Below are 57,671 nucleotides of genomic sequence, written 5' to 3'. Positions count from 1 at the left end.
ATCGTGCTCGCCGCGCTCTACACACTGGTCCTCTACCAGCGCACCATGACGGGCCCGGTGAAGCCGTCGACCGAGGGCATCGCGGACCTGCGGGTGCGTGAGCTCGCGGTCGTGGTCCCGCTGATCGGCGTACTGATCTTCCTGGGCGTCTACCCGAAGCCGCTCACCGAGCTGGTGAACCCGGCGGTCAAGCACACCCTGTCCGACGTCCACAAGAAGGACCCGAAGCCGGAAGTGGAGGCGGCTCACAAATGAGTGCACTGGTGAGTGCTACTTCCGTCCACAGCCTGTGGACAACGACGGCCGCGGGGCCCGTTCAGGAGGGGATCTCCAAGATCGACGCCCCGAAGATCGAGTACGCGCAATTGTCGCCGACCTTGATCGTCATCGGTGCCGCCGTCCTGGGGATCCTGGTCGAGGCCCTGGTGCCGCGCCGGTCCCGCTACTACGTGCAGGTGTTCCTCGCCGTCGTCGCCCTCGCGGCCGCCTTCGCGGCGGTCGTGGGGCTCGCGGCCGGCGGGTACGGGACGACGAAGGCACACATCGCGGCCATGGGCGCGATCGCCGTCGACGGGCCCGCGCTGTTCCTCCAAGGCGTCATCCTGCTCTCCGGGCTCGTCGCGATCTTCACGTTCGCCGAGCGGCGGCTCGACCCGGAGGCGCACGGCAACCGCGTCGACTCGTTCGCCGCGCAGGCCGCCTCCGTGCCGGGCAGCGACGGCGAGAAGGCGGCCATAAAGGCCGGGTTCACCACCACCGAGGTGTTCCCGCTGGCGCTCTTCGCGATCGCCGGAATGCTGGTCTTCCCCGCGGCGAACGACCTGCTGACGCTGTTCATCGCACTCGAGGTCTTCTCGCTCCCGCTGTACCTGCTGTGCGCCGTGGCCCGCCGCAAGCGGCTCATGTCGCAGGAGGCCGCGGTCAAGTACTTCCTGCTCGGCGCCTTCGCGTCCGCGTTCACCCTGTTCGGCATCGCGCTCCTGTACGGCTACGCGGGCTCCGTCTCGTACGCCACGATCGCGAGCGTCGTCGACGGCTCGATCCAGAACGTGGACCCGGCCCTCGCCGACACCATGGGCAATGACGCGCTGCTGCTCATCGGCATGGCGCTGGTCGGCATGGGCCTGCTGTTCAAGGTCGGTGCCGTCCCGTTCCACATGTGGACGCCGGACGTGTACCAGGGCGCTCCGACGCCGGTCACCGGGTTCATGGCGGCCGCCACGAAGGTCGCGGCCTTCGGCGCGCTGCTGCGCCTGCTGTACGTCGTCCTGCCGGGGATGCGCTGGGACTGGCGTCCGGTCATGTGGGCCATCGCCATCGTCACGATGCTGGGCGGCGCGATCGTCGCGATCACGCAGACCGACATCAAGCGGCTCCTCGCGTACTCCTCGATCGCGCACGCCGGCTTCATCCTGGCCGGTGTCATCGCGACGACGCCCGAAGGGGTCTCGTCCGTCCTCTTCTACCTGGCCGCGTACTCCTTCGTGACCATCGGCGCCTTCGCCGTGGTGACGCTGGTGCGCGACGCGGGGGGCGAGGCTACGCACCTGTCGAAGTGGGCGGGGCTCGGGCGCAGGTCCCCGCTGGTGGCCGCGGTCTTCGCGGTGTTCCTGCTGGCCTTCGCCGGTATCCCGCTGACCTCCGGGTTCGCGGGCAAGTTCGCCGTGTTCAAGGCGGCGGCCGAGGGCGGTGCGGGCGTGCTCGTCGTGGTCGGTGTCGTGTCCTCGGCGATCGCCGCGTTCTTCTACATCCGCGTGATCGTCCTCATGTTCTTCAGCGAGCCGAAGGCGGACGGGCCGACCGTGGCCGTGCCGTCGCCGCTGACCATGACGACGATCGGCGTGGGCGTGGCCGTCACGATCGTGCTGGGCCTCGCGCCGCAGTACTTCCTCGACCTGGCGGGCCAGGCCGGGGTGTTCGTGCGGTAGCGGTACGGCCGCCGTCGCGCGTGGTGGAGGCCCGGCCCCTGGGAGGGGGCCGGGCCTTCGCATGTGCGGGCCGCGAAGGGATCGGGACCCGAGCGCACTCCCAGCCTGTGGATAACTTTCCGGGGTGTCAGTCCGGACCCCTATCGTTACTGGAGAAGTCGAGACGAGCTGGACGCACGGGGGCAGGGCGATGGACGGGACACAGGGTATGAGCGAGGTGACCGGGAGCGAGGCGCTAGCCACGCTCCACCGGGTCTTCGGGTACGACGCCTTCCGCGGTGAGCAGGAAGCGATCATCGATCACGTGGTGGGCGGTGGGGACGCCGTCGTGCTCATGCCGACCGGCGGCGGCAAGTCGCTCTGCTACCAGATCCCGGCCCTGGTCAGAGCCGGTACGGGGATCGTCGTCTCGCCCCTGATCGCGCTGATGCAGGACCAGGTGGACGCGCTGCGGGCGCTCGGCGTGCGCGCCGGGTTCATGAACTCGACGCAGGACTTCGAGGAGCGCCGCCTCGTGGAGGCGGAGTTCCTCGCGGGCGAGCTCGACCTGCTCTATCTGGCGCCGGAGCGGCTGCGCCTCGACTCCACGCTCGGGCTGCTGTCGCGCGGCAAGATCTCCCTCTTCGCGATCGACGAGGCGCACTGTGTGGCGCAGTGGGGTCACGACTTCCGCCCCGACTACCTGACGCTCTCCGTGCTCGGCCAGAACTGGCCGGACGTGCCGCGCATCGCCCTGACCGCGACGGCGACGCACGCCACGCACCAGGAGATCACCCAGCGCCTCGGCATGCCGGACGCCAAGCACTTCGTGGCGAGCTTCGACCGGCCCAACATCCAGTACCGGATCGTCGGCAAGGCCGACCCGAAGAAGCAGCTCCTGAGCTTCCTCAAGCAGGAGCACGAGGGCGACGCGGGCATCGTCTACTGCCTCTCCCGCAAGTCCGTGGAGGCGACGGCCGAGTTCCTCAGCCGCAATGGCATCGAGGCGGTGCCGTACCACGCGGGCCTGGACGCGGGCACGCGTGCGAGGCACCAGTCGCGGTTCCTGCGCGAGGAGGGCCTCGTCGTCTGCGCGACCATCGCGTTCGGCATGGGCATCGACAAGCCGGACGTCCGGTTCGTCGCCCACCTCGACCTGCCGAAGTCCGTCGAGGGCTACTACCAGGAGACCGGCCGCGCCGGGCGTGACGGCATGCCGTCGACGGCGTGGATGGCGTACGGGCTTCAGGACGTGGTGCAGCAGCGGAAGCTGATCAACATGGGGGAGGGGGACGAGGCGTTCCGGCGCCGCGCCTCCGCCCACCTCGACTCGATGCTGGCGCTGTGCGAGACGGCGCAGTGCCGCCGGGCCCAGCTGCTCACCTACTTCGGGCAGGAGGGCGCCGAGTCCTGCGGCAACTGCGACACGTGCCTGTCGCCGCCCGAGACGTGGGACGGCACGGTCGCCGCGCAGAAGATCCTTTCGACCGTGGTGCGCCTGGAGCGGGAGCGGCGCCAGAAGTTCGGCGCGGGCCAGATCATCGACATCCTGCTGGGCAAGCGCAGCGCCAAGGTCATCCAGTTCGACCACGACCAGCTCTCCGTGTTCGGGATCGGCGAGGAGCTGGCCGAGACCGAATGGCGGGGCGTGGTGCGGCAGTTGCTGGCGCAGGGGCTCATCGCGGTCGAGGGCGAGTACGGGACGCTGGTGCTCACCGAGGAGAGCGGCTCGGTGCTGGCTCGGCAGCGGGAGGTGCGGCTGCGCAAGGAGCCGAAGCCGGCGCCCCGTGCGGCGACGGCCCGTGAGCGCAAGGCCAAGTCGCCCGCGGTCGAGCTTCCGGCGGAGGTGGCGCCGGTCTTCGAGGCGCTGCGCTCCTGGCGCGGCGCGCAGGCGAAGGAGCACGGGGTGCCGGCGTACGTCATCTTCCAGAACACGACGTTGGCCGAGATCGCACAGCAGCAGCCCACGTCGCTGGCGCAGTTGGGCACGATCGGCGGGGTCGGCGAGAAGAAGCTGGCGACGTGGGGGGAGGGTGTGTTGGGGGTTCTGGCGGGTCTGAGAGGTGAGCCCACCGGAGCGACGGGGGCCGCCTCCGGGGTGGCGCGGGGCGGCGACGAGTCCTGGCCCGACTATGTGGGCCAGGAGCCGCCGCCGGAGGATGAGCCGGTGCCGGAGGATGTCGACTGGTAGTGCGGGGTTGACGTCTCGGGGCTCTGCCCCGGGCCCCGCTGCTCAATCGCCGCAGGGGCTTACATTGCCCGCCCGGAGGCCTGCGCCGACGGCACGATCCGGCCCGTGACCTCGCCCAGTTGGACCCTCGCGCCGTCCGGGCCGGGGGCCCAGGCGGAGAGGGTGACCACGTCGCCGTCCTCCAGGAAGCCGCGCTTGCCGTCGGGGAGGTCGAGTGGCTGCTGCCCGTTCCAGGTGATCTCGATCAGGGAGCCGCGCTCGTTGTCCTCGGTGCCGCTGATCGTGCCCGAGCCGTAGAGGTCGCCGGTGCGCAGGGAGGCGCCGTTGACCGTCATATGGGCGAGCATCTGGGCGCCCGTCCAGTACATGCCGGAGAAGGGGGGCTCGGAGATCACCTGGCCGTTGAGGGTGACCGTGATACGCAGGTCGTAGCCGGCCGGGTCGGCGGCCGCCTCGGGGCCGCTGTCGTCCAGGTACGGAAGGAGCGGCACCGTCCGCTCCGGCGGGCCCACGCGGGCCGCGTCCAGGGCCTCAAGGGGGGTGATCCACGCGGAGATCGACGTCGCGAAGGACTTGCCGAGGTTCGGGCCGAGCGGCACCGTCTCCCAGCTCTGGATGTCGCGCGCCGACCAGTCGTTGAGGAGGCAGATGCCGAAGACGTGGTCCCGGTAGGAGGAGAGCGGGACCGGCGTGCCCTGCCGCGACGGGGCGCCGACCACGTAGCCGACCTCGGTCTCGATGTCGAGGCGGACGGACGGGCCGAAGACCGGTGCCGGGTCGGCGGGGGCCTTGCGCTGGCCCGAGGGGCGCACCACGTCCGTGCCGGAGACGACGACCGTGCCGGAGCGGCCGTGGTAACCCACCGGGAGGTGCTTCCAGTTGGGCTTCAGGGGCTCCTCGTCGGGGCGGAAGAGCCGGCCGAGGTTCGAGGCGTGGTTCTCCGAGGCGTAGAAGTCGACGTAGTCCGCGACCTCGAAGGGGAGGTGCAGCGTGACCGAGGACAGGGGGTGCAGGAAGGGGCGGACGACCTCGCGGTGGGCCGGGACCGTGACCCAGGCCGTCAGCGCGCGGCGCACGTCCGACCAGGTCGTACGACCGGCCGCGAGCAGGGAGTTGAGGTTCGGGCGGGCCAGGACCGAGACGTAGGGGGAGCCGAGGGCCGCGGCGGCGCCGCCCGCGTCCAGGACGTGGTCCCCTATCCGCACGCCCACCGAGCGCTCGGCACTCTCGGACGAGTCGAGGGAGAAGACTCCGTACGGAAGGTTGTGCGGGCCGAAGGGGTGGCCTTCGGGAAGGTCGAGTGGGTCCAGACGGTCGAGCGGGGTGTGCTCGGACGCGGACTCGGAGGTGGCTGCGGGTGCCATGCCTGCGGGCCTCACTTTCCATTCGGGTGCGCCACACGTTACGTGGGGGACACCGGTTCGCGGCAGTGCCTAAAGAGTTCGCAATGTCCGAATGACCCGTTGATGGAGTGGTGGGTTCCGGCTTAGCGTCATTGTCCGGTGGGCACGGACGGGCTGAACCCCGTATTCAAGGTCCGGGTCCAAGGGGGGACACGTGGGGGGACCCGTGGCCAGGAACGCCGGGAGTGTCAGCAGTGCTGGAAGCGTGCCGTTCGCCGTGGACCGTGATGTCCCGGGCCTGATCGTGAAGTTCGGCGACTACCCGCTGCACCACGGCGGAGTGGGCGCGATCCGTAGCCTGGGGCGCCTCGGCGTGCCGATGTACGCGATCACCGAGGACCGGTACACACCCGCGGCGGCCTCGCGCTACCTGCGCCGCGCCTTTCCCTGGCGCACGACGGGGACGGAGGAGCCGGAGCTGCTCGTCGACGGGCTGCTGCGGGTCGCCCGCCGGATCGGCCGGCCCGCGGTGCTGATCCCGACGGACGAGGAGGCCGCGGTCCTCATCGCCGAGCATCAGGACCCGCTCGCCGCCGCGGGGCTGCTCTTCCCGCGCGTGGAGCGGGAGTTGCCGCGCCGCCTCGCCAGCAAACAGGGGCTGCACGAGCTGTGCGTGGAGCACGGCATCCCGTCGCCGACGGCCGCGTTCCCGGCGTCGTACGCGGACATCGAGGAGTTCGCCGCGAAGGCCCGGTTTCCGGTCGTGGCGAAGAACCGGGAGGCGTTCACGCGGCGCTCGCGCCCCGCCGTCAACGGGACCACGAGGATCGCGACCGCGGAGGGGCTGCGCCGGCTCGCCCTCGAATGGGGCGAGAGGCCCGGCGTGATCCTCCAGGAGTACCTGCCGCGCGAGGACGCCGAGGACTGGATCGTGCACGCGTACTTCGACCAGGACTCCACGCCGCTCGCGATGTTCACCGGGGTCAAGGTCCGCTCCTGGCCGCCGCACGCGGGCATGACGGCGAACGCGTACGTGGTCGACAATCCGGAACTCGCGGACGTCGCCGCACGTTTCATCAAACAGATCGGCTTCACCGGAATCATCGACCTCGACCTGCGCTTCGACCGGCGCGACGGACAGTACAAGCTGCTCGACTTCAATCCGCGGATGGGCGCCCAGTTCCGCCTCTTCGAGAACGAGGCGGGGATCGACGTCGTCCGCGCCATGCACCTCGCGCTCACCGGCCGCACCGTTCCGGAGGGGGAACAGCGGGCGGGCCACCGCTACGTCGTCGAGAACATCGACCTGCCGGCCCTGCTGGCGTACCGGCGCAGCGGCTATACGACCCCGCACGCCCCGTCCCGAGCCAGCGGGACGGAGCTCGCGTGGTGGGCGGCCGACGATCCGCGGCCGTTCTTCACGATGCTCGCCCGGTTCGTACGGCCGGGGGCGAGACATCTGTACCAGCTGTGGCGGAGCAACCGCCGCGGCAGCGGGACCGGTTCGGGCGGCGCAAGCGGCGGCCGGACCCGACCGAGGCAAGCGAAGTAGATGACGCGGCGTCGTCCTGGGGAGGGGCTTCGTGAATCATCCGGTAGCAGTCATAGGGGCGGGTCCTTACGGCCTGTCCACCGCGGCGCACTTGAGGGCGCGCGGGATACCCGTCAGGGTCTTCGGGGAACCCATGGTGAGCTGGCGCTCGCACATGCCCGAGGGAATGATCCTCAAATCCGTGCCGTCCGCGTCGAACATCGACGCGCCGCAGCGCGGACACCACCTGGTCGACTACTGCGACGTGGCCGGGATCAAGCGGCTCGTCACGGACGAGGACCTGATATCCGCCGAGACGTTCGTCGCGTACGGCGACTGGTTCCAGAAGAAGCTGGTGCCCGACCTGGAGCGGGTGCGGGTCGTCTCCGTGGACCGGCGCGGGCGCGAGGGCTTCGAGCTGAAGCTGGACTCGGGCGAGCAGTTCACGGCGCGGGCGGTGGTCGTCGCCACCGGCCTGTCCGGCCTTGAGTACCTGCCGGGGGAGTTCGCCGCGGCCGTGCCGGACGGACCCGCCCCCACGGGCCCGGTCTCGCACAGCGCGCAGCACCACGACCTGTCCCGGTTCGCGGGCAAGGAGCTGATCGTCGTCGGGGCGGGCCAGTCCGCCCTGGAGACGGCGGCGCTCGCGGCGGAGGCGGGCGCGAGCGTGAAGGTGGTCGCGCGCGGCAGGGGCCGGGTGCGGTTCGGGGCGCCGCCCTGGCAGCAGCCGAGGCTGCGCCCGCAGACCCCGTTCGGCAACGCGTGGTCGCTCTACGCGCTCACGTACTACCCGCATCCGTACCGTCATCTCCCGCCGCAGGCACGGCACTTCCTGGTCAGGCGGGTGCTCGGGCCGCTGGGCGCGTGGTGGCTGAAGGACCGGTTCGAGGGCAAGGTCGCGGTGCGCGACGTCGCGGGGATCGAGCGGGTGACGGTGTCGCAGGGCGCGCCCGTCCTGAGCGTGCGCACGCACGGCGGCCGTGCCGACGAGCTGTCCGCCGACCATGTCATCGCGGCGACGGGATACCGGGTGGACCTGGCGGCGATGCCGTTCCTGGGGGAGGGGCTGCGCACGCGGCTCGCCACCAGCCGGGGCACGCCGCGGCTCGGCGCCGGCTATGTGTCGTCCGTCCCCGGCCTGTACTTCACGGGCATGCTGGGCGGGTCCTCGTACGGTCCCGTCATGCGCTTCGTCTGCGGCACGGAGTTCGCCTCGCCGCGGCTCGCCCGGCATCTGGCCGCGGCGCACGGGTGACCCGGTGGCATCGGCAACTACCGCCGGGTTCAACCCGGTTGACCGACTGGGGAGGTAACCCGAACAGATGACATCACGCCGTCGTGACCGGCCATCCCTTGCCGGCGCGGCCGGTACTCGACGGGTCCGGGGCGCGGGCGGTCCGTATTCTTCGGATCATGCCCGCACCCGCATATGCACTCATCGCCACTGACCTGGACGGCACGCTGCTGCGCGGCGACGACACGGTCTCCGACCGGACCCGCGACGCGCTGGCGGCAGCCGCCGCGGCGGGCGCCCGGCACATCGTGGTGACGGGGCGGCCCGCGCCCCGTGTGAAGCCGATCCTCGACGAGCTCGGCGGGAGCGGGCTCGCCGTGTGCGCACAGGGGGCGCAGCTGTACGACGGCGGACGGGACCGGCTGCTGTGGTCGCTGACGCTCGACCGGGACCTCGCCGAGCAGGCCATCGGGAAGATCGAGGCCGAGATCGGTCAGCTCTACGCGGCCGTCGACCAGGACGGGGTGGAGGGCCTCACGCTCATCGAGCCCGGCTACCTCATGCCGCATCCGACGCTGCCCGCCGTCCGGGTCCGGGGGCGCGCCGCGCTGTGGGAGCGGCCCATCAGCAAGGTGCTGCTGCGCCACCCGTCGCTGTCCGACGACGAGCTGGCCGCCGTGGCGAGAGCGGCGGTGGGGCCGCTCGCCACGGTCACCATGTCGGGGCCCGGGACGGTCGAGTTGCAGCCGCGCGGCGTGACGAAGGCGACCGGGCTCAGCCTCGCGGCGGAGCGGCTCGGGGCGGGGGCCGCCGACACGATCGCCTTCGGCGACATGCCGAACGACGTGCCGATGTTCGGGTGGGCGGGGCGCGGGGTGGCCGTGGCCAACGCGCACCCCGAACTCAAGGCCGTCGCCGACGAGGTGACCTCGTCGAACGAGGAGGACGGCGTGGCGGAGGTGGTCGAGCGACTGCTCACCCACCGCGCCCTGGGCGCCAGGCCCTAGGCCCCCAGCGCCGCGAGCCCCGCGAGGGCCAGGCTGCCCACCAGCGTGAAGAGGCCGGCCCGGATGTACCGGTACTTGCGGGCCAGGATCGTGCTGACGTCGTGGAACTGCGTGAGCAGCCACTCGACCGGCGCCGCGCCCGCACGCGAGACGAGCCGGGCCAGCGTCTCGACCGTGGCGCCGCGCAGCGCGTCCCCGTAGTACGTGACCTGCTCGCCGCCCGGGGCGCGGCGCGTGCCCGAGTAGGGCAGCACCGCGCAGATCAGCAGCCCGATCCCGGTCAGCCAGGCCGCACCGGCCACCACCCACAGCGCCAGGCCGGAACCGGCGGCCGAGCCGATGCCGCGGGTGCCGACCAGGACCGGCAGGGTCAGCCCGCCGGACAGCAGCACGGAGGCCTTCGTGTCCGCGCGGGTCAGGTCGGCGCGGGCCGCGTCGAGGAGGCGCTCGGCGACGTAACGAGAGGGGTCGGTGTCCTCGCGGCGGGGTGCGGGGAGCGTCATCGCGTCTCTCCGGTGGGCGGCTCGGCGGGCTGCTCGTACGCCTCCGACGCGTCCGGCGCGGGCTGCGTGGGCACGGCGGGCGGCGGGGACGAGGGCATCGGCGGGGCATCCACCGGCGGGGGCGTGGGAGCGGGCGCGTCGGCGGGCTCCTCCTTGAACAGCGGCACCGAGGAGTCCTCCGGTTCGGGCGGCGTCGGCAGCGCGGTGGCCGGCTGCGGCAGGCCCTGCCCCAGGGCGTTGCCCGACGTGGCACGGGCGAAGTCGATCAGCCGCCGCACCTGGTCCTCGACCTGGTGGCGCTGGACCACGCCCGCGTCGATCAGTCGGCTCAGGTAGTCGAGCGCCCCGGTCCGCTGCTCCTTCGCCTGCTCCTGCAACTCCCGCAGGATCACGCCCGCCTGCGTGGGGTCGGTGGCCAGCAGGTACTGGTACTGGGTCGCCTCGCCGCCCTCGATGAGCCGTCCCGCGAACTCCATGTTGGCCTGCGTACGCAGGTGGTGGGCCTTGTCCTTGGCCATGTCGACCTCGGTGGTGTGCGACACGGCGATCATCTCGCCCATGTGCTTCTGGGCGGCCGCCCCCAGGTCGATGCGGACGAACACCTGGGTGCTGAGGCCGAGGCTCGCGCCGAAGTCCGCCCAGCGTCCCGTGGACAGCTCGTCCTGGATCGCCTCGTCGGCCGCCTGGGCCCGGTCGAGGCCGTACTGGCGGGAGACGCCGCGCAGCCGGGCGAGGAGCTCGGGGCGCAGCATCTGCTCGACGTTCACCACCCGCTTCTCCGCGGCGAGATGGAAGTCCCGCACCTCCCAGTTGACGTCGGCCTCCGCCACGAAGTCGGCGCGGTCGCCGCGCGAGGGCAGGGCCACGCGGAAGGAGACCTGATGCTGGCCGCGGGCGATCCAGCACACCGAGGTGGGCTTCCCCATGAACGGCTTGTTGACGTGTTCGGCGCCGCGGACCGTCACCACGCTGTGGCCGCTGTTCTTGTAGAACATGACGGAGGCGACCTGTGCGCTGCGGTGCTTGTAGCCGTTCTCGGGGGCGAACTCCCGGATGAAGGGCCCGAGCAGCGGATAGGGCAACTGGATCTCGGTGCTCCGGTTGTAGGGGTTGGGGTGGCCCCATTGGTTCATCGCCATCAGCGTGTGCCTTCTCCCTGGACCGCGCCGCGCAGCAGGCGGGCGTGGTCCTCGGCCAGTGGTGTGTAGTGGTCCTGCGTCAGTTCCGTCAGCAGCGAGAGCAGGCGCCCCCTGTCGTCCTCGGTGTGCACCAACAGGCCGAGGAACCAGGCGAGTTGACGGGCCCAGGGCTGTCCCTGGGAGCCGGTCGCCCAGTCCTCGACGATGCCGAGCGCGGCCTCGTAGGAGCGGCTGGTGTTGAGCGCGGTCCACAGCAGGCCCGCGATCGCGGGGGCCCGGTCCCTGTCCGCGGCGGCGAGGGCGATCATGAGCGGGGTGTCGCCGAGGTCCTCCAGGCCGGGCGCCGGGTTCCAGACGGTGGCGACCGGGGTCTGCGCCAGGCTGAGCGTGCTGACCAGGCCGAGGTTCTGCTCCTCCGTACGAGGGTGGCCGAGCCAGGACCTGATGCGCTGGTGCGGGAGCGGGTCCAGGGTGGTGCCCGCCAGCTGGGCGACGGACTCGGCGGCGTCGCCGCGCAGCCCCGCGACGTCGCGGAACTCCTCGCCCTCCGGTTTGCCGCCGCCCTTCCAGGTGCCGATCGCCGCCAGCAGGTCGAGGGACTCGCCGAGGGAGTCGGTGGCGCGGCCCCGGCCGAGGACGGTGGCCGCGGTGCGGCGCAGCCCCGCGGAGCCGAACCGGGCCCAGCTGCGCACCAGCGAGCCGATGGCCGGGCCGACCGCGGGGTCCGTGACGGCCAGGTCGAGGGCGGTGGCGGCGAACTGGCGCCTGCGCCACTGGGGCGAGGCGGCCATCGGGTGGATCAGTTCCTGCACCGTGTCGGCGCAGTCGAGGCGGCACAGCATGCCCGCGGTCACCGCCGCCCGCACCCACACCTGCGCGCGGGGGTCGTCGCAGAGCGAGCCCAGCCAGCGAAGGACGGGGCCGCTGGCGCCGGGCCGGTGCTCCCAGAGGTGTTCCAGGACGGCCCCGGCGAGCCGGTCCCCGGCGAAGCGGACCGTACGCACGGGGACCTCGGCGTCGCCGAGCGACTCGGTGCCCGGTTCGGTGACGGCGCGTGCGGAGGCGAGCCGGGCCGCGAGCCCGTCGTTGAACACGGGCCGCCCCGGCGTGCTGTCCGGCGCGGTCGTGACGGCGAACTCCCAGGCCAGCTGTTCGGTGGCCTCGGCGACCGCGCTCACGGACGCCCCGCCGAGCACGGCGAGCGCGATCCGGAAGGCGGCCTCGCGCAGCCGGGGCAGGCTCTCCGACGTCACGCCCCCTGCGAACCACTCGGCGGCCTGGGCGGCGGCGAAATCCCGGCAGGCGGCGAGGAACTGGGCCTCGGTGAGCGTGCCGTCGACGTGCTCCACGATTCGTTCGGCGAGCCGTGCCGCCTCGTCCGGCAGCAGCGTGCCGAGCCCGAGGGCGGCACGCACCTTGTCGGTCCCGGCGAGGCTGCGGCCGAGCGGCGCGCGCTCGCGCAGCGTCACGTCCAGGCGCCGCTCCAGGACGCCGGTCGGGTCGGGGGGAGTGTGGGCGACGTGGTGGCGGCCCGGCACGGGTGCCGTCACGCCGGGCTCCGGGGCGGCGAGCAGCACGGCGAAGGCGCCGCGCTCGGCCAGCGCGTCGCGCAGCCGGTCGAGTTGGACGTCGCTCGGCGCGGTGGCCGGTTCCATCGCGTATCCGTGCCCCCGCGCGATGTGTTCGCCGTCGAGGTGGTCGAGTTCCGTGGCGGGGGCAAGGCGGGAGACCTTGCCGCGCGTCACGTCGTCGAGGAGGGACAGCGCGGTGAACATCCGGCCCGTGCCGGGCCGTCCGTGCAGCACGACGAGGTGGTTGCCGCTCAGATTCCGCTTCAGGTCCGGGTAGTCGTCCGGAGCGCAGTAGGTGTCACGGACCCGGCGCAGCTCCTCGTCGGCGACGGGGCCCGCGAGGAGCCGGCCGGTGCCGCCCGCAGGGGACCCGTAGAAGTTGATGGTGCCGACCTGGCCGGCTCCCACGTAGGTGCTGTCGTCGCGCAGCTCGAAGGCCGTGCGGGTGGCGCGATACGTGCGGGAGGCCGCGGACGCGGACTCGGGCAGCTCGCCGTCGGGGAGGTCGGAGGCCTGGGCCGCGCCCAGCTTGTCGTCCTTCGCGTCCCGCGGGGCTTCGGCTTCCTTCTCCGGTCCTGGCGCCCGGTCGGGGCCCGGGGCTTTGTCCTCGCTCACCGCTCACCGTCCGCGGTGCGCCCGAAGTTGATCGTGTTGATGCTGCCCACGTCGGAGATGACGTTGCCGCTGCCGGTGTGCGTGATCGTGTGATGGGGCGCGGGCGCGGCGGGCGGGGTGCTGTCGGCGGCCCGCGGCTCCGGCGCACGGGGGCTCTCGTCGGCGGCCTCGGGCGGCGGCCCGTCGAGCCCCGCCACCTGCATCCACACGGTCTGCACGCCTTCTTGCAGCCGCACCTGGTACCGGCGGTACCGGTCGGGCTCCACCCAGCGCCCGCCCCGCACCACGGCGTCCTGGTAGAGCCCGTCGGAGACGGCCACGAGGAGCGCGCGGCCGGTGGCCGCACCGAGCACGGACTTGGCGGTGTCGCTGTTGCCGATGCGGCAGGCCAGGTCCACGGCACGCCCCGACCAGCCGTGCGCGTCGACGGCGACGGGCCCGATGGTGATGCCCGCGCGCAGCAGGATGTCCTCGCGGCGGCCGCGGTTGGCGGCGCGCAGGTCCTGGTGCAGGTACTCGAGCCACTCGCCCAGTACGCGGGTGGGGGAGACCGACGGGTCGAGCAGGGCGAGCAGCCCGTCGCCGCGGTCGTCCGCGCGGTACTGCTCGGGGGCGATCCTGGCCTGTTCGAAGGCGCCGCGGGCCAGTCCGTGCAGGGTGGCGCGCAGGGCGGGACGCTCGGCCTCCGGGATCCGGCTCGAACCCTGTACGTCGAGGCTGATGTTGAGTCGGTACTGGGCTTCGGGCTCCATGCGTGCTCCAACTACGGCTGTGGGGAGAGGCGGTGGGGAGAGAAGGGTCGGGAGGCGGGGTGGGGCGGATGTTCACTGTCCCCGAGCGGCGGGGGTCCCGCTGTATCCGTTTACACACCCGGCGCCCCGCGACGGCAACGGGCCGGTGACAGCGGCACGTTGTGTCACCCCGGGCCCTCCGCCCCTGCCATCAGACGCAGCGGTTCCAGGCTCGCGACCCGCAGCACACTCGGCCCCGTCTCCACGAGTCCGCGCTCGCGCAGCAGCCGCAGCGCCTTGGCGACGGCGTCGCGGGTGCAGCCGACGGTGGCGGCGAGTTCGTGCTGGGCGAGCGGGAGCGTGATGGCCAGAGCGGGGCCCTGCGCCGTCCCGGTGCGCTCGGCGAGCTCGACGAGGGCCCGGCACAGGCGCTGCACCACCGTGAGGGAGGCGAGTGCGCGGCGCTCCCGGTCGGCGCTGCGCAGCCGCTCGGTCAGCTGGCCGAGGACGAGCGCGGTGGCGTGCGGCCGCGCCGACAGGAACCGCCGGAAGGCGTCCGCCGGGACGATCAGGCCGGTCGTGGGGCTGAGGGTGGTGACGGACGCGCTGCGCGGCCGGCCGTCCAACGCGGCCATCTCGCCGATGAGTTCACCCGCGCTGCGCAGCCCGAGGATGAGCTGCCCGCCGCGCTCGGTGGCGAGCCAGACGGCGCACCAGCCCTCCAGGAGGAGGACGAGGTGGGTGCTGCGGTCGCCTTCGAGGAGCAGCGTCTCGTGTGCGGCGAAGGAGCGCGTCGTCCCCAAGGACGTCAGTGTCGCCCGGTCCGCGGGGGACAGTTGTGGCAGAAAGCTCTGCTCTTGCCCGAACAACCCCATCCGACCCTCCCCCGACCTGCGCATTCGAACACAGCGTAGTCACCGGGGAGGCAGTCGCGGGCGCGAATGCGGGGACGGACGGGGGAGGTTGGGAGCACGGGCCCGATGCGGGGCCCGTACTCCGGTGGGGTCCGGCCGGGGCCCGCGACCCCAGCAAGATCCGTCGGAAGGGCCCTAGGGTCCTTCTGACGGATCAGGCTGGGCCCCGGAGGCCGTGTCATTCGGCTCCCTGAGTGGGGTCTGGTGCGTGCAGCTGCAAGGCGGAGGAGGGCGTCAACGCGGAGCGTTGGCAACCGACGACAACGCAGCAGATGCGCGTACCAGACCCCGCGACCCCAGCAAGATCCGTCAGAAGGGCCCTAGCCCGCCGTGCGCGGAATCCGCTTCTCCCACGTCCGGTGGAAGACGACCTCGTCGCCGTCGCGGCACACCACCTCGCTCGACGTGAGGAACTCGGTGTCCGTGCAGGTGATCTCGGAGCGGGTCTCGACGCGGGCGTCCCAGCCGAACTCCGGTCGGTGCAGGCGGATCGCCCAGTCGGAGCGGGTGCGCGCCGACAGCGGGTCGTCCTCGTTGATGACGTACGTCTCCAGCGCGTCCTCGGTGAACTCCAGGCCGTCCGGGTACAGGCGCGTGCCGCCGTAGCGCGGGTCGACCTCAAGGCGCCATTCGCCCTTGGCCACGTCCCGTACGACGAGGCGCTCGGGCCGCGGCCCCTCAAGGGTCTCCGGGTAGACCACGCCGAGCGGCTCCGACTGCTCGGGGCCTTCGAAGGCGATCTCGCCGCCGGGTTCGGCGCCGCGTACCGGCAGCTCCAGCGCGCTGCCGACCGGGTCGAGCGTGAACCCGGCCTCGGAACCGGCCTGCGGCCAGATCCACGGCCAGTACGCCGAGGAGACCGCGAGCCGGATGCGGTGGCCGGCCGGGAAGGCGTGGCCGATGCCGTTCAGCTCGAAGGTGACGTCCTCGGTCGTGTCCGGGGTCCACGGCACGTTCTCGGAACGGCCGTGCCGGGAGGACAGGTTGAGGACGCCCCGCGTCACGAGCGTCGAGGAGCCGTCGGGGGCCACGTCGCACAGCCGCGCCACGACCTGCCCGCGCTCCACCGGACACGTGAGGCGCAGCGTCACGCTCGGTCTGCCGAGCACTCGCACCTCGTCCGGCACCTCGAACTCGAAGCACGCCGACTTCGCGTCCTCCTCGCGCTGGTCGGGCGGCAGGTCGGCATCGTTCCCGAACGGGAAGAAGCGGCCCGCGTCGAGGCCCGTGTGCTGCGGGGAACGCACGATCTGGGGCGGGCCCTGGAGCGCGTACGAGACGGGAGCGACGTTCGGCGACGGCCACGACGAGTCGCCGACCCAGCGGCCGGGCAGCTCCGGGTACACGGTCGCCGGCGGGTGCGAGTCGCTGATCCAGGAGCGCAGCTTCGGCTTCGCCATGACGCCGGTGTCGTCGCCCTTCAGCCAGTGGTCCCACCAGCGCAGGGTCTCCTGGAGGAAGCCGATGGCCGGGCCCGGCGGCAGGCCGCGGTCCGGGTACTGGTGCGACCAGGGGCCGATGATGCCGCGCATCTGCTCGTCCGGGAGGTGCTCGGCGAGCCGCAGCACCGTGTCCCGGTACGGGTCGTGCCAGCCGCCGACCGCGAGCACGCCCGCCTTGATCGCGGAGTAGTCCTCGCAGACGCTGCCGTGCCGCCAGTAGTCGTCGCGGGTCTGGTGGTCGAGCCACGTGTGGATGAACGGGTCGACGGCCTCCAGGCGCTCCGTCCACATGTCCTTCCAGCCGTCGCCCACGAACTGCGGGTCCGGCGGCCGGGACACGAACGCGAGCATCGTCGCCGCCCACGCGTGCATGTCCACGGCGAGCACGGAGCCGCCCATGTAGTGCACGTCGTTGTCGTAGCGGTCGTCCGCCGAGCAGACCGTCACGATCGCCTTCAGCGGCTCGGGCGCGAGGGCCGCGATCTGGAGAGAGTTGAAGCCGCCCCAGGAGATGCCGAACATGCCGACCTTGCCGGACGACCAGGGCTGCGCGGCGAGCCAGTTCACGACCTCGACGCCGTCGGCGAGCTCCTGCGCGTCGTACTCGTCGCCGGGCATGCCCTCGGAGTTGCCGTGGCCGCGCACGTCGACGCGCACGGAGGCGTAGCCGTGGCCCGCGTACCAGGGGTGGCGCTGCCAGTCGCGCGGCGCCGTCCAGTCGGAGAGCCGGTAGGGGAGGTATTCGAGGAGCACCGGCACCGGTTCCTCGGTCACCGGGCGCCATACGCGGGCGAAGAGCGTCGTCCCGTCGGACAGGGGTACGCGGATGTCCTCGCGGACCGTTCCGAAGGGGAACTCGGTCCGGATGGTGGGAGTCGTCGTCATGGGAGAACCTCAGTGAACGGGGTGCATGGTGCGGCGCAGCCAGGGCGCCAGGGCGATCACGGCGATACCGACCGCGACCGCGATGGCGCCGTTGACGCCGAAGTAGGCGGGGTTCGAGACCTCGCCGTAGAGCTTGACGACCTGGGCCTGGATCCCGTTCGCGAGTGCGAGGGACAGGAACCACAGAGCCATGGTCTGGCTGGCGAAGGCCTGCGGGGCGAGCTTGGTCGTCGCGGACATGCCGGACGTCTCCACGAGGATGTCGCCGAGGCCGAGCAGCAGGTACGAGCCGACGATCCACCAGACCGCCATCTTGTACGTGTCGTCGCTGTGCCCGGACGTCGGCAGCACCATCAGGAGGAACGACAGGCCGCCGAGGACCACGCCGATCGCGATCTTGTTGGAGGCGTGCGGCTGGCGCGGGCCCATGCGCGCCCAGACGGCGGCCACGACGGGCGCGAGCGCCACCTCGAAGGCGCCGAGCGCGGAGGCGTACCAGCCGGCCGGGAAGTCGAAGCCGAGGATGGTCGTCTCGGCGTTCGTCGAGGCCAGCAGGATCATCGTCGAGTACGCCTGGAACAGGATGAAGTTGAAGGCGACCGAGGCGATGAAGAGCACCAGGTAGGGCTTGAGCCGGCCGCGCTCCTCGGCCGTGACCCGGGGGCTCTTGAACATCACCACGAAGTACACGACCGGCGCGATCACCGAGATGTACGTGAGGAGGTCGACGAAGCGGCCCATGGTCAGCCACCCGGCCAGTGCCAGGGCGACCGCGACGGCGGCCACCACGACGGCGCCCACGATCATCAGCCGCACCGCCCGGCGCATCCCCTCGGGCGGCAGCGCGTACTCGGCGGCGTCCGTGCGCCCGGCCAGGTGACGGCGCCCGGCGACGTACTGGATCAGGCCGAACGTCATGCCGATGGCGGCGGCGGAGAAGCCCCAGTGCCAGCCCTTGTGGTCGCCGAGCCAGCCGGTGATCAGCGGTCCGGCGAAGGCGCCGATGTTGATGCCCATGTAGTAGAGCGCGAAGCCGGCGTCGCGGCGTTCGTCGGTGGTCCGGTACAGCTTGCCGACCATCGAGGCGACATTCGGCTTGAGCAGTCCGGTACCGGCGCTGATCAGGCCGAGCCCGACCCACGTCATCGTGGGCGTCGGCACCGCCATCGAGTAATGTCCGCAGGCGATGAGGATGCCGCCCCACAGGACGGCGCGGTACGAGCCGAGGATCCGGTCGGCGAGCCAGCCGCCCCCGACCGAGACGAGGTAGACGAGCGTGCCGTACGCCGCCGAGACCGAGGCCGCGTTGCCGGGGTCCATGCCCATGCCGCCGTGCGCGACGGTGTCGGCGAAGTACAGGACGAGGATCGCCTGCATGCCCAGGAACGAGAAGCGTTCCCAGACCTCCAGGCCGGACAGCGTGAGCAGCCCCCTCGGCTGGCCGAAGAAGGCCGTGTCGTCGCCGGGCGGCGGGGCGCTGTCCGTGTCGTGCTCGGTGTGGGACAAAGTGCGTACTCCAGGTCGTCTGTGCTGATCAAGAACATACCGGTGGTGTCTCGAAGCCGCCTGGTCCAGGGTGTTCGGGCGGGCGCCACCTGTGATCGAAACGCGACCGGATACGCTGACTTGAGTGATGGCAGCGACACATCGACAAACCGTGTCATCGACCGAATGATCGACCGAGTTCGCCATGTGATCGTCAGCAGACAGGAGACCCACTCGTGACCGTCGTCGGGACTTTCGGTCTTAGCGTGCGGGACCAGGCTCTCGAAGCCGATGTCCAGGCCGGATTGACGGCTGTCGAGGAGGGACTGCTCGAAGCCACCAAGAGCGAGGTTCCCTTCATCACGGAGGCCGCCCAGCACCTGGTGCGGGCCGGTGGAAAGCGGTTCAGGCCGCTGCTCGTGACCCTCGCGGCCCAGTTCGGCGACCCGTACGCGCCGGGCATCGTGCCCTCAGCCGTCGTCGTCGAGCTGACGCATCTCGCGACGCTCTACCACGACGACGTGATGGACGAGGCGGACGTGCGGCGCGGGGTGCCGAGCGCCAACCAGCGCTGGGGCAACTCGGTGGCCGTGCTCACCGGCGACTTCCTGTTCGCCCGTGCCTCGCACATCCTGGCCGACCTCGGTCCGGACGCCGTCCGGATCCAGGCGGAGGCGTTCGAGCGGCTCGTGACCGGGCAGATCCTGGAGACGGCGGGTCCTGCCGACGGGCGCGACCCGGTCGACCACTACCTCGACGTGCTGAGCGGCAAGACCGGCTCGCTGATCGCCGTGGCCTGCCGCTTCGGCGCGATGATGTCCGGCGCGGACGAGACCGTCGTCGACGTCCTCACCCAGTACGGGGAGCGGCTCGGCGTCGCCTTCCAGCTCGCCGACGACGTCCTGGACATCGCCTCCGACTCGCACGAGTCCGGGAAGACGCCCGGCACCGATCTGCGCGAGGGCATCGCCACGCTGCCGGTCCTGCGGCTGCGCGAGCGGGCCGAGCGGCTCGGTCTCGCGGAGGACAAGGAGCTGGTCGAGCTCCTGGACTCGGACCTCGGGGACGACGAGCGGCTCGCCGAGGCGGTCGCGCGGCTGCGGGCGCATCCTGCGTTGGAGCAGGCTCGGCGGGACACGGTTCGCTTCGCGGAGGAGGCGAGGGCGGCGTTGGTGCCCCTGGTGGAGTGCGAGGCGAAGGCCGCGTTGGTGGAGCTGTGTGACGCGGTGGTGCACCGGGCGGGTTGACCGTCCGCCGGTTGCGGGGCTCTGCCCCGGACCCCGCGCCTCAATCGCCGGCGGGGCTTGAAAGATCGGGGCGCTGCCCCGGGCCCCGCGCCTCAATCGCCGGCGGGGCTTGAAAGGTCGGGGCTCTGCCCCGGGCCCCGCGCCTCAATCGCCGGCGGGGCTTGAAAGATCGGGGCGCTGCCCCGGGCCCCGCACCTCAATCGTCGGCGGGGCTTGAATTTGGCTGAGCTTGTGACGTAGGTCACCTTTGCGTGTTGAGTGCTGCCCCGAACCCGTCCGTACCCACCCCCGAAGGCCGACGCAGGGGGCGTCGGCCCGGTAGGGGGAGAACTGAACATGGGGACATTGGGCACACGCATGATCGCGGTCGCGGCCGTCGTCGGCGCCGCGGGCGTCACCGGGATCGCCGCGCCGCAGGCCTTCGCCGCGCAGCCGGGGGCCACCGGGACCGTCCTCGCCACCAGCCTCAACGGGGCCAACGAGGTGGCCGGTGGGGACAAGGACGGCGCCGCCCTGGAGTTCGTCCGGGTCAGGGGCGACCAGGTGTCCGTCGCCGTGAAGTGGCGGGGTGTCGGGAAGCCGACCGCCCTGCACCTGCACGAGGGCGCCAAGGGTGCGAACGGCGGCGTACGGGTCGACTTCACCAAGGTGCTCGGCGGCGCGAAGGGCCACCGTGCCACCGGCTCCGTCACCGTCAAGGACGCCGCGCTGCTGGACCGGCTCACCACCGACCCCGGAGCGTTCTACGCCAATCTGCACACGGCCGCCTTCCCCGACGGAGCCGTCCGCGGACAGCTCCACCGGGTCACCGAGCCGACCGACTTCGGCCGCGCCCTCGACAACTTCCAGGCGTCCGTCGTGCGCGGCCGGCAGATCTACGAGTGCAAGGTGGACCCCGCCACCGGCAAGGCCGCCTTCGCGCAGCGCGATGTCAGCGCCGTGCTCGCGGGGCACATCCGGCACTCGTTCACCGCGCCCAACTCCGGCGTGCCGCAGTGGGTGGCACCCGACGGCAGCGCCGTGACCGGGGCGGTCGTCTCCCGTACGCCGAACGGGGCGGACAATATCGCCGAACTGGACCTCAAGGCCACCCGGTCAGGCAAGCCGCGCGGGCTGCTCGCGGACACCGTCGAGATCCTGCGCCTCAACACCGTGGGCGGAGTGGCCCCTTCGGGAAGCTGTGACCCCGGGGCCGTCGTGGGCGTGCCCTACAGGGCGGACTACGTGTTCGTGAACGGCTGAGCGCACCCGTCCGCGTACCGCGATCGGCGGCGTCGCCCCCTACGGGTCGGGGGCGACGCCGCCGTGGTGTGTCATCCCGTAGGTGTACGCGGAGTTGATCCCGGGGTCTGACGCTTCCTTGTGGCCGGTTTGGTCAGATTGGGTACACCACTCCAGACCAATCCGGGTGAGAATGGCGGCTCGGGGTGGACGCAGACTGGACGAGTGCACAGGACGGTAAGCCGCCGCCGATCACGGAGGTAGGGCAAGAAGATGGCACCGTACGCATCCGAAGACAGCGAGAGCGGTACGCGCCGCCGCAAGGCCGTGCGATACGCGGTCCCCGTCGCCGTGGTGGGGGTGGCCGCGGCGACCATCGGGCTCGTTCCGGCGCTCGCCAGCTCGGGCGACCCGGACCTTCCCGACATCACCGCGCGACAGCTCATCGAGAAGATCGCGAAGTCCGACACCGAGCAGCTCTCCGGCACCGTGAAGATCTCGACGGACCTGGGCCTGCCCTCGGTCGGCGGCGCCGCGGGCGGCGGGCTCATGAGGGGCGGGGAGCAGGAGGGCGGCAAGTCCTCGGCCGACCCGCAGTCGAAGCTGACCGAGCTGGCCACCGGCTCGCACACGCTGCGCGTCGCGGCGGACGGCCCGGACAGGCAGAAGCTGTCGGTCCTCGACGACACGTCCGAGTACAGCGTGATCCACAACGGCGACGACGTGTGGGCCTACGACAGCAAGTCCGACGAGGCGTACCACGCCCGGCACAAGCAGGGCGCGGGCTCCGGCGAGCACGCGAAGAAGGCCCCGAAGGGCGTTCCGGCCACGCCGAAGGAGCTGACGGACGAGATCCTCAAGGCCGGCGGCGACACCACGTCGTTCTCGGTCGACGGCACCTCGCAGGTCGCGGGCCGGGACGCGTACCGGCTTCAGATCAAGCCGAAGCAGTCCGGTTCGACGGTCGGCGCGATCACCGTGTCCGTGGACGCGAAGACCGGTACGCCGCTCAAGTTCAGCCTGACCCCGGCGGGCGGCGGCGCTGCCGTCGTCGACGCGGGCTTCACCAAGGTCGACTTCGCGAAGCCGGCGGCCTCCACCTTCGACTTCAAGCCGTCGAAGGGCACGAAGGTCACCGAGGCCGACGAGCTGAAGAAGGCGCCGCGGCACGAGGGCGCCGCCAAGCCCGAGGCGCTGAAGGCCGGCGGTCTCGACGACCTGAACGTCATCGGCAAGGGCTGGACCTCGGTCGCCGAGCTGAAGCTGCCGAAGGAGGCCGCGGGCCTTGCGGCGGGCAAGGGCTCGGCCGAGATGCCGCCCGACGCGCAGAAGTTCCTGAACTCCCTGGGCGACCGGGTGAAGGGCGAGTTCGGCTCCGGCACCGTCTACTCGACCCGCCTCGTGAACGTACTGGTCACCGAGGACGGGAAGGCGTACGCAGGTGCGGTCACCAAGGACGCGCTGGTGAAGGCGGCGAACGCGGGCTGAGTCAGCGGTGGTTCACGGTGAGGGGGTGGTGCGCACCACCCCCTCACCCGTATGCGTAGGAGGGGCATGGAGGAGCAGCCGGTCATCGAGACGCGGGAGCTCAGCAAGCGGTACCGGGGCGGACAACTGGCCGTCGACGGGCTCAGTCTGAGCGTCCCGCGCGGCGCCGTCTTCGGCTTCCTCGGGCCGAACGGCTCCGGAAAGACCACCACCATCCGGATGCTGATGGGCCTGATCGAGCCGAGCTCGGGGTCCGCCCGGGTGCTCGGCCACTCCATGCCGCGCGCGGTGCGGACCGTGCTGCCGCAGGTCGGCGCGCTGATCGAGGGGCCCGCCCTGTACGGCTTCCTGTCCGGCAGGGACAACCTGCTGCGCTACGACGCCGCCGACCCGACCGCCGACCCGCGCACCCGCAAGGAGCGGGTCGGGCAGGCGCTCGACCGGGTGGGCCTGACGGCCGCGGCGGGCAAGAAGGCGAAGGCGTACTCGCTCGGCATGAAGCAGCGGCTCGGCCTGGCCGCCGCCCTGCTCACGCCGCGCCGCCTGCTCGTCCTCGACGAGCCGACGAACGGACTCGACCCGCAGGGCATGCGCGAGATCAGAACCCTGGTCCGTGAACTGGCCTCCGACGGCACCACCGTTTTCCTCTCCTCGCACCTCCTCGACGAGATCGAGCAGGTCTGCACGCACGCGGCGGTGATGGCGAAGGGCCGCCTCCTCACCCAGGGTCCTGTCGCCGAACTGGCCGCGGGTGTGCGCGGAAAGCTCGCCGTCACCACCCCGGACCCGGCCGACGCCGCCCGCGTCCTCAAGGAGCACGGGCTGACCGTCCTCGGCACGGAGGAGGAGCGGGTCACGGCCGAACCACCGCCACCCGACACGGACCTGGCGGATCTCAACACGGCACTGGTCACTGCGGGCGTGCGCGTGCGCGGCTTCGGCGTCGAGCGGGCCTCGCTGGAGGACGCGTTCGTCGCGCTGACAGGGGAGGGCTTCGATGTCGCGGGCTGAGACGACGCGGACTGAGACGACGCGGACTGAGACGACGCGGGCCGAGACGGTGCGGGCGCCGAGGCCGAACCCCCTGTGGACGCTCGGCCTGCTGCGCAGCGAGCTGACCGTGACCCTGCGCCGCTGGCGCACCCTCGCGCTGCTCGCGGTCCTCGCCGGTGTGCCGGTCCTGATCGGCGTCGCCGTGAAGATCGAGACGAACGGGGACGGGGCGGCAGGCGGGGGCGGCGGTCCCGCGTTCATCGCGCAGATCACGAACAACGGCCTGTTCCTGGTGTTCACGGCGCTCGCCGCGACGCTCCCGTTCTTCCTGCCCATGTCGGTCGGCGTCGTCGCGGGCGACGCGGTGGCCGGGGAGGCGAGCGCGGGGACGCTGCGCTATCTGCTGGTCGCTCCCGCGGGCCGGACCCGCCTGCTGCTGACCAAGTACGCGACCGTGCTCGCCTTCTGCCTGCTCGCGACGCTGGTGGTGGCGGTCTCGGCGCTCCTCACCGGGGCGCTGCTGTTCCCGCTGGGCGACGTGGTCACCATCTCCGGCACCCGGATCGGCTTCGGCGAGGGGCTGTGGCGGGCGTTCCTGATCGCGCTCGTGGTCGCCGCGTCCCTGGTCGGCATCGCCGCCGTCGGCCTTTTCATCTCGACGCTGACCGGCAGCGGCATCGCGGCGATGGCGACGACCGTGGGCCTCCTGATCACCGTCCAGATCCTCGACCAGATCCCGCAGCTGCACGCGATCCAGCCGTATCTGTTCTCCCATCAGTGGCTGTCCTTCGCCGACCTGATGCGGGCGCCGGTGTACTGGGACGACGTGGTCGAGAACCTCGGACTTCAGGCCCTGTACGCGGCGGTGTTCGGCTCCGCCGCGTGGGCGCGGTTCACGGCGAAGGACATCACCGCGTGAAGCCCGCCGGGGCCTCGGCCCGGCCCTCGGCGGCGCCGGCGACCCGGGTCGGGCGGTCGCCGCGGCGGGGACGGGCGAGCAGGAAGCCGACGGGGGCGCTCACCAGGACCGAGGAGTAGAACGGCCAGTAGCTCCAGTCCAGGTCGGGGAAGACCGCGTACGGGTTTCCCGAGACCGAGGGGGAGAAGAAGGTGGCGATCAGGATCGCCGCCGTGCTCCCGTAGACGCAGCGCTTCATGGCCGCCGCGGACATGGGGCGGTCGCTGCGCAGCGAGTGGATCACGAGCGGGAGGACCGACGAGGTCGTCACCGTGTAGGACAGGACCAGCCAGAACATCGGGCTGACGTCGGGAGTCAGGGCGGCGAGCAGAATGCTCACCCCGCCGACGATGCTCATGGTGAGGCGGGCGCGGCCCGCGCTGACGCTCGTCGTGCCGTCGGCCTTGAGGCCTTGCGGCTTGGCCACCGCGCCGCCGGCGCCGAGGTCGCGGACGACGGAGGCGGCCGTGGACAGCAGGAGGACGGAGGCGGCCGCGAGGACCGTCAGGAAGGTGGTGCAGAGCCCGAACAGCAGCCACTTGCCGAGCCCGTCCTCCCCGCCGTCCAGGGCGATGGCGAGGCGGGTGATGATGTTTCCGCCGAACTGCCCCTGGGACACGAGGTCCTTCTGGGGCACGAGGGCCGCCGCGCCGAAGCCGATGAGGGCCGCCATGGCGCACAGCGGGGCGATGACGGCGAAGCCCACGCCCGCGACGCGGCGGGCGGCGCGCGGATGCGGAGCGTCGGTGAAGCGCGCGATGAGGTAGGGCATGAAGGCCGCGCCCGTCAGTACGCAGGAGCAGAACGCGGCGAGGTCGATGAAGCCGATGGGGCCGTTGCCGAAGAGCTGGCCCATCTCCAGGAAGCCGGCCGATCCGGTCCGGTGCCGGTCGGCGGCGTGCACGAGCGCGCCGAAGTCCCCGCCGAACCTGATCACGACCAGGAGGCCGAGGATCGGGGCGATGAGCATCAGGCCGCCGATCTTGACGAGTTGCAGCACGGTCGCGCCCCGGGTGGCGCCGATCGCCGCGCAGGCGACGATCAGGGCGCCCATCAGCACGATGAGGATCTGCCGGGTCGCGAGGTCGTCGATGCCGACCATCCGGGCCGTGTCGCCGATGGGCTGCAACTGGGCGGTGATCAGCGGCACCGTCGCGGTGAGCAGGGCGACTCCGGCGGCGCGGCGGCCGGGCCCCGGGGGCAGATGACGGGTGACGGTCTCGCCGAACGACCGTCCGCCGACGCCCGCGAGGCGCTTCGCCAGCCACTGCCGCATCAGGAGCGGCGACAGGGCGGCGCACGTGGCGACGGCGATCCCGTCCCCGCCGGCCACGGCCACGACCCCGACGAGGAACATGACCGCGGCGGCGTTCGCGATGTCACCGGCGTAGGCGAGCCCGATCAAGCGGGCCCCGAGCCGGTTCCTCTCGCCGACGCGGAAGAACTCGTCGCCGACGCGGAGGTCGGGGCTTGCCCACATCGACAAGAACAGGCAGGCGCCGATGAAGAGCAGGAACAGCAGCAGGGAGACGGTGAGTCCGTCGTTGAGGGCCCCCATCAGGCACCGGCCCCGTGGTCCGGGCGCGGTCCGGCGCAGGCGCCCAGGAGGCGTCCGTAGGTCAAGGCTCCTCCAGGAGCAGAACGTGTGGCAAGGCGCGGGCGGGACGCGACATCGGCATCGACCACCCGGCGGGTCGCACACAGGTTACCGAGGGTTAGGAGGAGCGCTGAGACTCGAACAGGGGGGATTCGGCGAAGAGTTGGTGACCGGCCGCGCGCCGGGTCGGAGGAGTCGGCGACCCGGGCGCGCGCCGGGTCACTGGAGGCAGAACTCGTTCCCCTCGGGGTCGGCCATCAGCAGCCACTCGCCGCCCTGCGCCTTGACCTCGTTCAGTACGCGCGCGCCGAGGCCGGTGAGCCGCTCCGCCTCGGCGGCCCGCTGCCCGGACTCGGCGTGCACGTCGATGTGCAGCCGGTTCTTGCCGCTCTTCGCCTCGGGCACCCGCTGGAACAGGATCCGGCGGCCGAGCCCGGTGCCGGTGTCCGCGTCCACCGGGTCGTCCGGGTGGCGCACCGCGACCAGGTCGCGGAAGGACCGCCGGCCCCAGCGGGACACGGTCTCCGCCTCGCTCACCGCGCCGAAACCCAGGAGCCGCTCGATCAGCGCGGCGTTGTCCTCGATCTCGTAGCCGAGCGTGGCTCCCCAGAACTCGGCCTGCGCGTGCGGGTCGGCGGCGTCCACGACGAGCTTCCAGTGCAGTGTCATGGACCAGTTATAGGTCGAACCTCGTCCGTGTGTGTGGAATTCGTGAATTGGGAGGCGACCTCGGCCTCGGCCCTGGCGAGCCGGGCCCGGTTGATCCGCGCGGTGCGCAGCGCGTCCCAGGTCAGCAGGATCAGCGCCAGCCAGACCAGCGCGAACCCGGCCCACCGCTCCGGCGGCATCGCCTCGTGGAAGTACCAGATCCCCAGCAGGAACTGGAACACGGGCGCCAGGTACTGGAGCAGTCCCAGGGTCGACAGCGGGACGCGGATCGCCGCCGCCCCGAAGCAGACCAGCGGGATCGCCGTGATCAGCCCGGCCGACGCGAGCAGCACACCGTGCCCGACGCCCTCCGTCTCGAACGTCGACCGGCCCTGCGCCCCGAGCCACACCAGATAGGCGAGCGCGGGCAGGAACTGCACGGCGGTCTCGGCGGCGAGCGATTCGAGCCCGCTCAGGTTCACCTTCTTCTTCACGAGCCCGTACGTGCCGAACGAGAACGCGAGCACGAGCGAGATCCACGGCGGCTGCCCGTACCCGACGGCGAGCACGAGGACGGCGGCGAGGCCGGTGCCGACGGCCGCCCACTGCGCGGGCCGCAGCCGCTCCTTCAGGAGCAGCACGCCGAGCGCGATCGAGACGAGCGGGTTGATGAAGTAGCCGAGCGAGGCCTCGACGACATGGCCGGAGTTCACCGACCAGATGTAGACGCCCCAGTTGACGGTGATGACGGCCGCGGCGACGGTGACGAGCCCGAGCCGCTTCGGCTGCCGCAGCAGTTCCTTCGCCCAGCCCCATCTCCGTACGAAGAGCAGGGCGATGCCCACGACGGCCAGCGACCACACCATCCGGTGGGCCAGGATCTCCACCGACCCGGCGGGCTTGAGCAGCGGCCAGAACAGCGGGACGAGGCCCCACATCCCGTACGCCGCGAATCCGTTGAGGAGGCCGATGCGCCCCTCGTTCTTCCCCTGACCCCGCAGCCCCGGCTCCGCCCCGGCCCTGTCCCGCATGACCCCTCCTCGTAACGCACGGCAGCCCGGCGGCGGCCACCACGAAGGTAGCGCCGCCGGGCCCTGTCCGTCATGCCCGTATCGCCATACGGTCCTGACGGCCTTGCCGGTGCGCGGCGAGGGTGATCGGCCTTGGCCTCAGCCTCAGCCGACGACGGTCCAGGTGTCGCCCCCGGCGAGCAGCGCGCCGAGGTCGCCCTTGCCGTCTCGTTCGATCGCGGCGTCGAGCTGGTCGCTCATCTGCACGTCGTAGACCGGGCGCTCGACGTCGCGCAGGACGCCGATGGGGGTGTGGTGCAGGGTGTCGGGGTCGGCGAGCCGGGAGAGCGCGAAGGCCGTGGTCGGGGACGCCGCGTGGGCGTCGTGGACCAGGATGTCCGCCTTGTTGTCCTCCGTGACCGGCACGATCCTCAGGTCGCCGGTGGCCGCGTCGCGCACGACGCCCTTCGAGGCGTCGGCGCCGAAGGTGATCGGCTGCCCGTGTTCGAGCCGGATCACCGCCTCCTCGGCCTGCTGCTTGTCCTTGAGGACCTCGAAGGCGCCGTCGTTGAAGATGTTGCAGTTCTGGTAGATCTCGACGAGCGCCGTGCCCTGGTGGTCGGCGGCCGCCCGGAGCACCGACGTGAGGTGCTTGCGGTCGGAGTCGACGGTGCGGGCCACGAAGGAGGCCTCCGCGCCGATGGCGAGCGACACCGGGTTGAAGGGCGCGTCGAGCGAGCCCATAGGCGTCGACTTGGTGATCTTGCCGACCTCGGAGGTCGGGGAGTACTGGCCCTTGGTGAGCCCGTAGATCCGGTTGTTGAACAGCAGGATCTTCAGGTTCACATTGCGCCGCAGCGCGTGGATGAGGTGGTTGCCGCCGATGGACAGCGCGTCGCCGTCACCGGTCACGACCCACACGCTCAAGTCCCGCCTGGAGGAGGCGAGTCCGGTGGCGATGGCCGGGGCGCGGCCGTGGATGGAGTGCATCCCGTACGTGTTCATGTAGTACGGGAAGCGGGACGAGCAGCCGATCCCGGAGACGAAGACGATGTTCTCCTTCGCCAGGCCGAGCTCGGGCATGAAGCCCTGCACGGCGGCGAGGACCGCGTAGTCGCCGCAGCCGGGGCACCAGCGCACTTCCTGATCGGACTTGAAGTCCTTCATGGACTGCTTGGCCTCGGCCTTGGGGACCAGCGACAGAAGCGTCTCCGCGCCGTCCCCGGTCTCCCCGGCGGTCTCTTCCGCGGCCCGGCCGCCGGCCTCCCGGGACTCCCTGGTCTGCGTATCAGCCATCGATGGCCTCCTTGAGAGCGGTGGCGAGCTGCTCAGCCTTGAACGGCATTCCGTTGACCTGGTTGTAGCTGTGCGCGTCCACCAGGTACTTCGCCCGTACGAGTGTGGCGAGCTGACCGAGGTTCATCTCGGGGATCACCACCTTGTCGTAACGCTTCAGGACCTCACCCAGATTCCGCGGGAACGGGTTGAGGTGGCGCAGATGGGCCTGCGCGATGTGCTCACCGGCGGTGCGCAGTCGGCGCACCGCGGCCGTGATCGGTCCGTACGTCGAACCCCAGCCGAGGACGAGCGTGCGGGCCTCGCCGGTGGCGTCGTCGACCTCGATGTCGGGCACCTCGATGCCGTCGATCTTCGCCTGCCGGGTACGGACCATGAAGTCGTGATTGGCCGGGTCGTACGAGATGTTGCCCGTGCCGTCCTGCTTCTCGATGCCGCCGATGCGGTGTTCGAGGCCCGGTGTGCCGGGGATCGCCCAGGGGCGCGCGAGGGTCTGGGGGTCGCGCTTGTACGGCCAGAAGACCTCGGCGCCGTCCTCGGCGGTGTGGTTCGGGCCCGAGGCGAACTGGACGCGCAGGTCCGGGAGTTCGTCGACCTCCGGGATGCGCCACGGCTCCGAGCCGTTGGCCAGGTAGCCGTCCGAGAGCAGCATCACCGGGGTGCGGTAGGTGACCGCGATCCGGGCCGCCTCGATCGCCGCGTCGAAGCAGTCGGCGGGGGTGCGGGGCGCGACGACCGGCACCGGGGCCTCGCCGTTGCGCCCGAACATGGCCTGGAGCAGGTCCGCCTGCTCGGTCTTGGTCGGCAGTCCGGTCGAGGGGCCGCCGCGCTGGATGTCGATGACGAGCAGCGGCAGTTCGAGGCTCACGGCGAGGCCGATGGTCTCGGACTTGAGCGCGACGCCGGGGCCACTCGTCGTGGTGACACCCAGGGAGCCGCCGAACGCCGCGCCGAGCGCGGCGCCGATCCCGGCGATCTCGTCCTCGGCCTGGAAGGTGCGCACGCCGAAGTTCTTGTGCTTGCTGAGCTCGTGCAGGATGTCGCTCGCCGGCGTGATCGGGTACGAGCCCAGGTAGAGGGGGAGATCCGCCTGCTTCGATGCGGCGATCAGCCCGTAGGACAGGGCCAGGTTCCCGGAGATGTTGCGGTACGTGCCGGTGGGGAAGGCCGTGGCGGCGGGGGCGACCTCGTAGGAGACCGCGAAGTCCTCGGTCGTCTCGCCGAAGTTCCAGCCCGCGTGGAAGGCCGCGAGGTTCGCCTTCATGATCTCGGGCTTCTTGGCGAACTTGGCCTTGAGGAACTTCTCCGTGCCCTCGGTCGGCCGGTGGTACATCCACGACAGCAGGCCCAGCGCGAACATGTTCTTGGAGCGCCCCGCGTCCTTGCGCGAGAGCTCGAACTCCTTCAGCGCCTCGACGGTCAGGGTCGTCAGCGGCACGGGGTGCACGTGATACCCGTCGAGCGAACCGTCCTCGAGCGGGCTGGTGTCGTAGCCGACCTTCTGCATCGCCCGCTTGGTGAACTCATCGGTGTTGACGATGACTTCGGCGCCGCGCGGCACGTCCCCGATGTTCGCCTTCAACGCCGCCGGGTTCATCGCCACCAGCACGTTCGGCGCGTCGCCGGGCGTGAGGATGTCGTGGTCGGCGAAGTGCAACTGGAAGGAGGACACGCCCGGCAGCGTCCCTGCGGGGGCGCGGATCTCGGCCGGGAAGTTCGGCAGTGTGGAGAGATCGTTGCCGAACGACGCGGTCTCCGAGGTGAAGCGGTCCCCCGTGAGTTGCATGCCGTCACCGGAGTCACCCGCGAACCGGATGATCACCCGGTCCACGCGCCGTACGTCCTTGCTCGATTGTCCCGCCGACGTTCGCTGCCCGCCGACGACAGCGCTGTCGGTCCCGTCGGCCTGCTCGGTGGTGCTACTGACCTGGCTGGTCACTGAACTGGACCTCCCTCGAGGCGGCTGTGCGGGCACGGCCGTCCCACCGGCCATCCCAAGGCCCACCCTACGTCTGTAAGGGTCGCCTTCCTGAGGCGATTCGCATGGTGGACCGCCAAATGAGACGGCGGGTCGCCCCGATTTGTACGGTGATTCCCCTGTGTTTGTGGAGGACGCGCCCGGTCGGTCGGTGGTTCTTCGATGGTCGGTCGTCGGTGGTTCTTCGGTGGTCCTTCGCAGGTTCTTGGGTGGTCTTCGGCGGGTGCCGAGGCTCGCAGTATCTGACAGGGTGTCAGGTAATCAGGAGTTCAGATAGGTCAGCACCGCCAGTACGCGGCGGTGATCCCCGTCACTCTGGGACAGGCCCAGCTTCAGGAAGATGTTGCTGACGTGCTTCTCGACCGCGCCGTCGCTCACCACGAGCTGCCGGGCGATCGCCGAGTTCGTACGCCCCTCCGCCATCAGACCGAGCACCTCGCGCTCGCGCGGCGTGAGGTTCGCCAGCACGTCCTGCTTGCGGCTGCGCCCGAGCAGCTGCGCGACCACCTCGGGGTCGAGCGCCGTGCCGCCCTCGGCGACCCGCACCACCGCGTCCACGAACTCCCGCACCTCGGCGACCCGGTCCTTGAGCAGGTATCCGACGCCACGGCTCGACCCGGCCAGCAGTTCCGTCGCGTACTGCTCCTCCACGTACTGCGAAAGGACCAGCACCCCGAGGTCGGGGAACCGGGCCCGCAGCCGCACCGCCGCGCGCACACCCTCGTCGGTGTGCGTGGGCGGCATCCGGACGTCCGCGACGACCACGTCCGGCAGCTGCTCCTGCGCCCCCAGCTCGATGATGGTCTTGACCAGCGCTTCCCCGTCGCCGACCCCCGCGACGACCTCGTGCCCGCGGTCCGTGAGCAACCGGGTCAGGCCCTCCCTGAGCAGCACTGAATCCTCGGCGATGACGACCCGCACCTTGTCCTCCACGTTCTTAGGCCCCCCAGCGCACGAACGCCCCGACGCGGTGCGCGCCGGGATCGATCGATCCTGATGCCTCCAGCATCCCAGGATCGGGGGGTGGGGGTGGGCGGGTTGTGCGGGTGGCTCCGCCCGGACCTGGCTCAGTTCACCGGTGCCGGCACCGGCACCGGCGTTGCGGCCGCGGGGCTCCGCCCCGGACCCCGCTGCTCAATCGCCGCAGGGGCTTGATTTGGCGGTCGGCCGCCACCGCCTTGGGCAATCTGCCGCCTTGGGCGGCAGGGTGGGCAAGGCGGCGCCCCGGTGCGGCGCAACGACACCGGGGGCTCAGCCCCGGGTCACGCTCGGCGCCACGGCAGCTCCGCCGTCACCCGCGTCGGCCCGCCCGTCGGCGATTCGACCACCAGGATCCCGTCGACCGCGTCGAGACGCCCGGCCAGCGCCGCCAACCCGGACCCGCCGGAGGCCACCGCTCCGCCGCCCCCGTTGTCGTACACCTGCACCATCAACCGGTCCTGCGCCCGCCACACATCGACCTCCGCCCGCGTCGCCCCACTGTGCTCGCTCACGTTCTGGAGGAGCTCGGAGACCGTGAAGTAGGCGATGCCCTCGATGGCCGGCGCCGGCCGCTCCACCAGGTCGACCTCCACCTGCACCGGCACCGCGCACCGCGACGCCACCGCCGACAGCGCCGCGTCGAGCCCCCGGTCGGTCAGCACCGCCGGATGGATCCCGCGCGCCAGATCACGCAGCTCCTGAAGCGCCGTCTTCACCTCGCCGTGCGCCTCGTCCACCATGCGCGCCGCCGTCGCCGGGTCCTCGCTCAGCTTCTCCTTGGCCACCCCGAGATCCATGGCCAGGCTGACGAGCCGGGCCTGCGCCCCGTCGTGCAGATCGCGCTCGATGCGGCGCAGGTCGGCCGCCGCCGTGTCGGCCACGACGCCGCGGTCCGACTCCAGCTCCACCACGCGCGACGCGAGCCGCGAGGGGCCGAGCAGCCCCACCACCATCAGCCGGTCCACCGTCGTCAGCGCCCGGATCACCCATGGCGTGGCGAGCGTGACGAGCAGCCCGAGGCCCGCGGTCACCGCGATCTCGAAGGGGTTGTCCAGGTACACGGCGTGGCCGGAGTCCCCGTACAGCTGAATGCCGTCCTGCCCCACGTACGTGGGGAACACCCAGCGCCACAGCGGATACGTGAGCATCGTCCAGCCGGTCGCCCAGAAGCTCAGCCCCACGGCGAAGCCGAACACCGCCCACGGCATGTGCAGCACCCCGTACAGCAGATGCCGCCACGAGACGCCGCTCTTGAGCGTCGCCCCGATCCACCCCATCGGCCCGCCCGTGCGCGGCCGCAGCGGCTCCGGCGTACCGACCTCGACACCGAGCAGCCCGCGCGCCCGCACCCGCTCAAGCGCCCCGAGCCCGCGCGCCCCGGCGAGCGCCGCCGCGAGCACCGGAACCCCGATGAACGTGATCAGCAGGCCCACACCCAGCGAGGTCATCGTCACGGCCCACACGAACCCGATGATGCTGAGCGGCAGGCTGAGCATCAGATACCCGAACTCCCGCCACGTCCGCCCCTCGATCGGCGCCCGCAGCCCGGCCGGCAGCCGGTTCAGCCCGCGCGGCGGGCGGGGTCCGCCGCCGCGACGGTCCTCTTCGTAGGAGTACGAGGACGAGGACGAAGACGGGGATGGGGACGAGTACGCGTACGTGTCACGTTCCTCGCCGTATCCGTACTGGTGCGTGGTCATCGGTGTCCGTCCTTCTGCTCGGGTCTGCCGGGGAGCTGGTGTGCTGCTTCAAGCCTCCTCGCGGGGCGGGTCCGCGACCATGCGGCGGGTCGGCGTCTTCGACCGGGGGTTATCCCTAGCTCTGGCCGGTCGGCCCGGTCCGATCGCGCCACGGCAGCTCCGCCGTGATCATGGTCGGGCCGCCGTCCGGCGAGTCCACGACGAACAGTCCGTCCACCGCGTCGAGCCGCTCCGCGAGGCCCGACATACCGGTCCCCTTGTCCAGGCTCGCGCCGCCCCGGCCGTCGTCCCACACCTGTATGAGCAGCCGGTCCTGCGAGCGCCACACGTCCACCGAGGCCGAGCGCGCGCCGCTGTGCTTGCTCACGTTCTGGAGCAGCTCGGAGACCGTGAAGTAGGCGATGCCCTCGATCGCCTCCGCGGGCCGGCCCGGCAGCTCGGCCGTCACCTTCACCGGCACCGTGCAGCGCGAGGCCACCGAGGACAGGGCCGCGTCGAGCCCGCGGTCGGTGAGGACCGCCGGGTGGATGCCGCGCGCCAGGTCCCGCAGCTCCTGAAGCGCGAGCTTGACCTCGCCGTGCGCCTCGTCGACCATCGCCGCCACCGCGTCGTCGGCCTGGCCCTCCAGAAGCTTCTCCTTCGCGAGGCCGAGACCCATGGCCAGATTGACCAGCCGGGCCTGCGCCCCGTCGTGCAGATCGCGCTCGATGCGCCGCAGGTCGGCGGCGGCCGTGTCGACGACGACGCCGCGGTCCGACTCCAGCTCCACGATCCGCCGCTCCAACTCGTCGGAGGGGGAGAGCAGCGCCCGCACCATCGCCCGGTCCGCGTTGCCGAGACCCCGCGCGATGAACGGCAGCACCGGCCACAGCACGAACAGCCCGACCAGCGTGATCGCGAACGTCAGTACGGCCCAGGGCAACCGGATCACCTCGTACAGCACCGTGCGCCAGCCCACCGGGTCCTTGAGTCCGGTCCACAGCCAGCCGAAGAAGCCGCCCGCGCGCCGCACCGGCAGCGGGCTCGGCTCCTCGATGCGCACGCCGAGCAGTGCCCGCGCCCGCCCGCGCTCCGCCTTGCCGAGCAGTCGCGCGCCCCGGAGTCCCGCGGCGATCAGCGGCAGCCCGATCACCGTGACCGTGAGCCCCGCGCCGAGTGCCACCATCGTGACGGCGTAGACGAATCCGAAGACGGACAGCGGGAAGCTGCTCAGGAGATAGGCGATCTCCTTCCACGTGGTGCTGTCGTACCCGAGTCGTGGCGGGGGCAGCACCGGGTGGTCTTCGGGAGTGTCGAGTGGCTCGGTCATAGCGGCAAGAGTGCCCTGGCCCGGGGCGGGGCGCCATGAGGACGGCCGCCAAGTTGAGCGGGGGTTAACCCCACCACGAACTCCCATACGAACCGGGCCTCGCCCGAGCACCTCGGCCCCGGGCTGCTTACCGTCCCTTTAACAGGGCCTAGACTCCCGTGCGTACAGATCGTCGAACACAACGAACTCGCGAGGGGCGCAGGTACGTGACGGGATCGGACGTGACCGTCATCGCGGCGGACTACTTCCAGTCGTACTCGGTCGTCGGGCTGCTCGCCGTTGTCGGCGTGCTCTTCGTCGCCGTCGCCTTCGGCTCGGGGAAGTTGCTTCGCCCGGTGGTCCCCACCAGGGAAAAGTTCCTCACGTACGAATGCGGCGTCGACCCCGTCGGGGACGGCTGGGCCCACACCCAGGTCCGCTACTACGTGTACGCCTTCCTCTATGTGATCTTCGCGGTCGACTCGATCTTCCTCTTCCCCTGGGCCACGGTCTTCGCCGCGCCGGGATACGGCGCGACGACCCTCGTCGAGATGTTCATCTTCCTCGGCTTCCTCACCGTGGGCCTGCTGTACGCATACAAGAAGGGCGTCCTTACGTGGACGTGAGCGCCGTGACTCCTGCTCCCGAGACCCCTGCCACCGGGACCGCTGCTCCCGTGGACCTGCCGGACCCCATCGGGCCGAAGAAGCTGGGCGTGCTCTCGCGGCTCGCCCCCGAGCCGATGAAGGTGGTCCTCAACTGGGGCCGCCGCTACAGCTTGTGGGTCTTCAACTTCGGCCTCGCCTGCTGTGCCATCGAGTTCATCGCCGCGTCCATGGCGCGCCACGACTTCATCCGGCTCGGCGTGATCCCGTTCGCGCCGGGCCCGCGCCAGGCCGACCTGATGGTCGTGTCCGGCACGGTGACCGACAAGATGGCGCCCGCCGTGAAGCGTCTGTACGAGCAGATGCCCGAGCCGAAGTACGTCATCTCGTTCGGCGCCTGCTCCAACTGCGGCGGCCCGTACTGGGATTCGTACTCGGTCACCAAGGGCGTCGACCAGATCATCCCCGTCGACGTGTACGTGCCCGGGTGCCCGCCCCGCCCGGAGGCGCTGCTCCAGGGCATCCTCAAGCTCCAGGAGAAGATCGCCCGCGAGTCCCTCGGCGAGCGGTACGCGTCCGCCGACGCGGCGGCCGGCCGGCCCTCGGCGGCGGCGCTGAGCAGCGGCCTCGTCCAACCTCCCGCGCCTTCCGGAGGTGCGCGATGAGCTGGCTCCCGGCACCCGTCGACGAGCTGTTCGGCGCGGAGGCGACCGTCGAGGAGGCGTACGACCTGCTGACCGTCGACGTCCCGGCCGCGCAGTGGATCGAGGCTCTGGAGACGGCCCGTACGACCCTGGGGTGCAGCTATTTCGACTGGCTGAGCGCCGTCGACGAGCCGGCGGACGGCTTCCGCGTGTGCGCGCACGTCGCCGCCGTCGCCCCCGGTTCCGTCCGTCGCCTGCTGCTGCGCACGACCGTTCCGCACGCGGCCCCCGTGCTCGCGTCGGCGGTCGACGTGTACGCGGGCGCGGCCTGGCACGAGCGCGAGACGCACGAGATGTTCGGCGTCGACTTCACCGACCACCCGGGCCTCGACCCGCTCCTGCTGCCCGACGGTTTCGAAGGGCACCCGCTGCGCAAGGACTTCGTGCTCGCGGCCCGCGTCGCGAAGGCGTGGCCCGGCGCGAAGGAGCCGGGGGAGTCCGAGCACGGCGGACCCAAGCGGCGCCAGATGCTGCCGCCCGGCGTCCCCGACCCGAACGAATGGGGGCCGCTGAAGGGGCAGTTGCCGCCTGCCCCGGCGCGGCCGACGCGTGGCGCGAGAGCCGCGGGAGCCGGTGCGGCAGGTGCCGCGGGGGAGCGGCCCGCGCGGCGCACCAGGTCGGTGAGCCAGGGCTCGGCGAGCCAGGCTGCCGCGCCTGCGGGGGAGGCTTCGCAGGCCCCGGAAACGGCAGCCCCGGAAGCCCAGGCCCCGGAGGCGGCGCCGCGTCCGGTACGCCGCTCCCGCAGCGCCTCCCAGGGCTCGGCCTCGCAACAGCGCGCCACGCCCGCCGAACCCCAAGAGCCGGCCCCGACCCCGGAGCCGGCACCGGCACCGCGTTCGAGCGACGCACCCTGGCACCACGCCAAGCCCGCGTTCGACGAGGAACCGAAGAAGCCGGAAGCCGCTCCGGAAGCCGCGCCCGAATCCACACCGGACGCCACACCTGACGCCACTCCGGAAGCCGCTCCGGACGAGAACCCCGCAGACACCAACGGAGGCAACGAGTGACCGACGCCCTCGACGTCGCCCTGCGCCTCGTCGTCGTCTTCGTCGCCTTCCTGGTGCTGCCCCTGGTCGTCGGCCAGACCGAACACAAGGTCATGGCCCACATGCAGGGCCGCCTCGGCCCCATGTACGCGGGCGGGTTCCACGGCTGGGCGCAACTGGTGGCCGACGGCGTCAAGTTCGCGCAGAAGGAGGACGTGGTCCCGGCCGACGCCGACCGCCGCGTCTTCCAACTCGCCCCGGCAGTGGCCCTCCTCCCGTATCTCCTCGTGCTGCTCGCCATCCCGGTCGGACCCGGCGACGGCGCGGTCGGCGCGGTCATCGACGCGGGCATCTTCTTCGTCCTCGCGGTCATGGGCGTCGGCGTCCTCGGCTCGCTGATGGCGGGCTGGGCGAGCGCCAACAAGTTCTCCCTCCTCGGCGGCCTGCGCACGGCGGCCCAGCTCCTGGCGTACGAGCTCCCGATGCTGCTCGCGGCGGCCTCCGTGGCGATGGCCGCGGGAACGGTCTCCCTTCCCGGCATCCTCGACGCCTTCGAGTGGTGGTGGCTGCCCTGGCAGATCGTCGGCGCCCTCGTCTTCTTCGTGGCGGGACTCGCCGAACTCCAGCGCCCTCCCTTCGACATGCCGGTGGCCGACTCCGAGATCATCTTCGGCGCCTACACCGAGTACACGGGCCTGCGCTTCGCCCTGTTCCTGCTCGCCGAGTACGCGGGCATCGTGGTGCTCTGCGGACTGACCACGGTGCTGTTCCTCGGCGGCTGGCACGGCCCGTGGGGCGCGGACGGCCTGGGCTGGGTGTGGACCCTGCTCAAGACCGCGGTCCTCGCCTTCATCGTGATCTGGCTCCGCGTCACATACCCCCGACTGCGCGAGGACCAGCTCCAGAAGCTCGCCTGGACCACCCTCGTCCCCCTCGCCCTCGCGCAGATCGCGCTCACCGGAATCGTGAAGGTGGCGATCAACTGATGCCCGCGAACTTCCCGGGATCCGGCCTGGCCAAGGGCCTCGCCGTCACCCTGCGCACGATGACGCGCAAGACCGTCACCGAGCAGTACCCCGAGGCCCAGCCCGAACTCCCGCCCCGAACCCGGGGTGTGATCGGTCTGTTCGAGGAGAACTGCACGGTCTGCATGCTGTGCGCCCGCGAGTGCCCCGACTGGTGCATCTACATCGACTCCCACAAGGAGACGGTGCCGCCCGCCGCGCCCGGCGGCCGCGAGCGCAGCCGCAACGTCCTCGACCGTTTCGCCATCGACTTCTCCCTCTGCATGTACTGCGGTATCTGCATCGAGGTGTGCCCCTTCGACGCGCTGTTCTGGTCCCCGGAGTTCGAGTACGCCGAGACCGACATCCGCGAACTCACCCACGAGCGCGACAAGCTCCGCGAGTGGATGTGGACGGTCCCGTCCCCACCCGCCCTCGACCCCGCGGCCGAGGACCCCAAGGAACTGGCGGCGGCCCGCAAGACCGCGGACAAGCTGGCGGCGGCCCAGGAGGCAGCGGCCCCGGAGGCACCCGCCGCCGGCCCGAAGGCCACCCCCAACGACCCCGGAGAGGAGCCCACCGCATGACCCTCGCCGTACCGGCGGCCGTCGCCACGGCAGCGGCAGCCGACAGTCCCGGGTTCCTCTCCCCTTCGGGCGTCGAGATCGCCTTCGTCCTCGTGGGCCTGGTGACCTTCGCCGCGGCGATCGTCACCGTCACCACGAAGCAACTGGTGCACGCCGCCCTGTGGCTGGTCGTCGCCCTCGGCGGCCTCGCCGTCGAGTACCTCCTGCTCACCGCCGAGTTCATCGCCTGGGTGCAGGTCCTCATCTACGTCGGTTCCGTCGTGGTCCTCCTCCTGTTCGGGCTGATGCTGACCCGCGCGCCCATCGGCCGCTCGCCGGATGCGGACAGCCCCAACCGCTGGGCCGCCCTGACCGTGGCCGTCGCCTCCGCCGCCGCCCTGGTCTGGGTCGTCGTCGACGCGTTCCGCACGACCTGGATCGACCTCGGCGAGGTGCAGGGCAGCACGGACGTCACCGGCTCGATCCTCTTCAAGCACTGGGTCCTGCCGTTCGAGGCGCTCTCGGTCCTCCTGCTCGCCGCCCTGGTCGGCGCGATCGTCCTGTCCCGCAGGAAGAACGCCGCTCCGGACCCGGACCCGCGGGCGGCCGAGACGCCCCAGTCGCTCGAAGGCGAGGGAACCCGCTGATGCACCTCGCCTACCCCGCCGTCCTCTCCTCCCTCCTCTTCTGCACGGGCCTGTACGGCGTACTGGCCCGCCGCAACGCGATCCTGGTCCTGATGTCGGTCGAGCTGATGCTCAACGCCGTCAACCTGAACCTCGTCGCCTTCGACGTCTGGCTGCGCGACGCCCTTCACGCAGGCCAGGCCCTCACCCTGTTCACCATCGCCATCGCCGCCGCCGAGATCGGCATCGGCCTGGCGATCGTCCTGGCCGTCTACCGCAATCGCGGCACGTCGGACATCGACAGGCTCCGCGACTCCGCCGAGCCCCACGACCCGGACGACGACCCGCACGACCCGTCCGAGACCTCGGCGGCCGCCACCGCCGGCACCACGGACGAGAAGGCCGAGGCCACCGCGTGACCACCACGACCCTCGCCGTCCTCGTCCCCCTCCTGCCGTTCCTCGGCGCCGTCGCGGGACTGCTCCTCGGCCGCACGGCCCCCGCCTTCGCCCGCCCGCTGGCCGTTCTGCCGACGCTGGCCGCGCTGGCCCTCGCCGTCGTCGTCGCCCTCGACCAGGGCGGCGGCACGGGCAACGGCACAGCCGCCCTCGACGCGCACACCCAGCTCGCCCCGACCGGCTCCGTGCCGATCGAACTCGCCCTGCACATCGACGGCTTCGCCGCCCTCGTCGCCGTCCTCGTCGGCCTGGTCGCGACCTGTGTCCAGATCTACTCGACGGGCTATCTGCGCGACGACCCGCGCTACCCCTCGTACGCCGCCCTCGTCTCGCTCTTCACCTCCGCGATGCTCCTGGTCGTCTACTCGGGCGACCTGATGGTCCTGCTGGTCGGCTGGGAAGTCATGGGCATCTGCTCGTACTTCCTCGTCGGCCACTACTGGGAGACGCCCGAGGCGCGGGCCGCCTCCCTCAAGGCGTTCCTGGTCACGAAGCTCGGCGACGTCCCCTTCCTCATCGGCCTGTTCGCGCTCGCCGTCGACACGGGCTCGTTCCGCATCACGACGATCCTGGGCAAGGTCACGAGTGACGGGGGCCTCGACCACCCGACCCTGATCGCCGTCCTGCTCCTCGCCGGGGTGGCGGGCAAGTCCGCGCAGTTCCCGCTGCACACCTGGCTGCCCGACGCGATGGCGGGCCCCACGCCCGTCTCCGCGCTGATCCACGCCGCGACGATGGTCGCCGCCGGCGTCTACTTCGTCGCCCGCCTCCTCCCGGTCTTCGCCGCCTCCCAGGCAGCGCTCATCGTGCTCGCCGTCATGGCCGCCGTGACGATGCTCGGCTCGGCCCTCGCCGCGCTCGCCCAGGACGACATCAAGCGGGTCCTCGCGTACTCGACCGTGGGCCAACTCGGCTACATGACCGGCGCCCTCGCCGTCGGCAACCGCGACGCCGCCGTCTTCCACCTCCTGTCGCACGGCGCCTTCAAGGCGCTGCTGTTCCTCGCGGCGGGCGTGATCATCCACGCCGCCGGCACCAACTCGCTGGCCGCGATGTCCCGCATGAAGAACCTGCGCGACCGCGTGCCCGACGCCTTCTGGACGATGACCGTGGCGCTGCTCGCGCTCGCCGCGATCCCGCCGTTCAGCGGCTTCTTCTCCAAGGAGGCCGTGCTCGGCGCCGCCGAGCACACCGCCACCGGCCACGAGAACGGGGCCCTGACCGCGCCCACCGCGTCCGGCTGGATCGTCCTCGTGGCGGGCCTGATCACCGCCCTCCTCACCGCCGCCTACGCGACCCGCCTGTGGCTCCTCGCGTTCAACGGCCGCGGCGGCCAGGCCCCCGAGCACGGCAGGCAGCCGGTCGCGATGAACGTCGTCCTGTGGGTCCTGGCGATCCCCTCCCTCGGCTTCGGACTGCTCGCGGGCGTGCTCCCCGACTGGTTCGACGGCCGCTCGCTCACTCCGACACTGACCACCTCCGTCCTCGGCACCGGCTTCGCGCTCGTCGGCGGCCTGGTCACGTACGCGGCCTGGCGGCACACCACCGCGATGGCCGCCCGCCGCACCCCGATCGGCGCCGTCGCGGTCGACACCGGGTCCGGTGACGCGGGCCTCGTCGAGGCCGAGGCCATCGCGACGCACACCCCCGCGTACGGCGACGTCGCGAGCGCCCCCGACCCGGCCGATCCCGGCCGTCTGCTGCTCGGCCCGCTGCACCGCCACGCGGCCGTCGGCTTCCACCTCGACGCCGTCTACGCGGCGCTCTTCGTCCGCCCGGTGCGGGCCGGCGCCGCACTGGTCGGCTTCCTCGACCGGGCCGTCGTCGACACCTACGTACGCGGGGCGGCCGAAGCCCCCAAGGTGCTGGGCTGGGCCGTGCGCAGGGCCCAGACCGGCAACGTGCAGACCTACCTCAGCGCGCTGCTCGCAGGCACCGTCGTCCTGGTGGTCGCCGTCGTCCTCGTCGCCACCGCCGGAGCGTGAGCAGCCGTGATCGATATCAGCGAATCCGTGATGCAGTTCCTTCTCGCATTGATCGTCGTCGGCCCGCTCATCGGCGCCGTCGCCGCTCTTCTCCCCGCCCCGCCCGGGCTGAAGGGGAAGTCACCCGACCAGGCCGTGCTCCGCCACGGCGTGACCGTGACCGGCGTGATCCTCGTCGCCGCGATCGTCCTCGCGCTCGGTTTCGACCACGACCAGCCGTCGAGGATGCAGGCCACGACCGACATCAGCTGGATCCCCGCACTCGACGTGCGTATCCACCTCGGCATCGACGGCATCTCCCTCCCCCTCCTGGTCCTGACCGCGCTGCTCACGTTCCTGTGCGCGCTGTACTCCTACTTCCACATGCCGGCCGGGCCGTCCCCCAAGGCGTTCGTGGCCCTGATCCTCGTCCTGGAATCGGGCACGCTCGCGACGTTCGCCGTCCTTGACCTGCTGCTCTTCTTCCTCGCGTTCGAGATGGTCCTCATCCCGATGTACTTCCTCATCGCCCGCTGGGGCGGTGAGCAACGAGCGCAGGCGGCCTGGAAGTTCATCCTGTTCACGCTGCTCGGCTCGGTCGTGATGCTGCTCGGACTCCTCCTTATCGGCGTTAAGTCGGGCACGTTCGACATGATGGCACTCGCCACTGACAACGGCCGGGGTCTGACCACGTCCGTGCAGGTCATCGCCGTTCTGGCGATCGGGATCGGGCTCGCGGTGAAGACCCCGATGTGGCCGCTGCACAGCTGGCTGCCCGATGCCCACACCGCCGCCCCGACCGTCGGTTCGGTCCTCCTCGCCGGTGTCCTGCTGAAGATGGGTACGTACGGGTTCGTCCGGATCCTGCTCCCCATCGCGCCCGACGGGATGCGGACCTTCGCGCCGTACCTCGCCGCACTCGCCGTCGTCGGGATCATCTACGGGTCCCTGGCCTGCCTGAACCTGGCCAAGCAGGGCGCGAAGGGCGACCTCAAGCGCCTCATCGCGTACTCCTCCGTCGGCCACATGGGCTTCGTGCTGCTCGGCATCGCGACGATGAGCCCGACCGGCGTGAACGGCGCGCTGTTCGCCAACATCGCCCACGGACTCATCACCGGCCTGCTCTTCTTCCTCGTCGGCGCGCTCAAGGACCGGGCCGGCACCAGCGACCTCGACGCCCTCGCCGAGCAGGGCGGCATGGCCCTGTACGGCAAGGCGCCGCGCCTCGGCGGCCTGCTCGCGTTCGCGGCCGTCGCCTCGCTCGGCCTGCCGGGGCTCGCCGGCTTCTGGGGCGAGATGCTCGCGCTGTTCGGCGCGTTCAAGCCCGCCGACGACCTCAGCCGCCCGGCGTTCCTCGTCTTCATGGCGATCGCGGCCTTCGGCACGCTGCTCACCGCCGCGTACATGCTGATCCTGGTCCGCCGCGTCTGCATGGGACCCCGCCCCAAGGAAGCCCCGGCGGCTCCCGTGCTGGTTGATGTGCGCGGCTACGAGTTCGCCACCTGGACCCCGCTCGTCGCCCTCACCGTGCTCGCGGGCCTGTGGCCCGCCGCCCTGCTCGGCCTCACGAACCCGGCCGTGCAGAAGCTCCTCGCAGGAGGCCTCCAGTGATCGCCGTCGCCGCGCCCTCCGTGGCGTCCCTCGTCCAGTCCGTCGACTGGGTCGCCATCGCGCCGCCCACGATCGCGGCGGTCGTGGCCCTCGTCGTGCTGGTCGCCGACCTGTTCCTGGCGGAGCACCGCAAGCCGCTCCTGGGCTGGATCTCCGTCGCGGGCCTGGCCGTCGCGGCGCTCGCGCTGCTGCCGCTGATCGGGGACGAGCGCTCCACGTTCTGCCTCAAGGGCGTGCCGTACGACGCGTGCAGCTACACGGCGGACCGCTTCACGCTCGTCATCCAGTTCCTGGTCCTGGCCGGCGCGCTGCTCACCGCGCTGCTCTCGATCAGCTCCCTGAAGGACGCCAAGAACGCGGGCAGGCCCTTCCCCGAAGGGGAGTTCTGGTTCCTCCTGCTGTCCTCGGCGGCGGGTGCGGCCCTGCTGCCCGCCTCCCGCGACCTCGCCACGCTCGTCGTCGCCCTGGAAGTCGCCTCGCTGCCCGCCTTCGCCCTCGTGGGCCTCAAGCAGGGCGACAGGCGCTCCTCCGACGCGGCCCTGAAGTTCTTCCTCTCCTCGGTCACCGCGACCGCCGTCACCCTGCTCGGCGTGAGCTTCGTCTACGCGGCCACGGGCAGCCTGCACCTCACCAGGGTCGCCACCGAACTCACCCACGTCGACGGCCAGCTCCACACGCTGGCCCAGACCGGCGTCGCGCTCACCCTGGTGGGCTTCGCGTTCAAGACGGCCGCCGTGCCGTTCCACTTCTGGGTACCCGACACCTACGTAGGCGCGCCGTTGCCGATCGCCGCCTACTTGTCGGTCATCGGCAAGGCCGTCGGCTTCTCCGGCCTCATCCTCGTCACGGTCGTCGCGTTTCCCTCGTACGCCGACGTGTGGGGACCGGCCCTCGCCGCGCTCGCCGCGCTGACCATGACCCTCGGGAACGTCGCGGCCCTGCGCCAGCAGGCCACGCGCGCGTACAGCGCCGTCCGCCTGCTCGCCTGGTCCTCCGTCGGCCAGGCCGGCTACCTCCTGGTGCCGATCGCGGCGGCCGCGTACTCCGACGACCCGCAGAAGTCGATCGGCTCCACCCTCGCGTACGCCCTCATGTACGCCGCGGTGAACCTCGGCGCCTTCGCCGTGGCCGCTCTGGTCGCCCGTACGAAGCCGCTGAACCGCATCAGCGACTACCGGGGCCTGTACGCCTCGCACCCGCTCGCCGCGCTCGCCCTGGGCTTCTTCCTGCTGTGTCTGGCGGGGCTGCCGCCGGGCATCATCGGCCTGTTCGCGAAGGTCACGGTCTTCTCGGCGGCCGTGGACGCGGGGATGGGCTGGCTCGCCGTCGTCATGGCCGTGAACGTCGTGATCGCGCTCTTCTACTACCTCCAGTGGACCGCGACCCTCTTCCGCGCCCCGGAAGGCGAACCGGCCGTCCACCGCGCGTCCAGGCCGCTCACAGCGGCGATCGCCCTCACGGCCGTCATCGGAGTGGCCCTCTCCGGCGCACCCCAGATGGCCTTGCGTTTTGCCTCGACGGGCCTCTTCTAGGCACCCTCGTACGGCACCACACGTACGGGCCGCCCCACAGGCCCCACGTCAACGATCACAGCCCCACATCAAGGAGACAGGCGTCGTGCTGAGCGGGTTCAAGGACTTCATCCTTCGCGGAAACATCATCACGATGGCCATCGGCCTCGCGGTCGGAACCGCGTTCACGGCTGTGGTCACCGCACTCAGTACGGCGTTCATCGCGCCGCTCATCGGTATCGCCACGCAGTCCACCGGCGACTTCGGTGAGGCGCACTTCACGGTCGAGGGCACCGTCTTCCCCTACGGCAAGTTCGTCAGCGCGATCATCGCCTTCCTGATCACCGCCGCGGTGCTCTACTTCTGCATCGTCGTCCCGATGATGAAGCTCCAGGCGCGCCTGGACCGCGGCAAGCCCGTCGACATCAAGGCGGCCCTGCGCGACTGCCCGCGCTGCTACACCCAGATCCCCGGTGTCGCCACGCGCTGCGCGCACTGCACGAGCGAGATCGAGCCGGACCCGGAGGCCCTGGAACTGGCGGGTCTGCCGCAGCAGCGCTGACCCGGTCGGCCTACACACCCGCACGGGTCCGTCCCGGGCGGCCAAGGGAACTCGTCCTCCTCGTCTGGCGTTGACCAGTCAGGGAGGGTCCACTGGACGTGGAAACACGCACAGGCTCCAGACCCAGTGGAAGCAGCAGTCAAGCAAGCAGTGGGTTCCCCTGCCGCACCATCAGGAGGACGTACCGTGCACCGCCGGCACAACGGGTTGAAGACCGCCGTACTCCTCGGAGGCCTGTCCGCCCTCATCCTCGTCATCGGCAGCTTCTTCGGCCGTACGGGGCTCATCGTCGGACTCGTCATCGCCCTGGGGACGAACGCGTACGCGTACTGGAACAGCGACAAGCTGGCCCTGCGCGCGATGCGCGCTCGCCCGGTGAGCGAATTCGAGGCACCGGCGCTGTACCGGATGGTGCGCGAGCTCTCCACGCAGGCGCGCCAGCCCATGCCGCGCCTGTACATCTCGCCCACGGAGGCGCCGAACGCGTTCGCGACGGGCCGCAACCCGCGCAACGCCGCGGTGTGCTGCACCGAGGGAATCCTGCGCATCCTGGACGAGCGCGAGCTGCGAGGCGTCATCGGGCACGAGCTCAGCCATGTCTACAACCGCGACATCCTGATCTCCTCGGTCGCCGGAGCCCTCGCCTCCGTGATCATGTTCCTGGTCAACTTCGCCTGGCTGATCCCGGTCGGCCGCTCGAACGACGACGAGGGCCCCGGCATCTTCGGGATGCTCCTGATCATGATCCTGGGGCCGCTCGCGGCGTCCTTGATCCAGCTCGCCATCAGCCGGTCCCGTGAGTACGAGGCCGATGCCTCGGGTGCCCAGCTGACCGGTGACCCGCTGGCCCTGGCGAGCGCCCTGCGCAAGCTCGAGGCGGGCACGAAGCAGCTGCCCCTGCCGCCCGAGCCGCGCATCGAGACGGCGAGCCACATGATGATCGCCAATCCCTTCCGTCCCGGCCAGGGAATGTCGAAGATGTTCTCCACGCACCCGCCGATGGCGGAGCGCATCTCCCGGCTCGAGCAGATGGCAGGTCGCCAACAGTGAAGACAATCCTCAACGTCATCTGGCTGATCCTGAGCGGCTTCTGGCTGTTCCTCGGCTACGTCCTGGCCGGTGTCCTGCTGTGCATCACGATCATCGGGATCCCGTTCGGCATCGCCGCCTTCAGGATCGGCATCTACGCCCTGTGGCCCTTCGGGCACACGACAGTCGAGCGCAGGGACGCGGGCGCGCCCTCCTGCGTGGGCAACGTGCTGTGGCTGATCCTCGCGGGCTGGTGGCTCGCCCTGGCGCACATCGTCACGGGCCTCGCCCTGTGCGTGACGATCATCGGCATCCCGTTCGGTATCGCCAACTTCAAGATGATCCCGATCTCGCTGCTGCCGCTCGGCCGCGAGATCGTGCCCACGGACCAGCCGTTCGCCGCGCGTTAGGCCCGTCTCAAACTCCCGTGCCACGCGCGCGCAGCCGCACCGCGTAGGCGAGCGCCCCCAGGGCGAGGACACCCGCCCCCGCCGCGACGGACGACAGGGGCAGTGAGCACGCCAGCGCCAGGCACCCCGCGGCGCCGAGCGCCGGCAGCGCCCGCGCGCGTACCGAGGAACTCAGCGTCCACGCCGAGGCATTGGCGATCGCGTAGTACACCAGCACGCCGAACGACGAGAACCCGATCGCCCCGCGTACGTCGCCGAGGGCCGCCACGACGGCCACCACGGCCCCCACCGTGAGCTCGGCCCGCCGCGGCACCCGGTAGCGCGGGTGCACGGCCGCCAGGGCCCCGGGCAGGTGCCGGTCCCGGGCCATCGCGAGCGTCGTCCGGGACACCCCCAGGATCAGCGCCAGCAGCGACCCGAGCGCCGCCACCGCGGCCCCCGCCCGCACCACCGGCACGAGCCCGTCGCCGCCCGCCGCCCGTACGGCGTCGGCCAGCGGCGCAGAGGCCCGCGCAAGCCCGTCCACGCCGAGCACGGCGACGGCGGCGGCGCCCACGGCCGCGTACACGACCAGGGTGATCCCGAGCGCCACGGGGATCGCCCGCGGGATGGTCCGCGCCGGATCCCGCACCTCCTCGCCGAGCGTCGCCACGCGCGCGTACCCGGCGAACGCGAAGAACAGCAGCCCGGCGCCGCTCAGCACGCCGCTCACGCCCTCGGAGAGCCCGGGGGCGAGCCGGGCCCCCTCGGCGCTCCCCGAGCCCGCACACGCCACCACGACGGCCGCCAGGACGGCGAGCACGACCGCGACGGCGATCCGCGTCAGCCAGGCCGACTTCTCCACCCCGAAGCAGTTCACGGCGGTCAGCGCCACCACGGCCGCGACCGCCACCGCATGTGCCTGCCCCGGCCACACGTACGTCCCCACGGTCAGCGCCATCGCCGCGCACGAGGCGGACTTGCCGACGACGAACGCCCAGCCCGCCAGATACCCCCAGAAGGGCCCGAGCCGCTCCCGGCCGTACACGTACGTGCCTCCGGACACCGGATACACGGCCGCGAGCCGCGCCGACGACATCGCGTTGCAGTGGGCCACCACGGCCGCCACCGCGAGCGCGTACAGCACTCCCGTACCGGCCGCCCGCGCCGCGGGCCCGAGTGCCGCGAAGACGCCCGCCCCGATCATCGAGCCGAGGCCGACGACGACGGCGTCCCGCACACCGAGCGCCCTGCGCAGCGAAGTTCCTGACTGTGTCATGCGCCGCACACTAAAGGGCTCGTGCAACCACACCGGGCCTACCCGTCGTCCTTCTGGGCAGCAGGAGGTCACGGCGGCGACGCACTCGGCGCCCCGGCGAGAACGACGCAACAAGGCGCCACAGCAAGGCAGTAGGCGCCACAGCGGAACAACAGCACTGCAACACAGCACTGCAACACAGCACTACAGAAGGGCAGAACACGGCATGGGCATCATCGGCTGGATCATCCTTGGACTGCTGGCCGGTGCCATCGCCAAGTTCCTGCTCCCCGGCCGGGACCCGGGCGGCCTGATCGGCACCACGCTCATCGGCGTCGCCGGTTCCTTCATCGGCGGCTGGATATCGTCCCGTTGGCTGGACCGCCCCATATCCACGGACTTCTACGACGGGGCCACCTGGGTCGCCGCGATCGGTGGCGCCCTCGTCCTCCTGATCGCCTACCGCATCTTCTTCGGCGACTCGCGCAGTCGCCGCTGAGCTGCAGCCGGCAGCAGGAAGGGGCGGCACCCGTCGGGTGCCGCCCCTTTCGCCTGCGCAGCCGGGTCCTACCGGTAGTTCACGAACTGCAGCGCGAAGTCGAAGTCCTTGCCCTTGAGCAACTGCTGGACGCTCTGCAGGTCGTCACGGCTCTTCGAGCTGACGCGCAGCTCGTCGCCCTGCACCTGCGCCTTGACGCCCTTGGGGCCCTCGTCGCGGATCGTCTTCGCGACCTTCTTGGCGTTCTCCTGGGAGATGCCCTCCTCGATGGAGGCGAAGATCTTGTACTCCTTGCCGGAGAGCTGCGGCTCGCCCGCGTCCAGCGACTTCAGCGAGATCCCGCGCTTGACCAGCTTGGTCTGGAAGATGTCGAGGATGGCCTTGACCCGCTCCTCGCCGTTGGCCTCCATCAGGATCTTCTCGCCGGACCAGGAGATGGATGCGCCCACGTTCTTGAAGTCGTAGCGCTGCGAGATCTCCTTGGCGGCCTGGTTGAGTGCGTTGTCGACCTCCTGCCGCTCGACCTTCGAGACGATGTCGAAACTGGAGTCGGCCATGTCCTGTGGCTCCTTGTATCGGGGGTGGATCGGGTACTGCTCGGCTTCCGACCGGGTTCCGCGCCGGGGAAGCCGCGCCGAGAGCAGCCTAGCCACCGTGCCGCGCCCGGCCGCCGATCAATCGGGTGGCGAAGCACCCCCGTGCATCAGGTATTGTTTACGTCGTTGCCAGCGAGCACCGCCGCAAAGCGGGGCCCGGGGCAGCGAACCCAAGGCGGTGTGCCCGAGCGGCCAAAGGGAGCAGACTGTAAATCTGCCGGCTCAGCCTTCCCAGGTTCGAATCCTGGCGCCGCCACACTTGGGGAAGACCCCTCCGAACTGCAGAAACGCAGGGCGGAGGGGTCTTCTTTTGACTTGAACGCCAACCTCCGGCGAGCGGTCGAAATGCGTGACTTGTCTCACCCTGTCTCGGGTGAATCCCAAGCCTGATCAGCGCGTGTCCCCCAGGTGTCCCCCAGGGGACGGCGTCCAGGCTCGACCGACTCGGCGCGCTGGAGCAGTCGTCGCACAGCGGTCAGCCAGGTGGAGGGGCCTGCGGTCGCGACGAGGCATGAGGTGACCGTGGCACTCGCCACCCCGGCAGCGCTTCACGTACTTTGGCCCCGGCGTCAGGACCACCCCGTGATTCGATCTCGCGGACCAGGTTCTCGTAGTGCGGCAGGAACCCCGAAGCGACCCGATCACGAAGGGGTATCGAGCCCCGACTTCGACTGGCCCGCTCCGCCTCGATCCACGGAAACATCTTGTTCCACACCGCCACGAGTTGCGTGGCCATAGTGCCGACCACCACGTCCACACGAACCATGCCGTGAGCCGTGAGAACGCCGAGGTACTCGAAGTAGTAGCAGACTTGGTAGGCGCTTTCCTGCAGCTCACCGAGCCCTTCAAACGGCTGCGGATGTTCGGGATCCGGTTCAGGCGCACTGAGCAGCACGTTGATGTGGCCGCGGAACTCCTCCGAACGGAACTCCCCGAAACACTCGGCCAGCACAGGCAGTACGAGCGCGTCTTCTCCGAGCCGTGTACTTCGCTTGGTCTGCCACACCGCCACAACGACGGCAACGAGTGCCGCGAGCGCCGACGCGAACGCAAGGATCTCCCCCATGGCTTGCCTCCCCCGAAGCGGTACCCGCCAGAGTGCTCCTACCTGACACGGCTGTCGACGCACGCAACCGCAGAGGGGTTACGCGCGCCGGACCTACTCGTGCCACTCCCGGAAGCTGGCTTCGATCTGGACGTTGGCCCGGTTCGCGGTGCGCGCGAGGACCTTCGCGTAGACCTGAGCCGTACCGCCACCGAGTGGCCGGCGCGACGGGCCACCTCCATCGGGTCCACTCCGCTGTAGAGCCAGAGCGGCACCTACGTGCGGGATCCCGCCGAAGACGAGCAGGTTCCCCGCGAGGTGGCCCAGAGCGTGGTCGACCTCCAGGCCGAAGTGGCGCGCATGTCCACCAACTCGCAGGCCTCGCCGAGCGCGTCAAGCAACTCGAAGAGTCCGCGGACTCCACTGGGAAGAAGCCCGGCGCCTGGGGGCCTCGCGGCGCCATGGCCCACTTCCGTGGAAGGCGCGTCGAGCGGCGTAATCAACTGGTGCCGCTCACCCGCCGCCAGAGGCATGTCCGTACTCCTTCGTCGTCGTTTCAGGTGTCTGGCTCCCGACAACCACGACGCTATGAGCCCCTCATGATCCGACCCCGGAAAATCTTTCCGGGGTCTATCCGCGAACCGGGACGAGGCTGAAGTCATGCGAGGAATGACGCAGCGACTGACGATCGGCGAGCGGGTCGCGTGGTACCGCCATCGCCGCGGCATCTCCCAAGACGTGCTGGCCGGGCTGATCGGCCGCACTGCGGACTGGCTCGGCAAAGCGGAGAACAACCGCATCGAGCTGGACCGACTCTCCGTAATCCGCGCGCTGGCTCACGCGCTGGAAGTCTCCATCGGTGACCTCATTGGCGAACCGACTCTGTTGGAGTGGTCGGCAGACAGCGGGCGCCGCACGGTGCCGGCACTGCGCGAAGCGCTCATGGACTACCGGCAGTTGACCCCGCTCCTCGGGGCGCCGACGGACGGCGAGCCACCGTCTCTGTCCGCGTTGCGGTCCGACGTCGGCGAGGTCTGGGACGCCTACCAGGCATCTCAGAACGGGTTCGCGATGCGACAACTGCCCCTGATCCTCTCGGATGCCCTTCTCGCCTCACGTACGTACACGGGGGAGGAGCGGGAGGAGGCGAACGCGCTGCTCGCCCTGACCTACCAGGGCGCCGCGATGGTGCTCGGCAAGCTGGGAGAGAACGAGCTTGCTTGGATGGCGGCCGACCGCGGTCTTGCCGCCGCGCAGCAGAGCGGAAACAACGTCGTCGTCGGCTCCCTCTTCCGGTCGGTGACGCACTGCCTTCTGTCCACCGGGCGCTTCGAGACCGCGGTGCAGCTCGTGAGCGACGCGGCCGGCTTCCTTGAGCCGGGGCTGGGTGACGAGGCGACCCCCGCCTTCTTGTCCGTCTACGGAACTCTCTTCCTGACGGGCTCGATGGCAGCGGCTCGCGCAGAGGACCGCGCGACGACGCAGGCCTTCCTGCGTGAGGCCGACGCGATGGCCACACGACTGGGGGCAGACGGCAATCACATGTGGACGGCCTTTGGGCCTACTAACGTCGCGATCCATAAGGTCGCCACCGCCGGTGAGCTGGGTGACTTCCAGGTTGCAGCGGAACTGGGGCCGCAGGTCGACACGAGCGGACTTCCCGTCGAGCGCCGGGTGCGGCACAACCTCGAAGTGGCGCGAGCGCTCACGGCCTGGAACCGCACGGACGACGCGCTCAGCATGGTCCTCGATGCCGAGGAAATGGCTCCCGAGCAGGTCCGTCACCACTACATGAGCCGAGAGATCGTGCTCGGCTGGGTACGGGGGACCCGTGGCCGGCCGACGCGTTCGGTGGCAGAGCTGGCCGAGAGGCTTCGAGTGATCTGATCTGGTTAGGCTCGGTCGGATGAGCGAGACCGAGAACGAACACGAAGCGAAGATGGCGCGCCCGCGCATGGCCTCGGGCGCGCTCTTCTTTGATACCCAGGGCCGCGTCATGCTCCTTGAGCCGACGTACAAGGACTACCGGGACATCCCTGGAGGCTACGTCGACACGGGCGAGTCGCCGTTCCAGGCGTGTGTCCGCGAGGTCCGAGAGGAACTCGGTATCGAACCGGCCGTCGGACGTCTCCTCGTCGTCGACTGGGCGCCGAGCCCGGCCGAGGGCGACAAGGTGCTCTACCTCTTCGACGGCGGCGTTCTGCCCGAGCGGCTCCAGGTCGAGATCGTCTTGCAGGCATCCGAGATCAAGTCGTACGCCTTCCACCCTGTGGATGCCGTCGACAACCTCACGATTCCACGTCTCGCACGCCGTATCCGAGCGGCTGCGGCTGCTCGGGGCGCCGACAGTGTGGCGTACCTGGAGCACGGGCTGCCGCCGGAGTGAGTCCGTCGACAAGATCGAATACAAGGCCGAATCAAACTTGTCGGAGCGCATCGAGAAGCACTGCGCGGTCGTGGTCCGGTTTGAGTACCAGCTAGGGCAGGAGCGGGCTACGAACCAGTGCCTCGAGCCAAGCGCCGAGTCCGACGTGATCCACCGGGGAGGCTGCACGAACCCCAAATCACTCTTGTCACTGGTGTCTACGGGGGGCCGCCCTGAAGCCAGGACAGAACTCGCAGAGACAGGTCCAGCGCCTCCTGATGTTTCTCGGGGCGTGCCTTGGCCAGCTTGCGGTAGATGGTGACGGATTCCTCGGCGGCGGTCAGTGCGTCCTCGTGTCGCTCGAGGTCTGCCAGTTGGATGGCGAGGTTGTTCAGGGTGCTGGCGAGGTCGGGCAGGTGGGCGTCGGGGCGCGCCTTGGCCAGGCCTCGGCGGGCGGTGACGGCTTCCTGATTGGCGGTCAGTGCGTCCTCGTGTCGCCCGAGGTCTCCCAGTTGGATGGCGAGGGTGTTCAGGCTGCTGGCGAGGTCGGGCAGGTGGGCGTCGGGGCGTGCCTTGGCCAGCTTGCGGTAGATGGTGACGGCTTCCTCGATGGCGGTCAGTGCGTCCTCGTGTCGCCCGAGGTCTCCCAGTTGGATGGCGAGGTTGTTCAGGCTGCCAGCGAGGTCGGGCAGGTGGGCGTCGGGGCGTGCCCTGGCCAGGCCTCGGCGGGCGGTGACGGCTTCCTGATTGGCGGTCAGTGCCTCCTCGTGTCGCCCGAACTCTCCCAGTTGGATGGCGAGGTTGTTCAGGCTGCTGGCGAGGTCGGGCAGGTAGGCGTCGGGGCGCGCCTTGGCCAGGCCTCGGCGGGCGGTGACGGCTTCCTCGATGGCGGTCAGTGCGTCCTCGTGTCGCCCGAGGTCTCCCAGTTGGACGGCGAGGTTGTTCAGGCTGCTGGCGAGGTCGGGCAGGTAGGCGTCAGGGCGTGTCTTCGCCAGCTTGCGGTAGATGGTGACGGATTCCTCGATGGCGGTCAGTGCGTCCTCGTGTCGCCCGAGGTCTCCCAGTTGGACGGCGAGGTTGTTCAGGGTGCTGGCGAGGTCGGGCAGGTGGGCGTCGGGGCGCGCCTCGGCCAGGCCCCGACGGACGGTGACGGATTCCTCGCTGGCGGTCAGTGCGTCCTCGTGTCGCCCGAGGTCTCCCAGTTGGACGGCGAGGTTGTTCAGGGTGCTGGCGAGGTCGGGCAGGTGGGCGTCGGGGCGTGCCTTGGCCAGCTTGCGGTAGATGGTGACGGCTTCCTCGATGGGAACCAGTGCATCTTCGTGTTGCCCGAGTCTTCCCAGTTGGACGGCGAGGTTGTTCAGGCTGCTGGCGAGGTCGGGCAGGTAGGCGTCAGGGCGTGTCTTCGCCAGCTTGCGGTAGACGGTGACGGATTCCTCGATGGCGGTCAGTGCGTCCTCGTGCCGCCCGAGTCTTCCCAGCCGGTTGGAAAGGGTGTTCAGGCTGCCAGCGAGGTCGGGCAGGTAGGCGTCGGGGCGTGCCTTGGCCAGGCCCCGGCGGGCGGTGACGGCTGCCTCACTGGCGGTCAGTGCGTCCTCGTGCCGCCCGAGGCCTCCCAGCTGGACGGCAAGGGTGTTCAGGCTGCTGGCGAGGCCGGGCAGGTAGGCGTCGGGGCGTGCCTCGGCTAGGCCCCGGCGGACGGTGACGGCTTCCTCGGCGGCGGTCAGTGCGTCCTCGTGCCGCCCGAAACCTCCCAGTTGGATGGCGAGGTTGTTCAGGGTGCTGGCGAGGTCGGGTAGGTGGGCGCCGGGGCGTGTCTCGGCCAGCTTGCGGTAGACGGTGACGGCTTCCTCGGCGGCGGTCAGCGCCTGCTCTTGCCGTCCGACTCTTGCCAGTTGGACGGCGAGGTTGTTCAGGCTGCTGGCGAGGTCGGGCAGGTAGGCGTCGGGGCGTGCCTTGGCCAGGCCTCGGCGGGCGGTGACGGCTTCCTCGATGGCGGTCAGTGCGTCCTCGTGCCGCCCGAGCCTTCCCAGCCGGATGGAGAGGTTGTTCAGGCTGAGGGCGAGATCAGGGAGGAAGGTGTCGGGATCGGTAGCAATAAGAGCGCGGTAATGGTGGGCTAGTCGCCCAGAGAGGTGGGCGGCTGTCTCAGCGAGGTTGTGGCTCGCTGGTGGAAGCCGGTTGGAGAGTCGCCGCAGGGTGTCGAGATCTGTGTCCGGAGCATCGACAATCCGGGTCAGGGCCTGCAGGAGCGCTGTGGGAGTTTCCGTCTGGGTGGCGACTTCGATTGCTGCCGGCGCCAGAGTCTCAGGGTGGCGAATGCACAGCTCAGTGAGCAGAGTGGCAAGTGAGTCGCGCAGGGGGGCGTGCGCTACGGCCCGCGTGGCCACCGTCAACAGTTGTCGGGCCTGGGCCTCGTCAGCGTCCTGCAGGAGCCGGTTGGGTAGATCGGGGTGGGCCAGCAAGTGGCGGCCGGTGAAGCGCTCGGCGAGCCGGTCCGGACGGAGGCTATCCCACATGCCGTCATCGGTCGGGGGATACAACGCTGTGACCCAGCGGTGCACACTGCCCCGACAGTCCTCGCTCTGATCCGAAAGTCCAGGCACTTTGGCGAGCAACCTGTCAGCTTGTTGCCGGTCGCGTGCTCCAAGCAGGAATGCGGCAGCCAAAGCATCTGTAAGAGTGTTCATGGTGAGCCCCGGATGAAGGGCTTGCGCCACAGCGGAGTTCTCCCAGTAGCGCCATTCGTGGCGCAGCAGTCGGTCTTCCACATCCGAAGCCGGTTTGGGACTTGTGGCGACATCGGTTGGTTGGGCTGCGTCGAGAAGGTCGGCCAGGGCGGTCATGTGCAAGGTCAGAGCCGTGTCCATGCCTTCTCTGCTGATGGCAATTGCTGAGATGCTCTCGGTGAGTTGGCTGGCAATTGCCGTCCAGTCGTGGTGGTGCCAGCCTTGGACGAAGGGGAGTTGACCGGCGAAGCTGTCGGCCGCTTCCCGGTAGCCGTCCAGCCGGTTCCCAGATTTCTCTTCCAGGGCACCCAAATGGGTGACGTGTGTGCCGTCCAGCAGTTCTTCGGCTGCGGATGTCTTGGCCTGCAGGGTCTGCCACCAGTCACCCGCTGTACGGGCGAGCATCAGCAGTTTCACTGTTGTGCCATCGCCGATGCCGATGCCGTGCCGAGCTAGGGTCTGGCAGAGGTCGGTGAGTTGGCTGGCCCGGGTCTCGGCGTAGTCCACGACGATCAGTGCAGGTGCCGCTGCCGCGGCCACCACGTCCAAGGAGCCGCCGGAAGCGTCCGCACGTAACCACAGAACTGCCCACGGTTTCTGGCTCGTGAGCAGAGTGGCGAAGTGATGGGCGAGGCGGGTCTTACCCTGCCCGCCCGGCCCGTGAACCAGCCAGGCTCCGAAGCCCGGCAGACTTGCCCATGAACACAGTTTGGTGAGCAGGTCCTCGCGTCCACGGAAAGGGACGACCGCCCGACGGGCCCTAAGCAGTGCTGCGGGCGATGAAACCGTCCGGGAGCTGGTGACGTTGAGTGTGTCGGTGTGGTCCGCCAGGCCTTGCCACTCGACCGGCTCCATCCCGGTGCTTGTCTCCGGAGCATGCAGGGCCAGCGCGTCGCGGAAGGTCTGGTCGTGGAGCAGCACGTACAGAGGAACGGCATGCAAGCCCGCGTGGGCGAGTCCTGCCATGTCAGCAGCGATCACTCCGGTGAGTAGATCCCCGCAGAAGACAGCTGCGCCGGACAAGCCACCCCAGGGGCTCCCGTCCTGGGACTGGGGCGGATACTCGCCAAGGGTGACAACGTGCCGGTTGTCGACGCGGCCGGTGACGGGATTGATCGTGCCGGTGGCCTGCCACAACTCCACCGGCTTATCGGACCGCTGGACCATATGCGGTAGACCCACGGTCTGGCACCTTGCCCCAGGCCGGCTGGTGACCAGCCGGCCCCATCGGACTGCAGAACTCCGGAGTGGTCGCCAGGCCGGGTCGTCTATACGAAGCAAGGCAGCATCGTCCCGGCCGCCCGGAGTGCCCCGCCAAACCACATTCGCCGCGTATCGCTCTACTCGACCCGGCTGGAAGAACTCGGCCGACTCACCCAGAGCCGGTGCGACATGAGCCGAGGTCAACACTAAGTGATCACCGATCACATAGCCCGAACCCGGCCCATCGGCGCCGTCGACAGCCACCACACGTTCGCGATCCATCCCCGCCCCCGATGCACCCCATGTTCAGACGAAGCCCAGGGGGAAGTCAGTCTTCGATCCTGTCTCCGACATTGCCCGGGCCCCGCTGCCGGTCCGGACTGCCATGAATGAGCAGGTCCCCGCCCCCCAGCTGCTTCGGCGTCAAAGCGACCTTCACCCGGTGCGTTCGTCCTCGCGTGACCCCGGCCTCCGCGTCTGCAGACACCACCCAAGCCTTGAATCCGGCCTTCACCTTTGCATCAGCCCGCAGCTCGACCGTGAACTCCATCTCCACCGGACCGACTTGGAAAGCCAGATCTTCCCCCGCGCCCCGCGCCGAAGCCTGCAACAACTCATCCCGCAACGCTGCCACCGCATCGGCCAGTTCAATCTCCATACGCCCTCCCGTTCAAGCGGCAGGGCGCGAACGGCCACACCGACACATCGCGCCCCCACCGAGCACTGCACACATGGAGGGACCACCATTCCATCGGATCAGTCCCACCCGCCACTGAAACGGAGTACGAGCTGGGGACTGATGCCTCACCGAATGCACGCAGCACGGTAGGGCCTGCCCTCGGTCGCTCGGGGAAGGTCACAGGGTCCCAAACCTCTTCGGGCTCGGGCCAAGAGCGAGAAGAGACCCCGCTCGGAACCGCCGGGGATCGGCCCGCGGAAAATCTGGCAGCTCCCGGGCCGTTGAGCCGTCAGGCAGGCTTAGGTGCCCGTGATCGCGTTCGTGGCGGACCCGAGTTACTCTCGACAGCGCTCGATACAATCAAAAACATGTCCGAATCGAG

Annotated in this window: 49 protein-coding genes, 1 tRNA gene and 1 pseudogene (2 of these 51 running past the window's edge); 29 read left to right on the top strand and 22 right to left on the bottom strand. The window is 70.7% G+C overall.

Annotated elements, in window-relative coordinates:
• The 3 genes from ACNYS0_RS17810 to recQ form a co-directional block, all read left to right on the top strand.
• Positions 1-255, top strand: the 3' portion of a protein-coding gene (locus tag ACNYS0_RS17810; protein WP_422474812.1) for an NADH-quinone oxidoreductase subunit M. 1,320 nt of this gene lie to the left of the window's left edge; only the last 255 of its 1,575 coding nucleotides appear in the window; its start codon lies beyond the left edge, outside the window; the stop codon is at positions 253-255.
• An 8-nt stretch (positions 256-263) separates the two neighbouring features.
• Complete coding sequence (gene nuoN, locus ACNYS0_RS17805) at positions 264-1,928, top strand: NADH-quinone oxidoreductase subunit NuoN (RefSeq protein ID WP_422474810.1); 1,665 nt, start codon at positions 264-266, stop codon at positions 1,926-1,928.
• A 208-nt stretch (positions 1,929-2,136) separates the two neighbouring features.
• Positions 2,137-4,098 (top strand): DNA helicase RecQ, encoded by a 1,962-nt coding sequence (recQ, locus tag ACNYS0_RS17800; protein WP_422474808.1) that lies wholly within the window; start codon positions 2,137-2,139, stop codon positions 4,096-4,098.
• A 59-nt stretch (positions 4,099-4,157) separates the two neighbouring features.
• On the opposite strand, the gene fahA is transcribed toward recQ, so the two are convergent.
• The gene (gene fahA, locus ACNYS0_RS17795) at positions 4,158-5,408 is read right to left on the bottom strand and encodes a fumarylacetoacetase (RefSeq protein WP_422482688.1); all 1,251 of its coding nucleotides are present in this window, start codon (positions 5,406-5,408) and stop codon (positions 4,158-4,160) included.
• A gap of 298 nt (positions 5,409-5,706) precedes the next feature.
• On the opposite strand from fahA, the gene ACNYS0_RS17790 reads away from it, so the two are divergent.
• The 3 genes from ACNYS0_RS17790 to ACNYS0_RS17780 all read left to right on the top strand — a co-directional run bounded on the left by ACNYS0_RS17790 (position 5,707) and on the right by ACNYS0_RS17780 (position 9,213).
• Positions 5,707-6,993, top strand: coding sequence for a carboxylate--amine ligase (locus tag ACNYS0_RS17790; RefSeq protein ID WP_422474806.1), 1,287 nt, complete (start codon positions 5,707-5,709; stop codon positions 6,991-6,993).
• Positions 6,994-7,024: 31 nt separating this feature from the next.
• Entirely contained in the window at positions 7,025-8,227 is a 1,203-nt protein-coding gene (locus ACNYS0_RS17785; RefSeq protein ID WP_422474804.1) for an FAD-dependent oxidoreductase, read from the top strand.
• 158 nt (positions 8,228-8,385) lie between these two features.
• On the top strand, positions 8,386-9,213 hold the full coding sequence (locus ACNYS0_RS17780; RefSeq protein WP_422474802.1) for an HAD family hydrolase: 828 nt from the start codon (positions 8,386-8,388) through the stop codon (positions 9,211-9,213).
• On the opposite strand, the gene ACNYS0_RS17775 is transcribed toward ACNYS0_RS17780, so the two are convergent.
• The 7 genes from ACNYS0_RS17775 to ACNYS0_RS17745 all read right to left on the bottom strand — a co-directional run bounded on the left by ACNYS0_RS17775 (position 9,210) and on the right by ACNYS0_RS17745 (position 18,519).
• Positions 9,210-9,716, bottom strand: a complete 507-nt coding sequence (locus tag ACNYS0_RS17775; RefSeq protein ID WP_422474800.1) for a Pycsar system effector family protein — start codon at positions 9,714-9,716, stop codon at positions 9,210-9,212. The two genes, ACNYS0_RS17780 and ACNYS0_RS17775, sit on opposite strands and share 4 nt — an antisense overlap.
• Complete coding sequence (locus ACNYS0_RS17770) at positions 9,713-10,855, bottom strand: hypothetical protein (protein WP_422474798.1); 1,143 nt, start codon at positions 10,853-10,855, stop codon at positions 9,713-9,715. The genes ACNYS0_RS17775 and ACNYS0_RS17770 overlap by 4 nt, the downstream gene beginning before the upstream one ends.
• Complete coding sequence (locus ACNYS0_RS17765) at positions 10,855-13,041, bottom strand: hypothetical protein (protein ID WP_422474796.1); 2,187 nt, start codon at positions 13,039-13,041, stop codon at positions 10,855-10,857. Before ACNYS0_RS17765 ends, ACNYS0_RS17770 begins: the two co-directional genes overlap by 1 nt.
• Positions 13,038-13,793, bottom strand: coding sequence for a hypothetical protein (locus ACNYS0_RS17760; RefSeq protein ID WP_422474794.1), 756 nt, complete (start codon positions 13,791-13,793; stop codon positions 13,038-13,040). Before ACNYS0_RS17760 ends, ACNYS0_RS17765 begins: the two co-directional genes overlap by 4 nt.
• Positions 13,794-13,957: 164 nt before the next feature.
• Entirely contained in the window at positions 13,958-14,575 is a 618-nt protein-coding gene (locus ACNYS0_RS17755; RefSeq protein ID WP_422474793.1) for a Crp/Fnr family transcriptional regulator, read from the bottom strand.
• 431 nt (positions 14,576-15,006) lie between these two features.
• Positions 15,007-17,013: a CocE/NonD family hydrolase gene (locus ACNYS0_RS17750; protein ID WP_422474791.1), complete on the bottom strand. Its 2,007-nt coding sequence runs from the start codon at positions 17,011-17,013 to the stop codon at positions 15,007-15,009.
• 9 nt (positions 17,014-17,022) lie between these two features.
• A complete protein-coding gene (locus ACNYS0_RS17745) occupies positions 17,023-18,519 on the bottom strand; it encodes a peptide MFS transporter (protein WP_422474789.1) in 1,497 nt (498 codons plus the stop codon).
• A gap of 215 nt (positions 18,520-18,734) precedes the next feature.
• On the opposite strand from ACNYS0_RS17745, the gene ACNYS0_RS17740 reads away from it, so the two are divergent.
• The 5 genes from ACNYS0_RS17740 to ACNYS0_RS17720 all read left to right on the top strand — a co-directional run bounded on the left by ACNYS0_RS17740 (position 18,735) and on the right by ACNYS0_RS17720 (position 24,366).
• On the top strand, positions 18,735-19,745 hold the full coding sequence (locus tag ACNYS0_RS17740; protein WP_422474787.1) for a polyprenyl synthetase family protein: 1,011 nt from the start codon (positions 18,735-18,737) through the stop codon (positions 19,743-19,745).
• A 336-nt stretch (positions 19,746-20,081) separates the two neighbouring features.
• Positions 20,082-20,987, top strand: coding sequence for a CHRD domain-containing protein (locus ACNYS0_RS17735; protein WP_422474785.1), 906 nt, complete (start codon positions 20,082-20,084; stop codon positions 20,985-20,987).
• Between the two features lie 252 nt (positions 20,988-21,239).
• Positions 21,240-22,454 carry a LolA family protein gene (locus ACNYS0_RS17730; protein WP_422474783.1) on the top strand — a complete coding sequence of 405 codons (1,215 nt, stop codon included), beginning with the start codon at positions 21,240-21,242 and terminating at the stop codon, positions 22,452-22,454.
• Between the two features lie 66 nt (positions 22,455-22,520).
• Entirely contained in the window at positions 22,521-23,465 is a 945-nt protein-coding gene (locus tag ACNYS0_RS17725; protein WP_422474781.1) for an ABC transporter ATP-binding protein, read from the top strand.
• Complete coding sequence (locus ACNYS0_RS17720; RefSeq protein ID WP_422474779.1) at positions 23,452-24,366, top strand: ABC transporter permease; 915 nt, start codon at positions 23,452-23,454, stop codon at positions 24,364-24,366. Before ACNYS0_RS17725 ends, ACNYS0_RS17720 begins: the two co-directional genes overlap by 14 nt.
• Here ACNYS0_RS17720 and ACNYS0_RS17715 read toward each other — a convergent pair.
• From ACNYS0_RS17715 to ACNYS0_RS17680, 8 genes are all read right to left on the bottom strand, one after another.
• Positions 24,356-25,963, bottom strand: coding sequence for an SLC5/6 family protein (locus tag ACNYS0_RS17715; protein ID WP_422474777.1), 1,608 nt, complete (start codon positions 25,961-25,963; stop codon positions 24,356-24,358). The genes ACNYS0_RS17720 and ACNYS0_RS17715 overlap by 11 nt on opposite strands.
• A 258-nt stretch (positions 25,964-26,221) precedes the next feature.
• Complete coding sequence (locus tag ACNYS0_RS17710) at positions 26,222-26,671, bottom strand: VOC family protein (protein WP_422474775.1); 450 nt, start codon at positions 26,669-26,671, stop codon at positions 26,222-26,224.
• Entirely contained in the window at positions 26,668-27,681 is a 1,014-nt protein-coding gene (rarD, locus tag ACNYS0_RS17705; protein ID WP_422474773.1) for an EamA family transporter RarD, read from the bottom strand. Before rarD ends, ACNYS0_RS17710 begins: the two co-directional genes overlap by 4 nt.
• A gap of 144 nt (positions 27,682-27,825) precedes the next feature.
• Positions 27,826-28,956, bottom strand: a complete 1,131-nt coding sequence (locus tag ACNYS0_RS17700) for a 2-oxoacid:ferredoxin oxidoreductase subunit beta (protein ID WP_422474771.1) — start codon at positions 28,954-28,956, stop codon at positions 27,826-27,828.
• Positions 28,949-30,895 (bottom strand): 2-oxoacid:acceptor oxidoreductase subunit alpha, encoded by a 1,947-nt coding sequence (locus ACNYS0_RS17695; RefSeq protein ID WP_422474769.1) that lies wholly within the window; start codon positions 30,893-30,895, stop codon positions 28,949-28,951. Before ACNYS0_RS17695 ends, ACNYS0_RS17700 begins: the two co-directional genes overlap by 8 nt.
• A 300-nt stretch (positions 30,896-31,195) precedes the next feature.
• Positions 31,196-31,855: a LuxR C-terminal-related transcriptional regulator gene (locus ACNYS0_RS17690; protein WP_399228060.1), complete on the bottom strand. Its 660-nt coding sequence runs from the start codon at positions 31,853-31,855 to the stop codon at positions 31,196-31,198.
• 341 nt (positions 31,856-32,196) lie between these two features.
• Positions 32,197-33,615, bottom strand: coding sequence for a sensor histidine kinase (locus ACNYS0_RS17685; RefSeq protein WP_422474767.1), 1,419 nt, complete (start codon positions 33,613-33,615; stop codon positions 32,197-32,199).
• A 115-nt stretch (positions 33,616-33,730) separates the two neighbouring features.
• Positions 33,731-34,924: a sensor histidine kinase gene (locus ACNYS0_RS17680; protein WP_422474765.1), complete on the bottom strand. Its 1,194-nt coding sequence runs from the start codon at positions 34,922-34,924 to the stop codon at positions 33,731-33,733.
• Between the two features lie 206 nt (positions 34,925-35,130).
• Here ACNYS0_RS17680 and ACNYS0_RS17675 point away from each other — a divergent pair, with 206 nt between their 5' ends.
• From ACNYS0_RS17675 to ACNYS0_RS17615, 13 genes are all read left to right on the top strand, one after another.
• Positions 35,131-35,529, top strand: a complete 399-nt coding sequence (locus ACNYS0_RS17675) for an NADH-quinone oxidoreductase subunit A (protein WP_326020931.1) — start codon at positions 35,131-35,133, stop codon at positions 35,527-35,529.
• The gene (locus ACNYS0_RS17670) at positions 35,520-36,173 is read left to right on the top strand and encodes an NADH-quinone oxidoreductase subunit B (protein WP_422474763.1); all 654 of its coding nucleotides are present in this window, start codon (positions 35,520-35,522) and stop codon (positions 36,171-36,173) included. The genes ACNYS0_RS17675 and ACNYS0_RS17670 overlap by 10 nt, the downstream gene beginning before the upstream one ends.
• Entirely contained in the window at positions 36,170-37,219 is a 1,050-nt protein-coding gene (locus ACNYS0_RS17665; protein WP_422474762.1) for an NADH-quinone oxidoreductase subunit C, read from the top strand. Before ACNYS0_RS17670 ends, ACNYS0_RS17665 begins: the two co-directional genes overlap by 4 nt.
• A complete protein-coding gene (locus tag ACNYS0_RS17660; protein WP_422474760.1) occupies positions 37,216-38,184 on the top strand; it encodes a complex I subunit 1/NuoH family protein in 969 nt (322 codons plus the stop codon). The genes ACNYS0_RS17665 and ACNYS0_RS17660 overlap by 4 nt, the downstream gene beginning before the upstream one ends.
• The gene (locus tag ACNYS0_RS17655; protein WP_422474758.1) at positions 38,184-38,789 is read left to right on the top strand and encodes a NuoI/complex I 23 kDa subunit family protein; all 606 of its coding nucleotides are present in this window, start codon (positions 38,184-38,186) and stop codon (positions 38,787-38,789) included. The genes ACNYS0_RS17660 and ACNYS0_RS17655 overlap by 1 nt, the downstream gene beginning before the upstream one ends.
• Entirely contained in the window at positions 38,786-39,415 is a 630-nt protein-coding gene (locus ACNYS0_RS17650; protein ID WP_422474756.1) for an NADH-quinone oxidoreductase subunit J family protein, read from the top strand. The genes ACNYS0_RS17655 and ACNYS0_RS17650 overlap by 4 nt, the downstream gene beginning before the upstream one ends.
• Positions 39,415-39,813 (top strand): NADH-quinone oxidoreductase subunit NuoK, encoded by a 399-nt coding sequence (gene nuoK, locus ACNYS0_RS17645; protein WP_422474754.1) that lies wholly within the window; start codon positions 39,415-39,417, stop codon positions 39,811-39,813. Before ACNYS0_RS17650 ends, nuoK begins: the two co-directional genes overlap by 1 nt.
• On the top strand, positions 39,810-41,837 hold the full coding sequence (locus ACNYS0_RS17640) for an NADH-quinone oxidoreductase subunit 5 family protein (protein WP_422474752.1): 2,028 nt from the start codon (positions 39,810-39,812) through the stop codon (positions 41,835-41,837). The genes nuoK and ACNYS0_RS17640 overlap by 4 nt, the downstream gene beginning before the upstream one ends.
• A 6-nt stretch (positions 41,838-41,843) precedes the next feature.
• Positions 41,844-43,427: a complex I subunit 4 family protein gene (locus ACNYS0_RS17635; protein ID WP_422474750.1), complete on the top strand. Its 1,584-nt coding sequence runs from the start codon at positions 41,844-41,846 to the stop codon at positions 43,425-43,427.
• On the top strand, positions 43,424-44,959 hold the full coding sequence (locus tag ACNYS0_RS17630) for an NADH-quinone oxidoreductase subunit N (protein ID WP_422474748.1): 1,536 nt from the start codon (positions 43,424-43,426) through the stop codon (positions 44,957-44,959). Before ACNYS0_RS17635 ends, ACNYS0_RS17630 begins: the two co-directional genes overlap by 4 nt.
• Positions 44,960-45,044: 85 nt before the next feature.
• Entirely contained in the window at positions 45,045-45,500 is a 456-nt protein-coding gene (locus tag ACNYS0_RS17625) for a large conductance mechanosensitive channel protein MscL (protein ID WP_422474746.1), read from the top strand.
• A gap of 186 nt (positions 45,501-45,686) precedes the next feature.
• On the top strand, positions 45,687-46,550 hold the full coding sequence (gene htpX, locus ACNYS0_RS17620; RefSeq protein ID WP_351342365.1) for a zinc metalloprotease HtpX: 864 nt from the start codon (positions 45,687-45,689) through the stop codon (positions 46,548-46,550).
• Positions 46,547-46,939, top strand: coding sequence for a YccF domain-containing protein (locus ACNYS0_RS17615; protein ID WP_422474744.1), 393 nt, complete (start codon positions 46,547-46,549; stop codon positions 46,937-46,939). Before htpX ends, ACNYS0_RS17615 begins: the two co-directional genes overlap by 4 nt.
• 7 nt (positions 46,940-46,946) lie before the next feature.
• Here the strand turns inward: ACNYS0_RS17615 and ACNYS0_RS17610 are convergent, their stop codons facing one another.
• Complete coding sequence (locus ACNYS0_RS17610) at positions 46,947-48,197, bottom strand: APC family permease (protein ID WP_422474742.1); 1,251 nt, start codon at positions 48,195-48,197, stop codon at positions 46,947-46,949.
• A gap of 205 nt (positions 48,198-48,402) precedes the next feature.
• Here ACNYS0_RS17610 and ACNYS0_RS17605 point away from each other — a divergent pair, with 205 nt between their 5' ends.
• Positions 48,403-48,675, top strand: coding sequence for a GlsB/YeaQ/YmgE family stress response membrane protein (locus ACNYS0_RS17605; RefSeq protein ID WP_385755817.1), 273 nt, complete (start codon positions 48,403-48,405; stop codon positions 48,673-48,675).
• 68 nt (positions 48,676-48,743) lie between these two features.
• Here ACNYS0_RS17605 and ACNYS0_RS17600 read toward each other — a convergent pair whose 3' ends face one another.
• Positions 48,744-49,232, bottom strand: coding sequence for a YajQ family cyclic di-GMP-binding protein (locus tag ACNYS0_RS17600; RefSeq protein WP_385755819.1), 489 nt, complete (start codon positions 49,230-49,232; stop codon positions 48,744-48,746).
• Positions 49,233-49,445: 213 nt separating this feature from the next.
• On the opposite strand from ACNYS0_RS17600, the gene ACNYS0_RS17595 reads away from it, so the two are divergent.
• Positions 49,446-49,527, top strand: a tRNA-Tyr gene (locus ACNYS0_RS17595).
• A gap of 219 nt (positions 49,528-49,746) precedes the next feature.
• Here ACNYS0_RS17595 and ACNYS0_RS17590 read toward each other — a convergent pair.
• Positions 49,747-50,337: a DUF4760 domain-containing protein gene (locus ACNYS0_RS17590; RefSeq protein WP_422474740.1), complete on the bottom strand. Its 591-nt coding sequence runs from the start codon at positions 50,335-50,337 to the stop codon at positions 49,747-49,749.
• Positions 50,338-50,430: 93 nt separating this feature from the next.
• Positions 50,431-50,591, bottom strand: a pseudogene (locus ACNYS0_RS17585) (site-specific integrase); the annotation flags it as partial.
• 394 nt (positions 50,592-50,985) lie between these two features.
• Here ACNYS0_RS17585 and ACNYS0_RS17580 point away from each other — a divergent pair.
• Both ACNYS0_RS17580 and ACNYS0_RS17575 read left to right on the top strand, forming a co-directional pair.
• Positions 50,986-52,203 (top strand): helix-turn-helix domain-containing protein, encoded by a 1,218-nt coding sequence (locus ACNYS0_RS17580; RefSeq protein ID WP_422474738.1) that lies wholly within the window; start codon positions 50,986-50,988, stop codon positions 52,201-52,203.
• A gap of 19 nt (positions 52,204-52,222) precedes the next feature.
• On the top strand, positions 52,223-52,702 hold the full coding sequence (locus ACNYS0_RS17575; RefSeq protein WP_422474736.1) for an NUDIX domain-containing protein: 480 nt from the start codon (positions 52,223-52,225) through the stop codon (positions 52,700-52,702).
• A gap of 197 nt (positions 52,703-52,899) precedes the next feature.
• On the opposite strand, the gene ACNYS0_RS17570 is transcribed toward ACNYS0_RS17575, so the two are convergent.
• The gene (locus ACNYS0_RS17570) at positions 52,900-56,550 is read right to left on the bottom strand and encodes a tetratricopeptide repeat protein (protein WP_422474734.1); all 3,651 of its coding nucleotides are present in this window, start codon (positions 56,548-56,550) and stop codon (positions 52,900-52,902) included.
• 388 nt (positions 56,551-56,938) lie between these two features.
• Positions 56,939-57,268 (bottom strand): trypco2 family protein, encoded by a 330-nt coding sequence (locus tag ACNYS0_RS17565; protein ID WP_422474730.1) that lies wholly within the window; start codon positions 57,266-57,268, stop codon positions 56,939-56,941.
• 389 nt (positions 57,269-57,657) lie between these two features.
• On the opposite strand from ACNYS0_RS17565, the gene ACNYS0_RS17560 reads away from it, so the two are divergent.
• Positions 57,658-57,671, top strand: the start of a protein-coding gene (locus ACNYS0_RS17560) for a hypothetical protein (RefSeq protein WP_422474728.1). Its footprint extends 358 nt past the window's final position; 14 of the gene's 372 nt are visible here — the first part of the coding sequence; its start codon is at positions 57,658-57,660; the stop codon falls past the right edge of the window.

Source organism: Streptomyces anthophorae, from assembly GCF_049310305.1.
Lineage (GTDB): Bacteria > Actinomycetota > Actinomycetes > Streptomycetales > Streptomycetaceae > Streptomyces.
The sequence above is the reverse complement of the archived record's forward strand: the minus strand, read 5'-3'. Positions and strand labels throughout refer to the sequence as shown.

Coding starts and splice junctions, on each gene's coding strand:
- ACNYS0_RS17580 (WP_422474738.1), top strand. CDS start 50,986: ATGACGCAGCGACTGACGATCGGCGAGCGGGTCGCGTGGTACCGCCAT.
- ACNYS0_RS17605 (WP_385755817.1), top strand. CDS start 48,403: ATGGGCATCATCGGCTGGATCATCCTTGGACTGCTGGCCGGTGCCATC.
- ACNYS0_RS17750 (WP_422474791.1), bottom strand. CDS start 17,013: ATGACGACGACTCCCACCATCCGGACCGAGTTCCCCTTCGGAACGGTC.
- ACNYS0_RS17700 (WP_422474771.1), bottom strand. CDS start 28,956: ATGGCTGATACGCAGACCAGGGAGTCCCGGGAGGCCGGCGGCCGGGCC.
- ACNYS0_RS17575 (WP_422474736.1), top strand. CDS start 52,223: ATGAGCGAGACCGAGAACGAACACGAAGCGAAGATGGCGCGCCCGCGC.
- ACNYS0_RS17775 (WP_422474800.1), bottom strand. CDS start 9,716: ATGACGCTCCCCGCACCCCGCCGCGAGGACACCGACCCCTCTCGTTAC.
- ACNYS0_RS17710 (WP_422474775.1), bottom strand. CDS start 26,671: ATGACACTGCACTGGAAGCTCGTCGTGGACGCCGCCGACCCGCACGCG.
- ACNYS0_RS17720 (WP_422474779.1), top strand. CDS start 23,452: ATGTCGCGGGCTGAGACGACGCGGACTGAGACGACGCGGACTGAGACG.
- nuoK (WP_422474754.1), top strand. CDS start 39,415: ATGCACCTCGCCTACCCCGCCGTCCTCTCCTCCCTCCTCTTCTGCACG.
- ACNYS0_RS17780 (WP_422474802.1), top strand. CDS start 8,386: ATGCCCGCACCCGCATATGCACTCATCGCCACTGACCTGGACGGCACG.
- recQ (WP_422474808.1), top strand. CDS start 2,137: ATGAGCGAGGTGACCGGGAGCGAGGCGCTAGCCACGCTCCACCGGGTC.
- ACNYS0_RS17730 (WP_422474783.1), top strand. CDS start 21,240: ATGGCACCGTACGCATCCGAAGACAGCGAGAGCGGTACGCGCCGCCGC.
- ACNYS0_RS17565 (WP_422474730.1), bottom strand. CDS start 57,268: ATGGAGATTGAACTGGCCGATGCGGTGGCAGCGTTGCGGGATGAGTTG.
- ACNYS0_RS17725 (WP_422474781.1), top strand. CDS start 22,521: ATGGAGGAGCAGCCGGTCATCGAGACGCGGGAGCTCAGCAAGCGGTAC.
- ACNYS0_RS17735 (WP_422474785.1), top strand. CDS start 20,082: ATGGGGACATTGGGCACACGCATGATCGCGGTCGCGGCCGTCGTCGGC.
- ACNYS0_RS17600 (WP_385755819.1), bottom strand. CDS start 49,232: ATGGCCGACTCCAGTTTCGACATCGTCTCGAAGGTCGAGCGGCAGGAG.
- ACNYS0_RS17760 (WP_422474794.1), bottom strand. CDS start 13,793: ATGGAGCCCGAAGCCCAGTACCGACTCAACATCAGCCTCGACGTACAG.
- ACNYS0_RS17665 (WP_422474762.1), top strand. CDS start 36,170: ATGAGCTGGCTCCCGGCACCCGTCGACGAGCTGTTCGGCGCGGAGGCG.
- ACNYS0_RS17685 (WP_422474767.1), bottom strand. CDS start 33,615: ATGACCACGCACCAGTACGGATACGGCGAGGAACGTGACACGTACGCG.
- ACNYS0_RS17610 (WP_422474742.1), bottom strand. CDS start 48,197: ATGACACAGTCAGGAACTTCGCTGCGCAGGGCGCTCGGTGTGCGGGAC.
- ACNYS0_RS17590 (WP_422474740.1), bottom strand. CDS start 50,337: ATGGGGGAGATCCTTGCGTTCGCGTCGGCGCTCGCGGCACTCGTTGCC.
- ACNYS0_RS17680 (WP_422474765.1), bottom strand. CDS start 34,924: ATGACCGAGCCACTCGACACTCCCGAAGACCACCCGGTGCTGCCCCCG.
- ACNYS0_RS17655 (WP_422474758.1), top strand. CDS start 38,184: ATGCCCGCGAACTTCCCGGGATCCGGCCTGGCCAAGGGCCTCGCCGTC.
- ACNYS0_RS17715 (WP_422474777.1), bottom strand. CDS start 25,963: ATGGGGGCCCTCAACGACGGACTCACCGTCTCCCTGCTGCTGTTCCTG.
- rarD (WP_422474773.1), bottom strand. CDS start 27,681: ATGCGGGACAGGGCCGGGGCGGAGCCGGGGCTGCGGGGTCAGGGGAAG.
- ACNYS0_RS17650 (WP_422474756.1), top strand. CDS start 38,786: ATGACCCTCGCCGTACCGGCGGCCGTCGCCACGGCAGCGGCAGCCGAC.
- ACNYS0_RS17770 (WP_422474798.1), bottom strand. CDS start 10,855: ATGGCGATGAACCAATGGGGCCACCCCAACCCCTACAACCGGAGCACC.